Raw genomic sequence first — 57671 nt, 5'->3', positions numbered from 1 at the left:
TTTGCCTCGGCGGCCACCGAAGTACGTGGACGTTACACCGACGTAATCCAGCGCATCGCTGCTGCCATGAACAATGTCAGCGGCCAGATTCAGGTGATTGGCTACAGCGATAACGTGCCGATCCGCAGTGCCCGCTTCGCCTCCAACTTTGAGCTTTCGCTGGCGCGTGCCCGGTCAGTACAGACCCTGTTGCAACAGCAGCTGGCGCAGCCGTCACGGGTGAAAGCGGAAGGGCGCGGTGAAAGCAATCCGCTGGTGCCTAATAACAGCGCAGAAAATCGCGCACGTAATCGTCGTGTTGAAATTACCCTGCTGGTGGCACCGGATGCGACGCATGCCGAACTCAACGGCCTGGCGAGAGGGAACTGATCCATGCTGAATATTCTGTTTGCGGTGCTGACCAGCCGCCTCGCGTGGGGCTTTGTCGGCATTACCGCGCTCTCTTTTATCATCTGGGTGATTGGCCCGGTGTTCTCAATCGTCGATTCGCGCCCGCTTGAGCCGGAGCAGAACCGCATTATCAGTATCGCGCTGCTCTATCTGGTGTGGGGCTTAGGCCAGGCGATTCCGCGGCTCTATAACATCTGGCTCAATCGCAAGCTGATGTCGAGCCTCGAAACCGGCAAAAGCGATGCGCCGGAAGCCGATCGTCAGCGCCTGACCAGTGAAGAGCAGGTGCTGGCAGGGCGTTTCTCTGAAGCCACTGACATGCTGAAAAAGGCGCACTTCCAGCGCCACAGCAGCAAGGGCACGCCGTTCTGGGCACAGCGCTTTGGCCGTCAGTATCTCTATCAGCTGCCGTGGTACATGATCATTGGCGCGCCCGGTGCCGGTAAAACCACCGCGCTGGTCAACTCGGGGCTGCAGTTTCCGCTGGCAGATAAATTCGGCAAGTCGGCGCTGCGCGGCATTGGCGGCACCCGCAACTGCGACTGGTGGTTCACCAATGACGCGGTGCTGCTCGATACCGCCGGGCGCTACAGTACCCAGGAGAGTCAGCAGGAGCGTGATGCCAGCGAATGGCATCATTTTCTCGACCTGCTGCGTAAATATCGCGGACGTCAGCCGATCAACGGCGTGATCGTCACGCTGAGCGTTTCCGATCTGCTGTCGCAGTCGCCCGAGGCGCTGCGTAATCAGGCGCTGGCCCTGCGTCAGCGGCTGATGGAGTTGCACGATCGCCTTGGCATCCGTTTCCCGGTCTATGTGCTGGTCACCAAAGCGGATCTGCTCAAAGGCTTCCGCAGCTACTTTGCCTCGCTGGATAAAGCGCAGCGTGAACAAATCTGGGGATTCACCTTTCCCTGGGCGAAAGCGTCCGCCGCCGATTTCGAACTTAATAACCAGTTCCAGCAGGAGTACTCCCTGCTGCAACAGCGTCTGGATGCCGGACTGGCCGATCGGCTGCTGACGGAAAGCGACGCGCAGGCGCGGGCAGAGAGCTATCTCTTCCCGCAGGAGTTTGCGGCGCTGCGACCGTTGCTGGCAGACGCGCTCGACACGTTGTTTGCCCGCTCCGATTTTGAAACCCAGTTCGCACCGCGCGGTATCTACTTTGCCAGCGGCACCCAGGAGGGACTGCCGTTTGACCGGGTGATGGGCGAGCTGAACCGCGCACTGAATCTGCCGGGGCAGCAGGCTGGCGAGTCAGGAAGCTGGGATAAGGTCGATAAAGAGTCGCCCATCCCGCAGAACAAAGGGCAGAGCTTCTTCCTGAAAGGGGTGCTGGAAAATGTGATTTTCCAGGAGTCCGGTCTGGCGGGCAGCAACCGCTGGTGGGAGCTGCGCAACCGCGCCGGGCTCTGGTCGGGTTATCTGGCGCTGCTGCTGATATTGCTGGTGGCCGGGGCGCTGTGGCTCACCAGCTACAGTAAAAACAAAGCCTATCTGCAGGAGATGGCCGCTAAAGCGCCGCAGGTTGAACAACTGGGCGATCAGCTTCAGCAGCAGGTCAATGGCGATCTCTTTGCGCTGGTGCCTTATCTCAACACCCTGTTGCACCTGCCGGAGAGCGCCGACTTCTCACTGGAAGCACCGCCGCTGACGCGCCGCATGGGGCTTTATCGCGGCACCGAGGTCAGCGATGCCACCCGTGCGCTCTACGACAAGGCACTGAAACAGCTGCTGTTACCGCAGGTGGCGCAGAACATCACCCGCTGGCTGCGTAATGACAACGGCAGTGATGCTGACTACAGCTATGAAGCGCTGAAGGCGTATCAGATGCTCTATCAGCCAAAGCACTATGATGGCAAATTCCTGCAGGCGTGGCTGATGCTTAACCTGTCACGCGAACTGCCGCAGAACGTCACTCAGCAGCAGGTGAAACAGCTGGCGTGGCACCTGCAACAGTTGCTGGAGACGCAGATTCACTCGTCGCCGTATGCGAAGGATGAAGCGCTGGTAAAGCGCGAGCAGGCGCTGATTAATCAGATGCCGCTGTCACAGCGCGTCTATGGACGGCTGAAGCGCCTGCTGCAACGTGATGACAGCCTGCAGCCGGTGACGCTGGCGGCGCTGGGTGGCCCCCAGAGCGAGCTGGTGTTTTCCCGCAAAAGCGGTAAATCGGTCAATGACGGTGTGGCGGGTCTCTATACGCCGGATGGCTACTGGCAGCACGTGGATAAGCAGATTGCCCCGGTGACCCAGGCGTTGTATCAGGACGATCTCTGGGTGCTGGGCGGCGCGGCGCCGCAGCAGAAAAGTGAGCAGACGGATCTTGCGGTGCGGCAGCTCTACGTGCAGGACTATATCCGGCAGTGGGAGCAGTTCCTCAGCGACATTCAGCTCAACAGCAGCGCCGATCTCTCGCAACGCATCAACACCGCCCGTTTGCTGTCGGGCAACCATTCGCCGCTGCGCCAGCTGGTGATCAACCTCGGTGGTCTGCTGACGCTGAACCGGGCGCAGCCGGATGAGAAAACCGCGCAGGCAGCAAAGCCGTCGGATAACAGCGCCACCCGCACCCTTGAAGCGCTATTTACCTCGCCCGAGGCCAGTGCCGCGCGCGGACAGGCCGCTACTCAGGCATTCCCGGAGCAGGCCGTCGCGCTGCACTTTGCGCCGGTTCTGGAGCTGGCCCAGCCGCTGCAGCAGGGCAGTAAGGTGCTGGCGGTGGATGACTTCCTGCATCAGATTGACGATCTCTATCGCTACCTCACCGCCGTGCAGGATGCGGCGAACAGCGGGATGCCGCCACCGGCCAGCGATGCCATCAGTCGTCTGCAGGCCAGTGCCGGCCGTCTGCCGGGTTCATTGCAGAACATGGTTTCCAGCATGGCGGTGGGTGCCAGCAGCGACGCACAGCGCCGCGATATGGATAACGTCCGCAAACGCATCACCATGGAAGTGGGCAGTTTCTGCCGCCAGGCGATCGCCGGTCGCTATCCGCTGGTTCGCTCTGCGCGCAGTGAGGTCACACCAGACGATCTGGCGCGGATGTTTGCACCCGGCAGCGGCATGATGGACAGCTTCTTCCGCGACAACCTGGCCAGCAAAGTCGACACCACCAACGCGGCGTGGCGCTTTACGCCGGGCATTGACGGTAAAACCCTGCCGGGTGGCGAAGCCCTGCTGCGGCCCTTCCAGCAGGCGCAGTCAATCCGCGATGCTTTCTTTGCCAACGGTGCGACCACGCCCGGCTTCCGCGTCACGCTGCGCACGGTAAAAATGGATAACGACATTCTTAACCTGACGCTGGATGTGGATGGGCAGATCTTACGCTACAGCCACGGACCGCAGGCGGTACAGATGGTCAGCTGGCCCGGCCCCGGCGGCACCAGCCAGGTGCGGATGCAGCTGGGTCTGACCAACGGCACCACCTCCACGCTGGTCACCAGCGGTCCCTGGGCGCTCAATCGCTTCTTTGACCGCGCCCGACTGACAGCGGCAGGCGGCCTGACCCGCGAAGCGAGTTTCAGCGTGGACGGTCATCAGGTCACGCTGTCGTTCACCCCTGGCAGCATTCGTAACCCGTTCCAGCTTCCCGGCTTTAGCTGCCCCTGAAACAGGACCCGACAATGACTCATTACGCTGCACCCTGCTGGTACGGCAAAGTGCCCAGCGCGGGTGACTTTGTGAAGCGCCGCTTCCCGGACGTGCTCTATCGCCAATGGTCCAGCTGGTTTCAGGTGGGCCTGCATCACTGGCAGAGCAGTCAGGAGAGTGATAACGCCCCGTCGCGCCCGTTCCTCAACGCGCCGGTCTGGAATTTTGTGGTGCCGCCGATGCTGGGCAGCCAGCTGATTCAGATGGGCTGCCTGATTGCCGCGCGTGACAGCGTGGGCCGTAACTACCCACTCTGCGCACTGCGCCACTTCACGCCCGCCGAGTGGTCGCCAGCCCTGCTGGCGCGCTCCGGCGAGTGGTATCAGCAGGTGGGCAATACGCTGCTGCGGGTGGTGCAGGGCGGCGGGTCACCGGAGCAGCTGGATCAGGCGCTGATCAGCATTCCTCAGCCGCAGCCGCCGCAGGAGTCGGACGAGACGTCAGACATTCTCAACGTCATCGGGCATGGCGATACCCCTTCGACACTGAACTGGACACTGCCGGGCGAGAACTTCGACCCGCAGTTCTACACCAGTTTCTGGTGGACCAATCAAAGCGACGGTTTCCCGCTTTATACCCAGGTTCACAGCGGTAATTTTACCGCCCAGCTCTTTTCATTGCTGTTTGATCCGGCCGGTGGGGCAAAGCCGGGACGAAACGGACTTTATCCCCCGATGTTTGAATCCTGAGGCGACACGCATGACGATGAATACAGAGGCTCTGCTGGCTCCGGTCAGCGAGGACAATCCCGGCGGCGATAACCTGGAGTACCACGCTGATTTTCAGGCGATGGAGCAGGCCAGCGCCGGTAAAGCGGAGCAGCAGTTTGGCAACACCATCATTCCGGCAGAACCGGCCGACTGGAACAGAGTCGAGAAGCTGGCGATAGCGCTGCTGGCGCGCAGTAAAGATTTGCGGGTAATGCTGGCGCTGACCCACGCCTGGACCGAACTGAAAGGGCTGCCGGGCTATGCCCAGGGCCTGAAGCTGATTGAACAGGCGTTGTTGCTCTACTGGGAGCCGCTGTGGCCCCGGCTGGAGGAGTTCGGCGAGCAGGATTCCTTCTACCGCATTAATGCGCTGGCGTTGCTGGGTGACAAAACTGATCTGAGCGGCGCGGTGCGTCAGTGCTGGCTGCTGCGCTATCCCTCTGACGGCATCACGCTGCGCGATGCGGCCGCCCTGTGCGACGGCAGTAAAACCGAAGTCGCGGACTATCCTGGCGGCCTGCCGCGTCTGATCGACGAACTGGCGCGCGGCGACCAGCCTGGTATTGAGGCGGTGCTGCAGATTCATGAGCGGCTGCAGACCATCTGCGAAACCGTGACCGAACGGCTGGGCGAAGCCGCGGTGCCGGAACTCACACAGCTGCGCAGACAGATTGCGTTGATCGCTGAACGTTGCCAGGCCACCGATCTGAATGCGCTGATCCCCACAGCCGCCGTGGAACAGCCCGCAGAAACCGCGGCATCGCCTGCACCGGCCAGCCCGCGCGCTGCCGCTGACTGGCGCACGGTGCAGATCAGTTCCCGCGCCGACGCGCAGCTGATGCTGGAGAAAGTAAAGCTCTACTTCACCCAGCATGAGCCGAGTCATCCGGCCCCGCTGATGATCGACCGTGTACAGCGCTTAATCGAGCGCGACTTTCTGGAGATCATCCGCGAACTGGCACCCGACGGCGTACATCAGCTGGAAACCATTTTCGGACGTCGCGATTAAGCAGGCGTGACGCACACACACTCAGCAGGACCTGCGCGCCTGCTGTGACACTTTATCCGCGCATCATGTATGGAGAAAACCATGGCAACAAGCAAATCCAGTGGGCAGAAGTTCATTGCCCGCAATCGCGCGCCTCGCGTTCAGATTGAGTATGACGTGGAAATTTATGGCGCGGAACGCAAAATCCAGCTCCCGTTTGTAATGGGCGTGCTGGCGGATCTGGTGGGTAAACCGCTGGAGCCACAGCCAGGCATTGATGATCGTAAATTCATGGAAATCGACATCGACAACTTCGATGAACGCATGAAAGCACTGAAGCCGCGCGCCGCGTTCCAGGTAGACAATACCCTGAATGGCGAAGGCAAGCTGAACATCGATCTGACCTTTGACAGCATGGATGACTTTTCGCCGGACGCGGTGGCCCGCAACGTGGAGCCGCTGAGCAAGCTGCTGGAAGCGCGTACCCAGCTGGCTAACCTGCTGACCTATATGGATGGCAAAAACGGTGCGGAAGAGCTGATTGGTAAGGTGCTGCAGGATCCTACGCTGCTGCAGGCCCTGACCCATCTGCCAAAGCAGGATGAGGCCACTGAAGGTAAGGAGCCGCAGGCATGACGCAGACTTCACAACAACCGCAGTCGCAGGGCGCAGCCAGTTTCAGTCAGGATGAGTTCAGCGCGCTGCTGAATAAAGAGTTCCGGCCAAAAAGCGATCAGGCACGTGCTGCGGTCGAAAGCGCGGTGAAAACCCTGGCGCAGCAGGCGCTGGAGAACACCGTTACCGTCTCCAGTGATGCCTATCGCACCATTCAGGCGCTGATCGCGGAGATCGACGAAAAACTGTCGCAGCAGGTGAACCAGATTATTCACCATCCGGAGTTTCAGTCGCTGGAAAGCGCCTGGCGCGGCCTGAGCTATCTGGTGAACAACACCGAAACTGACGAGATGCTCAAAATCCGCTTTATGAGCATCTCCAAGCAGGAGTTGGGCCGCACCCTGAAGCGCTACAAGGGTGCCGGCTGGGATCAGAGTCCACTGTTCAAGAAGATTTATGAGCAGGAGTATGGTCAGTTCGGCGGCGAGCCGTTTGGCTGCCTGGTGGGCGACTACTACTTCGACCACAGCCCGCAGGATGTTGAGCTGCTGGGTGAGATGGCGCGTATCGGCTCAGCCGCGCACTGTCCGTTTATCACCGGCACCGCGCCCGAAGTGATGCAGATGGAGTCCTGGCAGGAGCTGGCGAATCCACGCGATCTCACCAAAATCTTCCAGAACACCGAATATGCTGCCTGGCGAAGCTTGCGTGAGTCGGAAGATGCACGCTATCTGGGTCTGGTGATGCCGCGCTTCCTGGCGCGTCTGCCTTACGGCATCCGTACCAACCCGGTCGACAGCTTTGACTTTGAAGAGCAGACCGATGGTTCCGATCATGGCAACTATACGTGGAGCAATGCGGCTTACGCGATGGCCGCCAACATCAACCGCTCCTTCAAAGAGTATGGCTGGTGCACCGCAATCCGCGGCGTGGAGTCGGGTGGGGCAGTGGAAAATCTGCCGTGCCACACCTTCCCGAGCGATGACGGCGGCGTGGATATGAAGTGCCCGACCGAAATCGCCATCAGCGATCGTCGTGAAGCCGAACTGGCGAAAAATGGCTTTATGCCGCTGGTGCATCGTAAAAACTCTGACTTCGCTGCCTTTATTGGTGCGCAGTCACTGCAGAAGCCGATGGAGTATCACGACGCCGATGCCACCGCCAATGCCCGTCTGGCCGCGCGTCTTCCGTACCTGTTCGCCTGCTGCCGTTTCGCGCACTACCTGAAATGCATCGTGCGCGACAAGATCGGCTCCTTCCGTGAGCGTGATGAAATGGAACGCTGGCTGAACGACTGGGTAATGAACTATGTCGATGGCGATCCGGCTAACTCCTCGCAGGAGACCAAGTCACGCAAGCCGCTGGCGGCTGCCGAGGTGAATGTGGAAGAGCAGGAGGATAATCCTGGCTATTACTCCGCGAAATTCTTCCTGCGTCCGCACTACCAGCTGGAAGGGCTGACGGTTTCTCTGCGTCTGGTCTCTAAGCTGCCGTCGCTGAAAAATGATAATGCGTAAGGGCTGAAAGGGAGGCGTGATGCCGGGGATGACCGGGCATCACGTTTCCCTTGAGTCACAGAGTTAACCGGGACAAAGGGTTTTACGCTCCCGGTTTACGGGAAAGATTGCTGCATAAAAAAGGATGTGGGACATGGATTCACCGAAAAATATCGCCGATGGCATGCTGGGCCTGTTCAATACCAAAAAGAAATCAGGCGTTGAGACGTTTATGGTGAGTGCAATAAGTGGATTTACCTCTATTCCGGGTGATCTCTATGCGCTGACCAAAGACTTTTTAGATAGCGATCATCGCTGGGATAACGAGACGGATCGTATTCGATTGCTCACCTTACTGAAAAAAGGGGCGACCAGTGACGATCTCAGGAAACTAATTAAGCTGGTGGTTGAGCAATATATTAAACGCCTTAATGAACAGCAGTTAGAAAAAATGCTGGTCAAAATGGGCGGAAGCGCTGCAGGCTCTTTTACGTTTAAATACCTTTTTGTGGATGCGATCGTCTCACGATTTTTTAGTCGGGTCATACCTAAGTTTCTTTTTAGCGCGGGGATGACAGGGATCATCACAATTGGCGCATCAGTTTCAAGATCGATCTATACCTCCAGAGATTTGATGAAAAAGAACAAGGAGGTGTACGCATTGCTGCGCGGAGCGGGCGATCTTGATTTACTCTATTTCCTGCTGGAGGACAACATTGATCCCTGGCTGGATGCAATTGCATTGCAACAGAATAACTCCCCGCTCGCCAATGAGGTCTTTACTAACTTTGTGGAAGGAATGCATGATGTTTAAAAAGGCCGCTCTCTTTTTAATGAGTTATCTGCTGACCTTTTTTTCTGCCCTGATATTAATTACCTGCTCGGGTTATTATATTCTGTTTTTTGACTGGGACATATCAGTAATGGGTAAGGTTATTAACGCAGTCCTGATTATTATTTCAATAACTGCGTCAATATCGCTTTATGCCGTGGCGCAAAAGTTGAAGCAAATTAATTAACCAGTTTTCTGCGTGATATCTTAATTAAAATAAAAATAAAGGCCACGCAGACGGCGGTGAAGAGAATTTTACCAGCAATAATCCCGGAGGAAGAAAGAGTAAAGTTTTCATAGCGAGCAACCAGATATATCGAACCAATAATATCAGCGATGGCATAGAGAGAGAGCAGCGACAACACGACTATCAGGAAAAGTGAGATGATCTTTTTCATATTCATTCCTTCTGTGAACTTTATAAGCGCCTGCTTACTATAAACGATCTGCCAGGATGCTGTCTATGAAATGACCGCCTGGGCATGAGGTCTATGGCAGGGCATCAGATTATCTGCTGTTGTTCTCGCCATGAAAATGCATACCGATTTTTGTCCGGTTAAATAACCGGCAATACGACGTCTGGAATATGGTTTATAACGATATTTCAGAAGCAAGGCAAAGGTAAAATATGGACTGTTTTATTCAGCCCCATGCTTTTCTTTTTGCCATATCCTTGCTTTTTTGAAAGCAATAATCTTAACCAATAAAGAGTGAAAGATAATGGCTATTGATATGTTTATGAAGGTTGACGGAGTCACCGGCGAGTCTAAAGACTCAAACCACACTGGCTGGACTGATATCACCTCTTTCTCATGGGGTGCTTCTCAGCCAGGCAACATGTCTGTTGGCGGCGGCGGCGGTGCGGGTAAGGTTAACTTCAACGACCTGCACGTTAATGCACTGATCGACAAATCGACCACGGCGTTGCTGAAGAACTGCGCAAGCGGTAAACATCTCGCTAAAGTCGAACTCTCTATCTGTAAAGCGGGTGGCTCTCAGGTTGAGTATGCACGCATTACCCTGGAAGATGTTCTGGTTACCGCTGTAAATTACAATGGTTCCGACAACGGCGATACCCTGGGAATGACCTACTCCTTCCAGGCTTCTAAAGTGAAGCAGCAGTACTGGGAGCAGAGCTCTTCCGGCGGCAAAGGCGCAGAGAGCAGCGCCGGCTGGGACATCAAAGGCAACAAAGAAGCGTAATTCTGGTCAGCAGCCTCCCCTCAGGGGGAGGCTATAAAGGAGTTTTGCGATGGTACATTTAAGACCTCAATTTTCGGCCGCCTGGAACCGCTTCTCAGAAGTTAATGTTCCCGTTGAGAAGGTTGGGGAAATATTGGGTGGTAAAGTAGAAGCGAATATCTCCTCCGGAATTTTCGAGAATGCCTGTCCCATCAGAATGAGCTATGTCCTTAATTACACTGGTGTTCCCATACCCGCCAACAGTCGTTATGCAACCGTGACGGGAAAAGACAAAAAGCGTTATATGTTTCGCGTCAACGATATGATGGACTTTTTAGTCGGCGCCTTCGGTCAGCCAGACCTGAACGTGACGTCACCAAAACCCGGTTCATTTAACGGTAAACAGGGAATTATTGTTTTTCAGGGCAGTGGCTGGAGCAATGCCCGCGGACACGTGACACTCTGGAATGGCAACATCTGTTCTGATACCTGTCACTTCCTGGGTGGCGCAGAAAATGGTAGTTTTGTTCCTGATGTTGCCTCCCTGTGGATACTAAAATGAAAAAATTCCTGATGTTATTTGCCCTGACGTTATCTCCAGCCGCGCTGGCGATATCGCCACCGGCGCCTGACTCATTCAGGCAACCGCAGATTTTCAGCAACTGGCTTCTGAACCGTTGTGCAGGTAAAGCTGCCACTGACAAGGCTTTTACCGATGATGCCTTTAAAAGCGCATCAGCCTGGTTAGAGGTAAGCCATCTCCCTGTTGAAGCTTTCAGCGAAGGCGATAAGTTAATCAATGCCTATCTGAAGATGAACCTGACTGGCTCGGTCACAGGAAACTTCAACATGATGAAATGCACGTTGCTTTCGCAAAGCCAGGATGCTGAGGCGCTTTACAATAAGTATAAGAAATAGCGTTTATTTTTAAGGGAATTAAAAGTTGAGGCAGCGCTAAACATCAGCAGCGAATTTTCAAAAGAGAATATGTTTAGTTAAATGAAGCCGATAATTAATCCTGAAGTTGAGCAGTGTAGTGTAAATTACTCTTATACGGAACTTGCCACATGATGAACAAAGTAAGTCATTTGATTATGATGGTGCTTATAGTTTCACCTTCATTTGCTTTGGCGAAGTCAGTTTCACACTTTGAAGGAAAAATATTCAAAGCGGATATTGAATATGGTTGTGATGAAGGTAACGTCACCTGTGATGATGTTTCGCGTAAGTCAACCAGAGTAAAAGACAATTCATCGATATTTCTTAAAGGTGAAACCATAAATTCAAATTGTCCTGACGTCTGCGACTTCCGGGGTTATCGCTTTACTAACGGCCAGTATGATTATTCGTTTTATCCAAGCCAGAAGGGCAGCGGCCTCTGGGAATATATTGTAACCTTTAAAAGTAAAGTTATTGCTCGGGATCTTGGGGTGATTAAATAACATCGTTTATAAAAAACCCGGCATATTGAGTCTGCACTTGTTCTCAGGCATAGGTGTGTTATTACAGGTGAGATTTTCAATGAGAAATTATTTTTCTTTGTTGCTGTGTGTCACAGCTTTTTATGTTTCCCCCGTCTATGCAATCAGTGATTGTTCAAACGGCAATAATGACCAGGAAGTTTATACCTGCACCCAGAAAAACAGGAACGAAACTGAGCTTGATTTAAACAAAGAATATAAGCTGGCTAAGACCAGAGTTGAAACGCTTTTTAAAGGTGACAACAAAGAGTTAAGCCAGTATATGGATGCGTTGACTGAAGCTCAACGAGCCTGGCTGAAGTATAGAGAGAATGATTGTAAACTGGCTTCTTATGCTGCAGATAAGGGAAGTGATTTAAGTAACGCTAATATTAATATGTGTACTTCTGAACTTAACGAGCAAAGAATTAAAAAACTTAAGTTAATTCCTTATCATTGATGGTGCAGACTGCTGAGAAAAATATGAAGAGACTGCATAAATTGGCTTTAATCACTGTGTCTCTTTGCATCAGCGCTTCAGCGCTCGCTGAAGATACCTGTGCAAAACAGCCTTCAGACGGTGCGCTATTTCAGTGTACTGTTCAGCAGAAGAAGCTGGCGGAAGATGACCTCAACAAAGAATACCAGACGGCTAAAAAACGCATTGTACAGATGTACGGCACGCAGAAAAAACTGGCTGATGACTATGTCGGCACGCTGGTGGATACCCAGCGTAACTGGCTGAAGTATCGTGATGGTCAGTGCAAGCTGGAAGCCTTTGCCGCTGAAGATGGCAGCAATGCGAATGCGGTTGCCACCAACCTCTGTGTTATCCGCATCGACAAAGAACGCACTGCTATTCTGAAGCAACTGCCTTACTGATTATGTCGTCGTGCTCAGGGTTTACAGGCTGGGCACGATATTCTCTATGAATATCACTCTCTGCATTACGCTGTAATCCCGTTTTTTCAATGCCGGTAAATAATTCTGTATAAATGACATTTCAGCAGAGTGGCTTCTGGTGGCTGTAATGCAATCATCTTTGCAACTATTTTAATGTTTACCCTGTATGTTAATTAAAGATAAGCCGTTAACGCAGCTTCATTTTCTTAAATAAATATAATTTTTATCTGTTTAAATAATTGAATTAATCCAGTAGCAGAGTATTTAAAGAGACAACTCCCAAAATTAAATCCCCCTGCTTTCTATACCCCGCGCCTTTCCCCGAGAGGTGCGCGGTATAGATGCCGAACCGCTAACCGCAGGAATCCGTTATGCGCTTTACGATAATAACGACTAAACCCGGCCAACAGCCGCCGCAAACTCATTGTGATTTCTTTCCGCCTGGCGGCACCATTGGTCGTGGTGTGGATAATAATCTGGTGCTGCCGGATGACGATCGCACACTCTCCCGCCTGCAGGCGATTGTGCATATCACGGCAAATGGCGAATGTCGCCTGACCAACCGTGGCAATGTGACGCGCGTGTTACTCAACGATATTCCGCTGGAACGCGGACGTCAGGTTGAGCTGCAGGATGGAGATATACTGGGCATCGATGATTACCAATTGCTGGTCAGCGATCTCAACAGTGCGCAGCAGCCGCAGAGTGAAAGGGCTGTTCCGCGTCCTGAGCCGGTGCAGTCCGTAGCACCCGCTCGCGAACCGGCAGCGGAAAAAGCCAGCACCACCGCCGCCATTCCCAGCGAAATCTGGGACAGCCTGGCGAAAGAGTTTTCGATTTCGGACGATCTCTCTAAACGCAAAGCTGCGCCAGAGATGCCTGAGGCCCATCCGCTGACTGCGCCCGCTCGTCCTGACCGAAATCCGGAAGATCCGCTGGCTCAGCTGATTAACGATGCGCCGCTGGATTATGGTCAGCAGCCAAAAAACAGCAGCCTGTTTGATGAAGGCGATGCGCTGTTCGGGCAGCAGAGTATTTTTGACGACCGGACGCCAAGCACGCTGTCTGCTCAGCAAAACACGGCGCCACCGCAGGCTGAAACGCCTGCCGCTGAACTTGATCCGCTGAGCCTGTTTGACGGCGAGAGCAGTACGGATGCGCGCAACCATGATGATCCGCTGGGTCTGATGATGGGCAACGCGGTGCCGCTGGCCCAGCCGGAGCTGACGACGCCGAAACCGGCCACGTTGCATGTGCCACCTCAACCGGTGGCAAAAAATGAGCCGATGGCCGCACGTCCATCGCAGCAGGATCCCGCCAGCCTGACCGACACCGATCACTCACCGTTGTTCAGCTTCGACGAATCACAGCATGAGACTCACAGCCAGCCTCACTCTGAGGCACAGCAGCAGACACCGCTGATTGACGAGGAACTGCCCGGCCAGTCTGACGCGGTAAATCCACAGATCGATTACGGCGGAATTACGCTGCCCACGCCGCAGGCGGTACAGCGTACGCCATCCCCGACGCCGAAAGGGCGGTTGCGCATCGATCCCGTAGCTTCCGGTCGCCATCATGCCGCCGCTGCGCACCCGACGACACCCAGCGAAAGCAGCGGTGATGCCCTCAAGGGAGAACTACTGGATGCGTTGCTGGAGGGAATGGGTCTGCGCGACCTGCAGCCGACGCCGCAATTTGACCGTGAGCAGATGCTGCAATTCGGGCAGATGCTGAGCATGTTTTCGCAGGGTACGGTGGCGCTACTCTCTTCGCGTTCGATCCTCAAGCGCGGGGTGAAGGCTGACATGACGGTGATCCTCGACGACGCCAACAACCCGTTCAAGCTGCTGCCTTCAGGCAAAACCGTCTTAATGCAGATGTTTGGCAGCCGGATGCCGGGCTTTATGCCGCCGCGTCAGGCAGTGCGTGATGCGCTGATCGATCTGCAGGCGCACCAGCTGGGCATGATCGCCGGTATCCGCGCCATCATCGCCTCAATGCTGCAATCCTTTAACCCGGAGCAGCTGGAGGAGGAGGCGCGTCAGGCGGGATCGGTGTCACGTATCGGCCTGCCGGGCAGCCGTAAAGCGGCGCTGTGGGAACATTTTGTTGAGCGCTACGGCGAGACGGCGGGCGAGATCGAAGACGATTTCCACACCCCGTTCGGCGAAGCGTTCCTGCACGCCTATGACCTGGAAGTTAATCAGTACAAAGACTCACAAACCCACACGGATGACGCATGAATATCACTATTGCCTCGTCGTCGAATCAGGGCGATCGCGCCAGTAATCAGGATCAGATCGGTGATGTCATCGGTAAGCGCTCGGCCTGCTTTGTGGTCTGCGACGGTGTGGCCGGATTTCCCGGCGGGGACATCGCGGCATCGATTGCCCGCAGCAGCCTGCTGCAGTCGTTTGATGGCGATGCGCATCTCAATGCGCAGTCGATTCGTAACTACGTCAATCAGGCGAATCACGCCATCCGTCAGCAGCAGAAAGCCAGCAGCGAACACAGCCGGATGGGCACTACGCTGGTCAGCCTGTTTATTGACCGCGACTACCATCTGGCCTGCTGGGCCCATGCAGGCGACAGCCGCCTCTATCTGTTCCGTCGCGGCTATCTCTATCTCGTGACCACCGACCACAGCCTGGTGCAGCAGATGAAAGATGCCGGACATCGCACCGAAGGCATTAACAGCAATCTGCTCTATTTTGCGCTGGGGATGGGCGATGAGCAGCGTGACGCCAGCTACAGCGAGGTGGTCGGGATTGAAGATGGCGACGCCTTTTTACTCTGCACCGATGGTTTCTGGCACGGCGTGACGCTGGAACAGATGCAGCAGTCGCTGCACATGGTGAATACGCCGGAAGAGTGGCTGACGCTGATGCAGCAAATCATCAGGAACGATCAGCCCGATCAGGGGCAGCAGGATAATTTCAGCGCGCTGGCCGTCTGGATTGGATCACCTCAGGACACCACCTTGCTGCACTCGCTCTCTGAAGCGGCGCAGTTCTTCCCTCTGCGAGATTGAGAACGCCAACATGAAATATGGATTACTGGGTCTGGCTGCGCTGCTGCTCAGCACGCAGGCTTATGCTGAAAACTATCGCATCGTACAGTCCCCGGCACAGAAACTGGATGTCTGGATTGATGACGTAAAAAACAATCAGCTGTCGAGCTGGTGTAACAGCACCATTAACCTGCGCATCGTCACCCTGGGCGAAAAAAACGCCGCGGTGCTGAAAGATTTTCTGCCCCGCGTTGCCGGACTGATGGCGTCGCAGTGTAAACCGCTGCAACAGTTGCACTGGCAACTGACCGATGCGCAGGGGAGTGAAATTGCTACTGGCAGCGCCGCTCGTGCGCAGCAGTGGAAAACCGTGGTGACGCCGCCCGCGACGCAGCCGGTCCAGCCGACGGCTACAGCGGTCCCCGCAGACGCACTACGTAACGCCGCTCAGGCCGACACGTCGCCGTGGCTGCAATTCAGTCTGCTGGATGGCTGCCATTTCCGTACCTGGTGGCAGCACCCTGCACAGGGCAGCGCGCTGTTTGTTCCGGCAAATCAGGGGCTGATCTGTGGTTCGGATGGCTGGCTCAGCGGACACAGCCGACTGACGCAACAGGGTAACGGCGCACCTGCGGCAGTCGGCGTGACCTTCCTGCAGGGTTTCCCGGTGATGGGGTTGAGCAATCAGTCGCCCACCGCTGAACTGCACATCACCACGGTCAACAGTGAACGCATGGTGCTGAGCAATGAAAAATCCCCGGATAGCTGGCTGATTCTGCCGTTCAGCAACCGCTTTAACGGCTGGCAGGCAACGCGTCAGGTGGTGGTGCAGATGCCCGTCAGCGAAGCCGCCGATCAGAGTGCGCTGCAGGCGCGTCTGCAGGAAGTCCGTAAAGTCTGGTCGCCGTGGATCAGTGGCGATGCCGCACTGAGCGTGCAGCTGGTGGAAAAACTGCATCCTGAACTGAAAGATCCCGCCGCTGCGGTTTACCGCACCCTTAACTGACGCAAAAGGAGTTTGCATGGAATCCTTACAACACCGTCTGGCCAGCGCCACCCTCGGCGAGACGCTCGCTGACGTGACCCGCCAGATTCAGGCAAATCCGGCGAATGCTGACCTGCGGGCCGCCTTTGTGCAGTTGCTCTGTCTTTCAGGCAACTGGGCGCGCGCGCAGACGCAGCTGCAATCCTGGCTGGCGTTAAGCCCGCAGGCGCAACCGACAGTTAATCTGCTGCAACAGGCGATCGCCGGTGAGCTGCAGCGTGACGCGGTGCTGCGTGGCCAGGCCGACCCGGTGCTGCCGGGCAGCGCCTGGCACTGGTGCAACACGCTGCTGGCCGCCTTACAGGCCGAAACGGCGGGTGATGTCGCGCGCGGCAGCACGCTGCGGGCTGAAGCGCTTGAGCTCGCGGCGGCCAATCCCGGCACCACAACGCAGCAGGCTCAGCCCACCGCATTCAGCTGGCTGATGGATGGCGACAGCCGTTTCGGGCCAGTGTGTGAAGTTATCAGTCAGGGCCGCTATTACTGGATCCCGTTTGCCGCCATTCGTGAGATGCAGTTTCAGGCACCCGCCAGCGTCACCGATCTGGTGTGGCGTCACACGCGTGTGCAGCTGGTTGATGGCAGTGAGCAGGTGTGCCAGATCCCGGCGCGCTATCCGCTGCTGGCGGCATCTGACGAACGTTTTCTGCGCGCCAGCGTCACCGAATGGCAGCCACTGGGTGAGGATCCGGACCAGTTCATCGGTCAGGGGCAGAAAATGTGGCTCAGCGACAGCGCGGAATTTTCGCTGCTGAGCCTGCAGCAGGTCGCGTTTGACAGCGTTGAGTCCGCCAATGAGCCATGATTCAGGCGCGCACAATGACGGCTATGCCCAGCTGCATGGCGGCTTTCGCGCGCGCAAAAAGCGCGATGCGTTAACCGCCCGCGACAAGCTGCAATCCTCGCTGCTGGATCGCCTGACCGACAACGCGCCGGATAAACAGCAGGAAGCGGACAACAGCATGCTGATCACTCACAGTACGCTGCGCCGCCACGTACTGCGCGATCTGCAGTGGCTGTTCAACACCATCAACAATGAAGCCCAGCAGGATCTCAGCGGCTTTGACCAGGTGCAGCGCTCTGTCTGGAACTTCGGTGTGGCACCGCTGGCCGGGCAGAACGTCTCCGATATCGAATGGCAGGATATGCAGCGCAAAATGACCAACGCCATTCTGCACTTCGAGCCGCGCATCCTGCCGCAGGGTTTACAGGTGCGCTGCGTCAGCGATCTCGGCTCGCTCAGCCTGCACAACGTGCTGTCGATTGAGATCAAAGGGCGGCTCTGGTGCGTGCCTTATCCGCTGGCGTTTCTGTTCCGCACTCAGGTTGATCTGGAGAGCGGCCATTTCGAACTACAGGATGCAGGGTAATCATGGACAGCAATCTGCTCGACTATTACAACCGTGAACTGGCCTACCTGCGTGAGATGGGGGCCGAGTTCGCTGCGCGCTACCCTAAAGTGGCAGGACGTCTTGGCATGCGCGGCATTGACGTGGCGGACCCCTATGTCGAGCGGCTGATGGAAGGTTTTGCCTTCCTGACGTCGCGCGTGCAGCTGAAGATGGATGCGGAGTTTCCGCGTTTCTCGCAGCGTCTGCTGGAGATGATTGCGCCATCCTATCTCTCGCCAACGCCGTCAATGGCGATCGCTCAGCTGACGCCGGACAGCCGCAAAGGCGACATCACGCAGGGCTTTCGCGTGCCGCGCGGCACCATGATGGAGAGCCAGAACCTGAAAAAAACCGGCGTGACCTGCAGCTACACCACCGCGCACGATGTGGTACTGCATCCGCTGCGCATCAGTGAAGCCAGTCTCGGCGGCGTGCCCGGCGATCTGCCCTCTGGCGAGCTGAAACTCGGCGGCCTGGGCGCGGTCAGTGCGCTGCGCATCCGCATCACGTGTGAAGGGATCTCCTCGCTCAGTCAGCTCAGCGTGGACGATTTGATGCTGTTTCTCAGCGGCCCGGATATCCAGGCGCTTAAACTGCTGGAGTTGCTGATGCAGCACCGGGTGGGCATCGTGCTGCAGTCGGTTGAGAAGCGTCCGCAGCGTCAGGTGCTGACGGATGACGCGTTACAGCAGCAGGGCTTTGCGCCGGAGCAGGCGCTGCTGCCGGACGATCTGCGCAACTTCGACGGCTATCGTCTGTTGCAGGAGTATTTCGCCTTTCCGGCGCGCTTCCAGTTTATCAGTCTGAGCCAGCTGGCCCCTTTTCTGCGCCGCTGCGACAATGCCATGGCGTTCGACATCATCATTCTGCTCGACAAAGCGGACAGCGCACTGGAAAGCGTGGTCGATCACAGCCATCTGGCGCTGCACTGCACGCCTGTCATCAATCTGTTTCCGAAAACCGCCGAGCGCCTGAAGGTCAGCGACAGCCAGCATGAATATCATCTGGTGGTAGATAACATCCGGCCGCTGGATTATGAGGTGCACTCGGTGCAGCGGCTGTTCGCTACGGTAGAGGGCAAGCGCGAAGAGCAGGTTTTCCGTCCGTTCTGGAGCACCTTCAGCGGTGACCAGGGCGATTACGGTGCCTATTTTTCACTGCGCCGCGAACAGCGTACGCTGTCCGAGCAGGCGCAGCGCTACGGCACGCGCACCGGTTACATCGGCTCAGAAGTCTTTCTGTCGCTGGTGGATGAGCACCACGCGCCGTGGCACGACGAGGTGCGCTATCTCTCCGCTGACGTGATGTGCACCAGCCGCGATCTGCCGCTGATGCTGCAGCAGGATCAGGGCAACTTTGTGATGCCGGACTCCATTCCGGTATCGGAGCTGAAGCTGTGCAAAGGGCCGACGCCTCCGCGTCCGGCGCTGGCCGAGGGACTTTCCGCGTGGCGGCTGATCAGCCATCTGCAGATGAACTACCTCAGCCTGATGGACAGCAGCGACGGAGAAGGCGCGGCGGCGCTGCGTCAGCTGCTGAGCCTCTACGCCAACCTGGCGGAAGCGCCGGTCGCACGTCAGATTGACGGCATCCGCCACTGCACGCTCAGCGCGGTCAACCGCCGCGTGCCGGAGCCGGGCCCGGTGGTGTTTGCGCGCGGTGTCAGCATCACGCTGGAAGTGGATGAGCAGGCGTTTTCGGGGGCCAGCCCGTGGCTGTTCGGCAGCGTGCTGGAGCGGGTCTGTGGCCGCCTCGTGGCGCTCAACAGCTTCACGGAGTTCACCCTGAACAGCCAGCAGCGCGGAGAAGTGGGCTACTGGCCGCCGCGCATGGGCCGGAAAGCGCTGATATGAGTGGCGAAAAGGTGATTTCGCTGCCCCGGCTCACCCGTCTGCCGGATGATTTCTGGCAGCGGGTGATGGCCGCGCCGTGGCGTTACGATCTGTTCCAGCTGCTGCGGCGGCTGGATGCGCAGGGCGGTCAGCGCTATCCGCTGGGCCGTGCGCCGCTGCCGAAGTTCGAATCGGTGCGCATCGGTCAGACACCGTCACTGGCGTTTGCGCCCGCCACCGTCGCCAGCGCCACGCCACGTGGCGAGGCGGGACGTCATGAGATCTCCATCTACAGCTTCGGGCTGTTTGGCCCCAACGGCCCGCTGCCGACCCATCTGACCGAATATGTGCATGAACGTATCGTGCATCATCAGGATCACAGCCTGTCGGCGTTTGCTGACCTGTTTCACCATCGCGCCACGCTGCTTTTTTATCGTGCCTGGGCCGATGCGCAACCGACCGTGTCGCTGGATCGCCCCGACGACAGTCGCTTTCTGAACTATCTCGCCTGCCTGGCGGGCATCGGTTTACCGGCCCAGCAGCAGGCCAGCTCGCTCAGCCTCCATGCCCGACTGATGCTGGTGGGCCACCTCAGCCGCCACGGCCACGACGCCGAAGGGCTGGTGCGCATTCTGCGCCACTACTTTGGTGTGCCGGTCAGGCTGACGCAGAACCTGCCGCACTGGCTGACGCTGGACAGCCGCGATCAGGCCCGACTGGGCGCGGGACGCCATATGCCCCGGCTGGGCGCTTCTGCATTTCTCGGCGTGGCGGTGCGCGATGTGCAGCACCGTTTTCGCCTGCACCTGGGACCGCTCAGCGCGGCGCAGTATGCCCGTTTTCTGCCGGACGCCCCCGGCGCGCGTGAAGTACGCGACTGGGTGCGCCACTACCTCGGCATCGAAATGCAGTGGGATCTCAGCCTGATCCTGGCCGCTGACGAGGTACAGGGTGTGACGCTGGGTGGCACTGCCCGACTCGGCTATACCAGCTGGCTGGGGCATGCGCCGCAGCCGCAAGATCGTGAAGATTTTATGTTTGAGGTTGAGGCTGCTTCGCGCTAGCCCAGCCGCTTTCCCTGTTACACAGCCTGCGTCTTTCATTGAAGAGAGCCCCCTATGTCAGAAATCAGCCGTGCCGTGCTATTCGGCAAACTGGATACGCTGTTATTTACCTCGCTGGAAAGCGCCACTGCCTTTTGCAAACTGCGCGGCAATCCCTATGTCGAACTGGTGCACTGGCTGCATCAGCTGATGCAGCAGCAGGATGGCGACTTACAGCAGGTCATCACACATTTTTCACTGGATGAAAAGGCCCTGACTCAGGACATCGTTGCCGCGCTGGATCGCCTGCCACGCGGTGCCAGTGCAGTCTCCGACCTCTCCGAGCATATCGACAGTGCCGTTGAACGGGCGTGGGTTTACGCCTCGCTGAAATATGGCGCGACCCGCATTCGCGGCGGCCATCTGCTGATCGGCATGCTGAAAACCTTCAACCTGGCCAGCGTGCTGAAAGGCATCTCCGGTCAGTTCAGCCGCGTCAACGCCGATGCGCTGCTGGCGGAATTCGACACGCTGCTCAGTAACAGCAAAGAAGCGCAGCAGGCGCTGAGCGCACCGGCGGATGCTGGCGGCGCACCGCCCGCCGCCAGTGGCAGCACGCTGGCACAATATGCGCAGGACCTGACGGCGCGCGCCCGTGAAGGCCTTATCGATCCGGTTACCGGACGTGACGACGAAATCCGCCAGATGGTCGATATCCTGATGCGTCGCCGCCAGAACAACCCGCTGCTGACCGGCGAAGCGGGCGTCGGCAAAACCGCGGTGGTCGAAGGCCTTGCGCTGCGTATCGCGGCGGGCGATGTGCCTGCGCCGCTGCGCGATGTGCAGCTCTGGCTGCTGGACATCGGCATGCTGCAGGCGGGTGCCGGCATGAAAGGGGAGTTTGAAGCGCGACTGCAGGCGCTGATCAATGAGGTGCAGTCCAGCCCGACGCCGATTGTGCTGTTTGTTGATGAAATCCACACCCTGGTCGGGGCAGGCGGTCAGCAGGGCACCGGTGATGCCGCCAACCTGCTTAAACCGGCGCTGGCACGTGGACAGCTGCGCACCATCGGCGCGACCACCTGGGCGGAATACAAAAAGTACATCGAGAAAGATCCGGCGCTGACCCGTCGCTTCCAGACCGTGCAGGTGCAGGAGCCGGATGAAGCCAGAGCGATTCTGATGCTGCGCAGCACCGTCAGCGCACTGGAGAAACATCATCGGGTGCTGTTGCTGGATGATGCGGTCAGTGCGGCGGTGAAACTGTCGCATCGCTACATTCCGGCGCGCCAGCTGCCTGACAAAGCGGTGGCGCTGCTGGATACCGCCTGCGCCCGCGTGGCAGTTAGCCAGGGCGCGCAGCCCGCGGCGCTGGAAGATTGTCTTCACCGTCTGGCGGCGCTGGAGATTGAAGCGGAGATCATTGAACGTGAAATCCGGGTGGGCCTGGGCGACGCCACCCGCCAGCAGGCGATTGCAGCGCAGCGCACTGCGCTGGAAGCCGAGCGGGATGCGCTGCAACAGCGCTGGCGGCAGGAGCGCGAACTGGTCGAGACGCTGATTGCGTTGCGCGCCCGCTGTGTGACAGAAGAGGATGCGGCGCTGCGTGAACAGCGTGATGCGACGCAGCAGCAGCTTACTGCGCTGCAGGGCGACACGCCGCTGCTGTTTGCCGCCGTCGATGCGGGCGTGGTGGCTGCCGTGGTCTCTGACTGGACCGGTATTCCGCTGGGCAGAATGGTGAAGAATGAGATCGACGCGGTACTGAATCTGGCCGACACCCTGAACCAGCGGGTCATCGGCCAGCGTCACGGTCTGGATCTGATCGCCAGACGGGTACGCACCTCGCGCGCGCGTCTTGATAATCCCAACAAGCCGGTCGGCGTGTTTATGCTGTGCGGGCCTTCCGGCGTCGGTAAAACCGAAACCGCGCTGGCGCTGGCCGAGTCGCTGTACGGCGGCGAGCAGAACATCATCACCATCAACATGAGTGAGTTTCAGGAGGCGCACACCGTCTCGACGCTGAAAGGGGCACCGCCGGGCTACGTCGGCTACGGCGAGGGCGGCGTGCTGACCGAAGCCGTTCGCCGTCGCCCCTACAGCGTGGTACTGCTGGATGAGATTGAGAAAGCCCATCCGGATGTGCATGAGCTCTTCTTCCAGGTATTTGATAAAGGCTGGATGGAGGATGGCGAAGGCCGGCACATCGATTTCCGCAACACCATCATCATTCTGACCTCCAATGTCGGCACGCAGTTAATCAGCGCGATGTGTGCCGATCCTGAACTGATGCCCGACCCCGACGCCCTGAGCACCGCGCTGCGTAAGCCGCTGCTGGAGGTGTTCCCGCCTGCGCTGCTGGGCCGTCTGCTGGTGGTGCCGTATTACCCGCTCAGCGACGCGATGCTGGCGGAGATTGTGCGGCTGCAGCTGGCGCGCATTGTGCGTCGTCTGGCTGAGAACCACGGCATTGAGGCGCAGATCGACGAGTCGGTGGTGATCCAGATCGTGCAACGCTGCACCGAGGTAGAGTCGGGCGGTCGCATGGTGGATGCCATCCTCACCAACACGCTGTTGCCACAGATGAGCCAGATCCTGCTGAGCGCCCACGCCCGTGATGAACGCTATCGCCGCGTCGATGTGCGTTGTGAGCAGGGTGAATTTGTCTGCCAGTTCGCGGTTTAAAGCCTGGCTATCAGAGAGTAATCGAATATGTCGGAACATGATCAACCCCTGAATGTCCCCAACGCCTTGCCGCTGGGTTACCGCTTCAATGAGTTTGAAATCAAAGAGGTCATCGGCGGTGGCGGCTTTGGCATCGTCTATCGCGCCTGGGATCACCAGCTTGAGCGTGATATCGCCATCAAAGAGTTTATGCCCGCCTCACTGGCAGTGCGCAGCGATGATCTGAATCTGGTGCTGCGCAGCGAGCGGTTCAGCAAAACCTTCCACGCCGGACTGAACAGCTTTATTCAGGAGGCGCGGCTGCTGGCGCGCTTTAATCATCCCAACCTGCTGCACGTGCTGCGTTTCTGGGTGCAGAACGACACCGCCTACATGGGCACGGTGTTCTACAGCGGCACCACGCTCTCGAACTTCAGCGAACGTAATCCGCAGTCGGTAAATGAGGCCTGGATCCGTCGCATGTTGCCACCGCTGCTGGGCGCGATCAAAACCATCCATGAAGCGGGCTATCTGCACCGCGATATTTCGCTGGATAACGTCCAGATTCAGAGCAGTGGCGAGCCGATCCTGCTGGACTTCGGGTCGGCGCGTAAAACTATCGGCAATCTGTCGGATGAGAGCGAGACGATGCTGCGTCCCGGCTATGCACCGATTGAGCAGTACAGCGACAACGATGAGAGCGAGCAGGGCGCGTGGACCGATATTTACGCGCTGGGCGCGGTGCTGCATACCCTGATCACCGGTGCGCCGCCGCCGGTCAGCGTGGTGCGCAGCATCGAAGATAACTACCAGCCGCTGGTGCAGCGCCGTATGGCAGGCTACTCGACTGCGCTGCTGAGCGCCGTCGATCGTGCGCTGGCGCTGAAACCGGAAGATCGTCCGCAGAGCATTGATGATTTTGCTGCGCTGATGGCGCTGCCGGAACGTGAACCGGAACCGCTGCTCAGCGCAAAAATGAGCGGACCGGGCACCATGCTGGTGCCGATTGAAGAAGAAGAGGAGGTCATCAAACCCGCCTCTAAACTGAAAACGCTGCTGGGACACCGCTTTGCACTGCCCGGCCTGGTTGCCGCTGGTGTGCTGGTCGGCCTGGGCGCCGGTCTGCTGATGTCACGCGGTAACGAACAGACACCGCCGGCTGAGACCGCGCAGAACGACGCGCCTGCCGTCACCGTCGCGCCGGTTAACCAGCCGGTTGCCGCACCACCGACCCAGGCTGACGCCTCACCGGATACGGTTGCCAGCACTCCGGCTCAGACTTCTGAGCCCGCGCAGACCGCCGCGCGTGAACCCGATCCACAACCGGCACCACCACCCGCGCCGGTCGCCCAGGTCTATATCCGTCTGCAGCAGGGTGAACGCGTTCAGGTGAACGGTCAGCCGCAGGCGCTGGTGCCGGCGGTGAATGGCTTCGCCACGCTGCAGCTGGCGCCGGGCAACTACACCTTTGCCATCAGCGGCCAGAGTGGCACCCGCGAACAAACGCTGAACATCAGTGAAGAAGGTGTCTGGTTGCTCGATCCACACAGTTAATAGTCAGGGATTACTTATGTTCTCACGCATTACCGCACAGCTGCCGGCGGACGGCCTGCTGTTCCATACGCTTAAGGGCACCGAGACGCTGTCCCGTCCGTTTGTGCTCACCGCTGAACTGCTGGCCACCGACGCGCGCATCGACCGCCACGCCCTGCTGGGGAAGCCGGTGACGTTTACGCTGCCGACCGATGGCCTGATGAACGCGCTGAGCCCGCGCTACCTCAACGGCAAAATCACCCGGGTGGCGGTGCGCAGCCAGGAGCTGAGCGGCACCCGCTACGCGGTCTATGAGCTGACGGTCGAGCCGGACCTGTGGCCGATGAAGCGCGACCGCAACCTGCGCATCTTCCAGAGCCAGACGGTGCCGCAGATTGTGCAGACGCTGCTGAAGGAGTACGGGGTCAATGTGGAGACGCGCCTGGCGGGCAGCTACCGGGTGTGGGAATACTGCGTGCAGTATCAGGAGAGCAGCCTGGACTTTATCAGCCGCCTGATGGAGCTGGAGGGGATTTACTACTTCTTCCGCCACGAGGCGGACAAACACACGCTGGTGCTGTGTGACGCGCCGGACCAGCATCAGGCGTTTCCGGGCTATGAGACCATTGCCTATCACGTCACCCCGTCGGGCGGCGTGGTCACTGAGGAGGGTATCAGCCAGTGGTCGCTGGCGGAGAGCGTGACGCCGGGCATCTACAGCACCGACGACTACGACTTCCGCAAGCCGAACGCCTGGATGCTGCAGGCCCGCCAGAACCCGGCGTCGCCGGTGCCGGGCTCGGTGGACGTTTACGACTGGCCGGGCCATTTTGTCGACCACAGCCACGGTGAGTCCTACGCGCGCATCCGTCAGGAGGTGTGGCAGGCCGAGCACCACAGCGTCAGCGGGTCGGGCACGGCCACTGGCATCGCGCCGGGCTTTACCTTCTCCATCATCAACGCGCCGCACTTCAGCGACAACGGCGTGTATCTGGTGACCTCGGCGACCTATGACTTCGCCGAAAACAGTTACGCCAGCGGCGACACCGGCGACAGCCGTCACAACATCCACTTCACGGTGCTGCCGTCGTCAGTGACCTACCGCACGCCGCCGGAAACGGCGTGGCCGAAAACGCACGGCCCGCAGACGGCAAAGGTGGTGGGACCCAAAGGCGAGTCGATCTGGACCGACCGCTACGGCCGGGTAAAGGTGAAGTTTCACTGGGACCGGCTGGCGAAGGGCGATGACACCAGCTCCTGCTGGGTGCGCGTCTCCAGCGCCTGGGCCGGCCAGGGATTTGGCGGGGTGCAGATCCCGCGAGTGAACGACGAAGTGGTGGTGGACTTCATCAACGGCGATCCGGATCGTCCGCTGATCATTGGCCGGGTTTACAACGAGGCAAGCATGCCGCCGTGGGCGCTGCCGGCAGCGGCGACGCAGATGGGGTTTTTGAGCCGGTCGAAGGATGGTAACAGCGATACTGCTAATGCGTTGCGTTTTGAAGACAAAGCAGGGCATGAGCAGATTTGGATCCACGCCGAAAAAAATATGGATACGGAAGTGGAAAGCTGTGAGACGCACCATGTCGGTGTGGATCGGCAGAAAAGCATAGGCCGTGACGAAAAGGTCACGATAAAGCGCAATCGTCAGGCCGACGTGGGTGAACATGCGGTGAGCAATACGGGCATCCAGCACGTTATTAATGTTGGCGAAGGCGAAACGGTGCTGACCATGGATAAAGAGGGCAATGCGCTGCTTGAAGCCAACACCAGCATTAAATTAAAGGTGAAAGAGAATTACATCTTGATCACCCCCGACGCCATTCAAATCCAGGTGAATACGGGAAATATCCATGCTGAGAGCGAGTTGCAGGCACTGTTTAAAGGCAATAAGCTGACCACCTTAGGTACCGGTAAAGATGCTGAATTAAAGGCAAATGATACGGTAAGCATTACCGGCACGAACATCACCGACATCAAAGGCGCGGTCGTCAATATTAACAGTTAATCGCTTATTGAAAGGAACATCAGTATGGGTATGCCTGCGGCCAGAGCTTCTGTGGATAAAGCGGCTCACGATGGCCCCATTCAGTGCGGCAGTCCTGACGTTATCATTGGCGGATTTCCCGCCGCCCGAAAAGGTGATGAATTTTCGTGTAAGCAACACGGTGGCGGTATTATCGTCAGCGGCTCCGGCAGCGTATTCGTTAACGGTATGGCGCTGGCCCGTCAGGGTGATAAGACGCAGTGTCATGCAGGCGGGGCGACGGCTCCCGCGAAATGTAAACCTGCGCCCCCGCAATACTGGGGAGGCTCGCTGGCGAAGAAGGCTGGTGAGGATGGGATGTTGCATGGCGAGCACTACGATGCGCGAATTTTAGGGGCGTATGCCAGCCTGAAAGACAGCACCAATGATGGTAGTTATGACACTGTGTCGACTGGGTTTTCGCTTGAAAACCTCACATTAGCGAATATGAAAAGTGACGCCCTTTTGAAAGGTGAGTTGCGGAATAAAATAGCGGATGCCAATGCAACTGGCTCACTTTACACCGGTGATAGCGGAATCTATGGCATTAATGGCAAAGCCGCAGCGGCGGGTATGCAATATGGCGCGACGGGCTCAATAGGAACAGAGAACACATTGTATGCCATCGCTACCGGCGATGTGACGCTTGGCACTGCTGATGCAAAAGCGGTTGCAGAAGTATATACCGGCAATAAAGGAAGATATGGGTTCAGCGTTGAGGGTGGCGCAGGTGCAGCGGCAGTGAAAGAGAGCGTTACGGGGAAAGTTAGCCTGTACGGTATTGTAGTAGCTGATGCTAAAGGCGGAGTACATTTAGGCGCAGTAGGTGCAGCAGGAGGTTTAACTGCCTATGCGGATGAAACCGATTACTCAGCTACAGTAAAGCTCTCAGGTAGGTTAGCTTTTATACTAGGGATAACAGGCGAAATTAATGTAAAAATTGCATTAAAACCCCTCCGCGACCTGTTTTTTGGTGAAAGGGATAGTACAGAAAAATCTGGAAGCAATGGTGGTGCAGATGGTGCTATCATCAACGGTTGCGCAACGGTTTTAGTTGGCGGTTAAATAAAGATAGGGTTGATTCTAACATGAAATTTATAGCATTTTTATTTTTCTGGATTGTAACGGTTTATTATGTCTGGAACGGAAAGGATTTTTATAATAAAAAAGAATGGGCAGGATTTGGTAAGAAGTTTGTAGGTGTGCTGGTTGGTATTGTAGTACTTGCCTTTGCGCTCAAAGGATTAGTGTTAGCTATTCCCGGATTTAGTAATGATCTTGCTGGAGATTTAATGGAAGAAATAGGCATTTCTTTTATATTTATTCTTGGCATAAAGTTTATGATTATCATGATTTGCACTTTATTTAGTGGGATTGTGGGTTTTCAAAAAAAATATAATGCTGATAATTATGCCCGAATTTCACCTGCTGCCAGTAAGTTAGTGCCTGGCATGCTCATCTTTGCAAAATGCGTGGTTTCTCTTGGCTCTATAGTCATTTATTACGGCATCTGGCTAGCGAATTAAATTAAGAAGGGAAACAGGCTATGAATTTTGAAACGGACTATACTTTTCCCCTTACGCCGGGTTTCTCTAAAGAAGAAATCGAACAACGCTTCTGGAAATGCCTTTATACATCGGCCAGAGAAGAAATGCTGCATTACTGGGTTGTGCTGCCTAAAAGCCTCAAACCTGTGGAACTGGAGCCGGTTGCCTTCCCTGATGTCGGTTTAACCAATATCGGACGCTACTTAACTACGGATGACTCACTCTATCTGGAAGTTTGGGCCGCGTATGAACGCTGCCAGTGGGAGATGAATGCGTCTGATTGGCTGTTTAAAAAACTCGCCATGATGGGCGAAAAAATCCTGCACCGCCGTCTTGTCGGTAAGGCCTCGGAAAACGGTATTTTTGCAGATGTATTGACCCTAAAAACGCACGCTTCCGGTGACGATGTGATCTCACGATACACTGTTCAAAAAGATTACAATCGGGACAGCGGCGGTGGGAACTACCTCTTATTAAAAGCGTCCTGCGCAGCACGCGACTATCCTTCGCTTGCCAATGACATCTATTTTACAGTGGTTAACTGGAATCTTCTGCACCGCAGTAACTTAGCCATGGCGGAGTTGCTGACCTCGGTAAACCTGGATGGGGAAAACACTTTTAAAATACCGTCTTCATGGCATGCCAGCGTTATTGCTGAGAACAGACTTATCGTCGATCACACGATAGGTGGTGTGAATTACGGGATCATTAATTTTTACTTTTATTCCGGTACCGTATGCCATTCCGCAGAGGATGTTTTTGAAAAGTCGACGCTACGTTTCCGGGAGCATGAGCATTCCGTCACGCTGGCGGCAAACGAGTTGGAACCCATTCCTAATGATATTAATGCTGCGCTGGGTTCGATATCGACCTGTACAGGTGAACTCTACAGCGACGAAGAGAAAATGCGCGCCTTTTACCAGAGTTACATATTCAACTGTTCAGGCTTGTGGTGCTACGTTGAACTGGTAGGGCAGCACAGGAATGATAAAAGTTATCACTTTGAAGCGAATAAACGCTGCGTAGAAATTATTCTGGCGACACTGAATATCAACGTGAAATAATACTGATCCTGCCAATTAATCATCTTTTAGCTGGCATTCCGCCTCGTAGCAATGAGTATCATGGCACCTCTTGTTAACTCTTCATGTGATCCGCTGCAACAATAAAAGACGCTTGTCTGACCCACTGGTATTGCCCGGTCGCGGGTAATACCCGGGTTAATTCACCGATTACCATTAGTCCGGGAAATCACTATGTTTGATCGTATCACCGTCCTTCTGCCGGCGGACGGCCTGCTGTTCCATACGCTTAAGGGCACCGAGACGCTGTCCCGTCCGTTTGTGCTAACCGCTGAACTGCTGGCCACCGACGCGCGCATCGACCGCCACGCCCTGCTGGGGAAGCCGGTGACGTTTACGCTGCCGACCGACGGGCTGATGAACGCGCTGAGCCCGCGCTACCTTAACGGCAAAATCACCCGGGTGGCGGTGCGCAGCCAGGAGCTGAGCGGCACCCGCTACGCTGTCTATGAGCTGACGGTTGAGCCGGACCTGTGGCCGATGAAGCGCGACCGCAACCTGCGCATCTTCCAGAGCCAGACGGTGCCGCAGATAGTGCAGACGCTGCTGAAGGAGTACGGGGTCAATGTGGAGACGCGCCTGGCGGGCAGCTACCGGGTGTGGGAATACTGCGTGCAGTATCAGGAGAGCAGCCTGGACTTTATCAGCCGCCTGATGGAGCTGGAGGGGATTTACTACTTCTTCCGCCACGAGGCGGACAAACACACACTGGTGCTGTGCGACGCGCCGGACCAGCATCAGGCGTTTTCGGGCTATGAGACCATTGCCTATCACGTCACCCCGTCGGGCGGCGTCGTCACTGAAGAGGGCATCAGCCAGTGGTCGCTGGCGGAGAGCGTGACGCCGGGCATCTACAGCACCGACGATTACGACTTCCGCAAGCCGAACGCCTGGATGCTGCAGGCCCGCCAGAACCCGGCGTCGCCGGTGCCGGGCTCGGTGGACGTTTACGACTGGCCGGGCCATTTTGTCGACCACAGCCACGGCGAGTCCTACGCGCGCATCCGTCAGGAAGTGTGGCAGGCCGAGCACCACAGCGTGAGCGGGTCGGGCACGGCTACCGGCATCGCGCCGGGCTTTACCTTCTCGATCATCAACGCGCCGCACTTCAGCGACAACGGCGAGTATCTGGTGACCTCGGCGACCTATGACTTCGCCGAAAACAGTTACGCCAGCGGTGACACCGGCGACAGCCGTCACAACATCCACTTCATGGTGCTGCCGTCGTCGGTGACTTACCGCACGCCGCCGGAAACGGCGTGGCCGAAAACGCACGGCCCGCAGACGGCGAAGGTGGTGGGACCCAAAGGCGAGTCGATCTGGACCGACCGCTACGGCCGGGTAAAGGTGAAGTTTCACTGGGACCGGCTGGCGAAGGGCGATGACACCAGCTCCTGCTGGGTGCGCGTCTCCAGCGCCTGGGCCGGCCAGGGATTTGGCGGGGTGCAGATCCCGCGAGTGAACGACGAAGTGGTGGTGGACTTCATCAACGGCGATCCGGATCGTCCGCTGATCATCGGCCGGGTTTACAACGAGGCAAGCATGCCGCCGTGGGCGCTGCCGGCGGCAGCGACGCAGATGGGCTTTTTGAGCCGGTCGAAGGATGGCACGGCGGACACCGCGAACGCGTTAAGGTTTGAGGATAAATCGGGTGAGGAACATCTGTGGATTCAGGCGCAGAAGAACATGGATACCCATGTTAAAAATGACGCCAGCCATTCAGTCGCCAACAATCACAGCCATTACGCGGGCGGCAATGAGCTCTACCGTGTCGAAACCAACCGTGTCCACGGTGTAAAAGGGGGCGAAGAGCGGCTGACCGGTAAGAGCAAACTCGATGCGGTGGTCGATACCTATGTAGTGGGTTCGGGAACTAAACTTCGCCTTGAGTGCGGAGAGAGTGCTATCGAACTGAATGCGAACGGCCAGATTAATATTGTGGGCAAGGGGTTCAATATTTTCGTGCAGGGCGATGGCCATATCACCACCTCTGGCGGCAAACTGAACCTGAACACGGATGGCGCCAAGCCGGGCACAAGCGCACCGGGATCCAGTCATAAACAAAACATCAGCCAGGCCGTAGAGAATCTGTTCCCGCCAAAACAGAAAGGACAGGCGGCTCCGGCTGCGCCAAAAGCTGCGGCGGCACCGGCGAAAGGGGCGGCTGCACCGTTAGCCAATAACCAGGTTCGAAAAGTACGTCCTTTACCTCCCGAAAAACAAGCATTCTTCGATAAAGTGTATGCTGCTGCTCAGGAAGATGAAAAGAAAACCGGCGTTCCGGCTAAAATCACCACGGCTCAGGCAATTCTAGAATCTAACTGGGGTAAAAAAATGCCCACTGATATCAAAACTGACAAGGTGAGTAACAACATTTTTGGGGTCAAGGCACATGGCTCACCGAATTATGTGGAAGACTGGACACATGAGAATATCAACGGAAAACGTGTTGCAGTACTGGATAAATTTGCCAGTTATGATTCAATTGACGAGAGCATTGAGCAGCACTCCCAGTTTTTGATTAAAAATCAAAGGTATAGTAGTTTGTTCAACTCATCTGACCCGGTAGAATGGGCTAAAGGTTTACAGGCTAAAGGGTATGCAACCGATCCTAACTATGCCAACAGTTTGATTTCCGTGATGAAAGGGAGAGGATTACTATGATTAAAATTTTATGTGCATTAGTGCTTTCATTACCACTAATGGCCTCCGCCAATGATTTCTGCAAGAATTTAAGTAGTGAGGCTAACATTAAAGGCGTGAGTTTCGACAATACAGATAATGTATACAAAGTCGGCGGTGAGGGTAGGTTGTATTTCTATTCTGCCCCAAATGAAAAATGCTTAGAAAAAGAAGTTTTTGTTGTTCCCGGCAATCAATTATATGCTTACGTTGAATACGGAAAATATTATAGTGTGATGTATGTAACTAATGATGGAAACCAGGTTGATGGGTGGGTTAAAAAAGACAGGTTAGTAGAAACACACACTGGTATAGCACCAGATTATGATGCGAAAAAATAGTTACTTTCTTTTTAAGAAGTGATGGTTAGCGTCATTGCCGATTACATGAAGTTTTGTGGTGATATTGCATTATGATTTTGTAATGTCACCCTTGGTTTTTCTAATAATTAATTTAATGAGCGTTGACATAAATATGTCATATTTTAATAGTTATAATTTAGTCTTGTTATTTCATCCATTTATTCTCATGGTGTAGTGGCGGACTTTCTGGTGTTAAACTAAAGGCATCTTATTGTATTTTAAATATAAAAATCCTTTTCACTAAGTGATATATGGAGCGATGAAGCTCAAAAAAAACGGGCGCGCACATAAATGAACAATTTATTGGCGATATGCATTTCAGTGACATCAATTATAAGTGATGCCAGAACAAAAATGATGATTTTTAAATCTAAACTGCGAACCTATTCTGGCAAAAATGAGCAGCGTGATATTGATAGCTATTTATTGGAATAATATCCATCGACACCCATGCTATCTCTATAAATTTTGATGAAAACCCAATCAGCCAGGCGCTGTAGTTCTAAACCAACCCAATCTTAACGGCTGGATTAATAGGGTTAATGATTGTCTGGATTTTAAAGGTTAATCAAATGAATAAAGTTGGATTTAGCTTGGCGGTTTTGTTGTCAATTTCTTCATTATCCTTGTTTGCTTCTGATAATTTTACTGGTCAGTGGAGTGGGCAAGAGAAAAATGATAATGGATCACTATATTCCACCCTAACATTAAAATTAAAACAGAATAATAATAACATAACGGGTAGTTATTGTTATGTGACAAGGGGCGGAAATAAAATAGATTGCCCTGATGATAATGACAGCAATCTCAAAGGTACGGCAAACGGTAAAAATGCTTTGATTGAATTTGATTCTTCATTTGGCGGAGTGAAGGGTAAAGCAAATTTAGAACTTAAAGATAATAAAGTTTTATGGAAGTTAATCAAAGACCCTGAGAATGGGGATTTTTATGCGCCAAAAACTTATAATCTTGACAAAGATGTTAGTGAAGGAGATTTAAAATCAGATATGAAGGTTTTGTCTACATCTGATTTCACGATTACTTTATTGAATAGCTGTGGGGGTTTTTATACTGTGTGTGATAAGGTTAAATACATAGGCCTCAGAAATAAAGATGGAAAACAAATTACTCTTGAAGGTAAAACTACGCAGCCTGTAAACTCAAATAAAGCTGAAGGGATGATTTTCAATAATAGCGGTGTAGATTATGTTGTGAGCTTTAATCCGCTTGAATTGAAGGTGGTACAGGGTAATAAAACGCTTGTTAAGCAAGGTGGCAAGTGGGAATGATAATTTTCATTATCACTCAAGTGAGATTTTTACTGTATTTCAAGTAATAAGAATGACATTATAATAGTGTTATGGGTTTTATTAGGGTGGTGATATGTACTCTCCACCCCACATAATTTTGAAGTGTGAGTAATTTCTTTAATTTAAAAGATTTTAATTACGTTGCTCTTAGTGATTAAATACCCTTCTATTTTTCTATTGTCAACCCCCGATAAAAACACAATGATTGTAAACCGTTATTTCGCCAGCATTGTATTTGTGCCTGTCCTCATGGTTTTATCCTGCATTGCCAGGGCCGAATCCAGCACGGAATCGACCGTTCCTGCCCTTAACGAGGGCGATTTTTCCGTTCTGCTAAACGACTATGCTTTCACTCCCGGAGACACATGGAGCAATGAAAGCTTCGTACGGGCTGGTAAGGCTCTGAGTTCAGTTCTGGCCGGAGAAGTGGCTATCAATAACCAGCAGTACAACTACTTCCAGCATAGCTATGACGGCTTTGAGTTGTTCAGCGCGGCGGCGGTGGGAGGTGCCAGCCACACGGTTCTGGCTGAGATCCTTCTGGAAAATGCCAATGTGCCGACGTCCCGAAATATAAAGGTAGGCGATAGCCTGGAACAGGTTCAGCAAGCCTATGGACCCGGAAAAGAAGATAACAGTGATAATCAGCACTGGCTTGTCTACCCGTCTGGCGGGAAACAGTTGATGTTTCAGATTGACCAAGGAAAGGTCAGTTGCATCATGTTGAAAACAGACATGGGTGCAGAGCAAAGCGAAATCAGCGCTGACCAGGCTATCAGCGCTGCAACCGAAGCAATTCATACCTGGCACCTGACCACCCTCGACGAGAAATGCCTGCGATACGATCTTGACGACAGCAGTGATGAAAGTTTCTTTATTATTACGGTTCGTGAAGATAATCACGACGCCAGTTGCGGTGGCGATCCTGATATTACGCATCGACTTTTCGACATTAAAGTTGCGCGTGATAATACACAGATACTCACTAATGCCGATAACGTTGATGGCGAATACCATAGCCTGATTCCACCCGCCACAAACAATTAATAAAACGGATACCCAATATGCATTACCAATTCAATGAGGGCGCCTTTGCGCTTTTTCCTGCTGCCTGGCAGGACACCACCATGAATATTCTCCGCGATGAAGCCAGTGGGCTGGCCTGGGTTGTGAGCCGTGGCGTTATTTCTGAGGGCAGTGATGCGGAAAAAGAGTTCCAGCGTCAGTGGGACACATTGCGGAGTCAGATGGGCCATATCCAGCAGACTGAATTTGTACGTTTGATGGCAGGTGTGGATAACACATTACACGCGGTAGAAGTTGAAACCGTATTTGACCGTAACGGGCAGGCAGTGTGGCAGAAACAGCTGGCTACACAGGTGTCTGACTCGAACATCTTAATGATTTTTACGCTATCAGCCATGCGTCCATTCAATGAAGAGGATGGACAGCGCTGGAGTGCATTTAAACAAAGCCTGAGTCTGAACAATCCACGGAAAGCATAACCTATGGATAACCCTGCTGCCCGCGTGGGCGACGAGATCATTCACTCCAGCATTTTCGCTGATATCACGAGCATTGTTGCGGAAGGTGCGGCCTATGCCGTCATTGGTGCCGCAGTGGGTGCTGCTATCGTCTCGGCAGCGCCCCTGCTGGGCACAGGGGCGGCAGCGGCGAGTGTGGCAGCCGTGGGTAACAGTTGCCTGCTCAGCGGTATTCTGGGTGGTGTACTGGCCAATGCCGTTGGTCTGTCACAAGAGATCAGCAAAGCGGCCGATGGGCTGGGAAACATGATATTCCCGCCGTCACCTGCCGGAGTAATCGCCAGTGGATCAGTGAATGTCTACGTTAATGGTCTTTTAGCCGCACGCGCGGCCGGGATGCTCACGCCTGGCGAGACACCGCCACCGGAACCGCAATCGCCGCAGAGCTTCGCCGACTATGGCGGCATGTTGCTCTCTGCGGTCGGCCAGTTTGGCAGTGCAATGTGGCAGCCCACGGTAGCCTCCGCCGATGCGGGCACCTCTCCGCTGGAGCAGGACAAAGTGGCCTGTGAAAAACACAGTGCACCACAATATCTGGCTCAGGGATCGAAAAGCGTCTTTATCAATGGCCAGCCTGCAGTGCGCGCAAAGGATAAAACCACCTGTGACGCCACCGTGAGCGACGATGTTTCCCCCAATGTCATCATTGGTGGTGAAACCGTTACGGTCAGAGAGATCAAAAGTGGCAAGGTGCCAGGTCTGGCCGTGATGATGATCGGCCTTTCCCTCATCCGTGGTCGCCCCAGTCAGATCCTGAAGAATATGCCCTGCGCGCTGGCCGGTGCCGTGGGCGGTATGGCGGCGGACATGGCTATCAATGCGGCCTTCTCGTCGCTGTTTCCGGTTCATGCGGCGACCGGCGTCAAAGTCCTTAATGATGATGCCGAGCGCGATTTTTCCCTTCCCGGACGTTTCCCGCTCAGTTTTCAGCGCAGCTATAACAGTCTGACCCAGCGCGCTGGCCTGTTTGGTCAGGGCTGGGCCACGGTGTTTGACAGCTACCTGACGCTGGAAGGGAATCGGGCAACCTGGTTTGATGACAACGGGCGCGAGCTGAGCTTTGACGTTCCCGGTGACAAAGAGGTGCTTTACAGCATCAGCGAAGGGCTGATGGTACGGCGCAACGAGTCTGGCGATATCGCCATTGCCGATGACGACGGTGCGGTATGGCGTCTTTACAGGCGCACGGCCGCTGATCCGCAGGTGCTGCGCCTGGCTTCACTGAGCGACGAGTACGGTAATGCGCTGGAGATGGGCTGGGATGAACAGGCCCGCCTGGTGCGTATCCATGACGCGCCGCTGGCGATTGACGTCACGCTGCACTACGACGACAAACAGCACGCGCGGCGTCCGACATCAGCCAGCCATTTTGATGGCGATCAGCACTGGCCATTAGCACGCTGGACCTACAATGATCGGGGCCAGCTTACCAGCGTTACTGATGCCGCAGGCGTTGTCTCACGACGCTTCCGTTACAACGACGATGGATTGATGGTCTGGCACCAACTGCCGGGCGGACTGGAGAGTGAATATCGCTGGCAGAAGCTGGATCACTGGCGCGTTGTAGAAAACCGCACCAACAGCGGTGATGGCTGCTACATGCATTACGATCTTGAGGCGGGCATCACGCGCGTGTCGACCTATGACGGTCAGCAGCGCGAACACCACTGGAATGCCGCGGGGCTTATCACCTGTTTTATCGACGAGCGCGGCGAGAAGTGGCGTTATGAGTGGGATGAAAACGAACTCCTGACGCGTCGCATCGATCCGCTGGGCAACGCGGTGAGCTTCACCTATGACGATCTGGGCAACCGTGTTGAAGAGAAGGATGCTGACGGTGGTGTGCAGGCGGTGCAATGGCTGTCACACCGTTCGCTGCCCACGGTTGTTGCCGGAGCAGACGGTTCCACAACGAAATACTATTACGATCCCCATCACGGCCTTGAGCGCGTTGTTGATGCGCTCGGGCAAAGCACGCTCTATCAGCGGGATGAGTTCGGACTGGTTGTCGAAGAGACTGACGCAGCAGGTAATAGCTACCGCCGTGAGTTTAATGATGCCGGCCAGGTTATCCGTGAAACCGACTGTTCAGGGCTGACCACGCGCTACCGTTATCATCCCCTGGGCTGGCTCAGCTGTGTCATCGCGCCGGATGGTGAAGAAACCCGTTATCACTATGATGCAGCAGGCCGTCCTCTTCAGCTGGAACGCGCAGAAGGATGGGAAGAGCGGTTGCACTGGAGTGAAAACGGACTGCCGCTGGCCTATGAGTCGGCTGATGGCAAGCGCAGTGAATTCCGTTACGACAATGTCGGGCGATTGATCGCCAACCGTAATGCACAGGGTGAGACGGTTCAGCGAAGCTGGGACAGCCGTGGCCGGTTGACGGCGCTGCAAAACGAGAACGGCGAGCAGTATCAGTTCGAGTGGGGCGCAGATTCTCTGTTGCTGGCCCAGGTCGGGCTGGATGGTGTTGCCACACGATATGACTATGATGCGGCGGGCCGCACGGTATCACGCACCTTTGCCGCCGGACATCCTCAGTCCATTACTCATCGCTATCACTGGAGCCGTGCGGGGCAACTGCTGGCGCGAACCACGCCGGAAGGCCAGACGCGCTATCACTACAGCGGTGGGGGGCAACTGGGCAAAGTGTCGCAGCATCTGCCGCTGTCTGACACCGAGTGGAGCCAGCAGGCCGAGCAGGAGATTACCTTTAAGTATGATGCGCTGGGCCGCATCGTTGCTGAGCAGGGGGAGCAGGGCGAACTGGCGTGGGAGTATGACGCACTGGGCAACTGCACTGCCTTAACCCTGCCGGATGGCCGCAACCTGAAGCAGCTTTATTATGGTAGCGGCCATCTGCTGAGCATCGCATTAGACAACCTGCCGGTCACTGAATTTACCCGTGACACGCTGCATCGGGAGCTGAGCCGGACGCAGGGCGGCCTGACCATGCGCAGTGAGTACGATCGCTTAGGCAGACTGCGCCGCCGTGACGTGTTTAAGGGTGACTCACAGCGTCCTGCACCGCGCGTCTGGTCCCGCCGGCGCGACTTCGATTACGGCAACAACCTGATCCGTGAAGAGCGCGACGATAATCCTTTCAGCCAGACATTATGGAACTACGATAACGCCGGCCGGCTGTTGTCTCAGGACGGTGCGCAGCCGGGTAATGAGCAGTGGCGCTGGGATAGCGCAGGCAACCCGCTGGATCGCCATAGTGCCGCACATGTCCTGCATAACCGCGTTACCGAACTGAACGGTATCCGCTGGCAGTACGATATTCATGGCCATACCACTGAGAAAGATGACGGTCACACCCGCTGGCGTTATCGCTATGATGGGGAGCATCGCCTGACGGATGTGATCAGCGAGCCGCGGGACCGCAATAAGCCGCGCACAAAGGTGAGTTTCCGCTACGATCCGCTGGGACGCCGCATCAGTAAAACCAGCCAGCAACTGTTGCAGGGAAGACCGTCTGGCAACGCCGTCACGACGCGCTTTGTGTGGGAAGGCTACCGCCTGCTGCAGGAAATCCACGACGGCACTCCGCTGACCTACGTTTACAGCGACAGCCAGAGCTATGAACCGCTGGCCCGTATTGATGGCGTGGAAAGCCCGGAGATTTACTGGTTCCATAATGCTGCTAACGGAATGCCGGAACTGCTGACTGACGGTGAAGGGCAAAAAGCCTGGGAAGGTATCAACAGCCCGTGGGGCAAGCTGCTGCGCGAGTCCAGCCAGCGGATGCCAGTTATTCAGCAGAACCTGCGTATGCAGGGCCAGTACCTGGACCGGGAAACCGGACTGCACTACAATCTGTTTCGTTATTATGATCCGGACAGCGGACGGTTTACCCAGCAGGACCCGATAGGGCTGGCGGGCGGGATTAACCTTTACCAGTATGCACCGAACGCGCTGGGTTGGGTGGATCCATGGGGGCTGAGTAGGTGCTCAAGTGCCAGACCAACTAAACAGTTGCCACCACATATTGAAGGTGAGTATCTATATCGAGGTATATACCGCGGACATCCAGATGAAGCTAATGCTCTCAGGGGGCATGTCGCCCCTGGCAATCCTAAATCAAACATTACTGAAGATGAACATAATCTAGGTGAAGTCTCAGCAAATAGTCCGTTTACTTCATGGACTAGAGATCCTGATATTGCGAGAAAATTTGCCAAAGAAGACGGTGTGGTTTTGAGAGTCAAGACAGGAGCCCCTCCAGAAGGAGCTAGTTGGTCATGGGCTTGGTCACCAGATAGATACTATGAGCAGGAAGTCCTTCTGAGAGGACCTCGAAGCGGAGACATTGAGGTATTTTTGCCATGATTAAAAATAGTAGTGAGAAATTAATTTTAGATTCATTGGCACCAGAAATACTACGGGATTATATTGATCTTGCAGATGCAAATAATTTAATTTTAATAAAGAAGCTCAAAAAAAGAACGCTTGAAGAAATGGATATTCATATCGAAAATGTCAGAAAGAATGGCGGTGATATTATTGGGTATTCTGAACTAAAAAATAAGCTTTATGATGTCGGTGATGAGTACGTGCATATATTAAGTGGGTGTGATGAAAAATATGGATTTGATCTTTATCTTGACGAAAATAAAATGAAATCACTGGGTGTATTAATTGTTAAACTCAGAGTAAAGAGTGAGGATGAATTAAAGTGGGAAAGGGATAAGTTAGGAATTACACGCCCATGAGTTTATGCCGGAAGGGATCTAAATTTTCTTCCGGTATTTATTAAATGGTTAGCAATGATGTAGTATTAATTTAATTCCGTTAATGGAGTGAGCTTTTTCATTAACACTTGTTATTACATCATCAAAGCCAGTAGCTGCATATCAGGCCTTGAAAATTCATCACGCCGCTATATTTTTAAATTTTAACCTTCTGAACTTATGTTTCCAGCTTCTTTAGCACCTTGCTCGCCATTGTAATTAATAAAGTCTTCAAACGCGATGGACTGGGCGCGGATTAAGTCTTTCTGGAAGTCGGTATGTATTTACCGGCTGCCTGTGGCGTAGTTGCCCCAGCCGGGATGGTCCATATATGCACTTCTTTGACGCCTGCGGTTTAGGCTAAACTGCGTAAGCCAGTCTCCCTCCAGACACATCCGCCGCTAGCTTTCTGAAAAAAGAGTAATACTTTTTGATAATAATCATATATTTCTGGAGGGGTAAATGGATTGTCATTCATATAATAACGTGCTTGACTATCTGAAAGAGTTTTTCAAAACCAGGGTTGAATCACCCACTTATCTTGAAGAATTAATATACCTAATTGAAGGTTCTCGCTCTGAAAAGACTGTAACAATCAGGACTATATATCAAAAGTATATGCAATACATAAAAGAAAATAGAGATGTTGTTAGAGTTATTCCTGGTGAAAAAGAAATGTGGATAGAATTACTGGATCACTGGCAGTAAGAGTGAGTTTGTAAATTTATTATAGATTGTCCCGGAGGTAAGTGTATTTTTCATGAGTAAATGCTTTTTTATGATTTTTTGTTCAAGGAGACAAAAACCATGCACTTGATAAAATTATTTAAAATACCTTTGTAAAGTGTATGTTTAATATATGAGGATGGGTAAATTAAAGTAGGGAGTTTACCAAACAGAGTCGCCATACTAAACTCAACAGGATTACGTATGCCATCTGGCAATGATTTGGGTCAAACGATTTTTCGGGTGCCAGATAGGTATAAACCTAGAGGAGTTGCTTAAGCATTCGTAGCTCCATCACTTTTGAATCGAGAGGTTATCAATAAAATTTAAAGTAAGGAGTGTATAATGGTAAAAGCTATTTTTAGCGCCTATGGTATGTTTCTTACTCAAGAAAATGGCAAATATTATATCAACTATGATGCTGGTGGAGTTACTAATAAAGATGTTAAATGTGAGATAAGCGTAGAAGAGTTTAATAAGGCAAAATTAAGCGAGCAAGATGCTTATGAAGTAATAATATGCACTCAAGTTAGAGATAAAACAAACCATTCATAGTAGGTTGATGAGTTTTATTTTTAATTGCATTGATTTCAAAGGCAGTAAAATATTTTTATAAAGTGTTTTATTTGCCATAGATGCAAGCTGCCAGTAACGCGTGTTGATGGTGTTTAAAGCCCGGAGATTTACTGGTTCCGTAATGCGGCCAACGGAATGCCGGAACTGCTGAAAGACGCTGAAGGGCAAAAAGCCTGGGAAGGTATCAACAGCCCGTGGGGCAAGCTTCTGCGTGAGTCCAGCCAGGGTGTTCCTGTGGCGGAGCAGAACCTGCGTATGCAGGGCCAGTACCTGGACCGGGACAAATTTGCATAAGCAAATTTGAACATCGCTTCAGCGATGGCCCCAGGGGGGTGAGGCACCGCAGGGGCCGAATCAACCGGACTGCACTACAATCTGTTTCGTTATTATGATCCGGACAGCGGACGGTTTACCCAGCAGGACCCGATAGGGCTGGCGGGCGGGATCAACCTCTACCAGTATGCGCCGAATGCGCTGGGTTGGGTGGATCCTTGGGGGCTGACAGCATGTGGTGATAAACCAACAAAGCGGTTACCCGAGGCTGAGCAAGGGCAATATAATTACAGAGGGATACATAAAGGTCATCCTGAATGGGATAATGCTTTGAAAGGTAAGGTTGTACCGGGTAATGTAAATTCTAAAATATCTCCTGAAGAGCATAACTTCGGCGGTGTGTCTGGAGATAGTCCATTTACTTCATGGACTGATGATCCTGCTGTTGCGCGAGGGTTCGCTGGTGCAGAGGGTGTTGTGCTCAGAGTTAAAACGGGAGCACCTAAACCAGGTGATGCCTGGTCGTGGGAATATTCCTTTGATGAATGGATGGAGCGAGAGATATTAATGAAAGGAGTTCGGTTTGGTGATGTGGAGGTATTTCTGCCGTGATTGACTTAAAAGCATCCAAGCTTATAGATGAGCATTTTCCTGAGATTTACAAGGGCTTATTGAACAATAATGGCAATAATAAAATTGCTGCCTTTGAATGCAATAAAGAAAATGAATTGCGCTTGATGAAAGTTCATTATGAGAATGCTAAACGCTCAGGATTAAATGCGATAGGCTTAGAAAAGCTAATAACCGAACTGGAGAAAAACCATGAGGATACAGTGTTCCTTATTAACATAAGGAATGAAGGGTATTTTTTTAAATTGTATCTTGGCCAAAATTTACATGAGTTATTAGGATATGTCATTTTAGAGTTAAGGAAGAAAACTGAAGAAGAACTACGCTGGGGGCGTGAAGTTTTGGGTATTAAGAATAAAAATTCTGATATTTAAAAGATTATTTCCGTTTTGGGATTTTCTGTTGCGCTGATATAAGCCGGCCGGGTCGCTGGCATTCGTCATGAATGTCTCGCCAGCGGCCCGGCGTTAAATATTCTATAAGCCATTTTACCTTCTCCTGCTCCGGTCCATAGCCCATCCTTTCTGCCTGCATAAACATCTCCTTTTCCTATGGCTCGCCCCATATTTTAATCTGACCTCCCTCCAATCCCCCTGAAAAACCCACCCATCATCACTATTACCTCTGGCTATAACCTGCCGTTATACCCTCCTGCTAAACAAGCATTCGTCACCTTTCAGAACGCATGAAATAGTGGTTTCAGAACCTGATCTTTTGGCTGAAACGAGAGACAACATGCTAATCCCACAACCCTATTTACTCTTTCTTGGTGATGTCACCGATCCCCTTGCGGCAAAAACGGCGCGCGGTATTCATATCTGGCGGCCGGAGCAGTGCGTTGGCGAAATTAAACTGCCGGGCTGCACGGTCAGTCTGGGTCTGGATGAACTGGATATTCCCGGCGCCAAAGCGCACGGCGCAAAAACGCTGGTGCTTGGCACTGCCAATGCCGGGGGCTATCTGCCAGAACACTGGCTGGAAACGATCAAAAGTGCCATCAAAGCAGGCATGAATGTGGCCAGTGGTCTGCACCACCGACTGGTGGATGAACCGGAACTGGTGACGCTTGCACAGGCTTCTGGCGTTGAGCTTTTTGACCTGCGTCATATGCGTCCAGCGCTCAGTGTGGGCAGCGGTAAGAAGCGTTCAGGTAAGCGGATACTGACCGTCGGTACGGACTGCTCAGTGGGCAAGATGTACACCTCACTGGCGCTGGAAGCGGCGATGCGTGCGCGCGGCCTGAAAGCTGATTTTCGTGCCACGGGGCAGACCGGCATTCTGGTCGCAGGGGAGGGCATCGCTGTCGATGCGGTCATCGCTGATTTTATTGCCGGTGCAGCAGAAGCGCTTTCACCGGCGAATGACGAGGACCACTGGGATATCGTTGAAGGCCAGGGCTCACTGTTCCATCCCTCCTATGCGGGCGTGAGTATGGGGCTGATGCACGGTGCGCAACCACACTGGCTGGTTATGTGCCATGAAATGGGACGACCCCATATGCGTCATTTGCCACACCAGCCCATGGTCAGCCTGCAGGCGTGCGTTGAAGCCAATCTGCGAGCCGCGCAGGTGACCAGTGAGTCTGTTCAACTCGCTGGCTTTGCTATCAATACCTCCAATTACAGCGAAGAAGAGGCGCTCGCTTATTGCGCCGAAATCAGCGCTGAGTTTGGTTTACCGGCCACAGATCCTGTGCGTTTTGGTATTGATGAGATCGCCGCACTGCTTCAGGAGCGTGGCTGAAATGAGAAAGTTGCAGATTGATGTGGTGGAGCTGCCGCTGGCGCGACCCTTTGCTATCGCACGCGGTACCCGTACCGCCGTGACGGTCATCCGTGTCACCCTGGAGCAGGAGGGATTCATCGGGCAGGGCGAATGCACACCAACGGCCCGCTACGATGAGACACCGGATAGCGTTCAGGCCATGCTCGAAGCGGTACGCACTGACATTGAGTCGGGCCTCAGCCATCATGATCTGCAACACCGCTTACCCGCCGGTTCAGCGCGCAACGTGCTGGACTGTGCACTATGGCGACTTGATGCCGCACGGGCTAATCAGACGCTTTGGCAAAAGAGCACCTGCTCTCAGCCAGAGTCGGTCATTACGGCAGAAACCCTTAGCCTCGATACGCAGGAATGTATGGCTCTGGCGGCGGCGGATGCCGTATCACGTGTCGCCCTCCTGCTCAAAATTAAGCTCGACCGTAATGCGATCCTGGAAAAAGTAGCGGCGATTCGCGCGGCGGCACCGCATGCCACGCTCATTATCGATGCCAATGAAGCCTGGTCGGGTCTGGAACTGGAAAGCCTGCTGGTGGCACTGAAGGCCTTCAACATCGCGATGGTGGAGCAACCCCTTCCCGCCGGACAGGACCATGACCTGTTACGTTTCAAACATCCCATACCGGTCTGTGCCGATGAGAGTTGCCATACGCGGGCGGATATTGCCGGACTACGTGATCGCTACGAGGTGATCAACATCAAGCTGGATAAGTGCGGTGGCCTGACTGAAGCGCTGGCGATGGTGGATGAAGCCCGGACGCTCAATATGCGCATTATGGTCGGTTGCATGCTGGGCTCGTCACTGGCCATGGAGGCCGCATTACCCGTCGCGGTTAACGCTGAGTTCGTCGATCTGGATGGCCCCATCTGGCTAGCCGCCGACAGTTCTCCTTTCCTGAGCTACTCCCAAGGCCGTATCTGGCTATAACTCTGTGAGGCGACGATGACGGACACACAACGTACTTCCCCTGCAACCCGCGCTGCCTCTGCCTCTCCCGTGCTGGCGATTCAGGATCTCAGCGTCTCGTTTCATGGACGCAGCGGTGAGAATCAGGCACTCAAAGGCATCAGTTTTGCCATTCATCCAGGTGAAATCGTCGCCGTCGTGGGTGAAAGCGGCTCAGGTAAATCTGTCACGTCGCTGGCTGTGATGGGCTTGCTGGCAAACAACGGACGTGTCGATGGCGGCAGCATGCAGTTCCGCGACCGCAGCGGAAAAATGCATGCGTTAGAAAAGCTGGATGATGCTCAGCGCCGCACGTTGCGTGGCCGTGAAATGGCGATGATCTTTCAGGAGCCCATGACCTCGCTGAATCCGGTGCTGCGCATTGATGATCAACTTACCGAGGCATTACGCGATCATCAGCAGTGCGACAGAAAGCAGGCCCATACGCGGGTGCGTGAATTGCTGCGCCAGGTGCGTATCGCCGATGTGGATCGCGTCATGAAAAGCTATCCTCACTCGCTGTCAGGCGGCATGCGGCAGCGTGTGATGATTGCGCAGGCCCTTGCCTGTGACCCACAACTCCTGATTGCTGACGAGCCTACCACAGCGCTGGATGTCACCGTACAGGCGCGCATTCTCCATATTCTGCGTGAACTGCAACGTGAGAAACAAATGGCGGTGCTGTTTATCACTCATGATATGGGCGTGGTAGCGGAAATCGCCGATCGCGTGGTGGTCATGCTGCGTGGCGAAGTGGTAGAGCAGGGAACCGTGTCTGAGATTTTTGCCGCCCCGCAGCATGCGTATACCAAAGCGTTACTGGCGGCAGTACCAAAACTCGGTGATATGCGGGAACACACATGGCCGCAACGCTTTCCTATGCCCGGTGCCCGCGAGACTGTGCAAGGCGAACAGCATACCGCTCGCTATGACGTGGCGCCGCTGCTGGATGTGCGCGGATTAAAAGTCTATTACCCGATTCGCAGCGGCATCTTATCGAGCCTGACGCATCATGTGCATGCGGTTGAGCAGATTGATTTCAGTCTGTGGCCAGGTGAGACCCTGGCCATCGTGGGTGAAAGCGGCTGCGGCAAATCGACAACCGGACGGGCGCTGATGCGCCTTATCAACAGTGAAGCTGAAAGTATTCACTTTGAAGGAAAGGAAATCTCTGACCTGAAAGAGGCAGAATTCCAGCCGCTCCGCCGTGAAATTCAGATGGTGTTTCAGGATCCCTATGCGTCACTGAATCCCCGCCTGACAGTGGGTTTCACCATTGCCGAGCCGTTGCTGTTACATGGCATGGTCTCCTCGCTTGAACAGGCTTCCCCACAGATAGACGCGCTGCTGAAGAGCGTCGGTCTCCTGCCAGAGCACGCGCGTCGTTATCCGCACGAATTTTCTGGCGGTCAGCGTCAGCGTATTGCTATTGCCCGCGCCATGGCGCTGAAACCGAAAGTGATTATTGCTGATGAAGCGGTATCGGCCCTTGATGTCTCGATTCAGGCGCAGGTGGTCAATCTGATGATGGACCTGCAGCAGCAAACGGGCGTGGCATGGATTTTCATCTCTCACGATATGGCGGTCGTCGAGCGTATTGCTAATCGCGTCGCGGTGATGTACCTCGGCCAGATTGTGGAGCTTGGACCGCGTCAGTCGGTATTTAATCAGCCGCAACACCCCTATACCCAACGACTGCTGGCCTCCGTGCCGGTAGCGGATCCCGAAAACCGTCAGCCCCGTATTTTCGATGACAGCGAAATCCCCTCGCCGTTGCGTAAGGTGGGTGAAACGGTCACTAAAACCCGATATCGGCAGGTTGCCCCCCAGCACTGGGTAGCTGACGGCATTGCATTGCAATAATCCTTAACGACCAGGAGAATTTATGAAAACGCTGTTTCGCCGTACTTCGCTCGCCCTCGCATTGACGACGACGCTGGTCATGACTGCGCAGGCACAGGATCTGCGCATTTCAATGTATGCCGATATCACGGGGCTGGATCCGCACGACACCTCGGATAATGTCAGCTACTCGGTTCAGAGCGGCATCTTTGAGCGCCTGTTCCAGTTTGATTCCCGGATGAAGCTGCAACCCTGGCTGGCGACCGGTTATACCTCTAATGACAGTGCCACCGAATTTACGCTGACGCTGCGCAAAGGCGTTACCTTCCAGGACGGTACCCCTTTTGATGCAGAAGCCGTCAAAGCGAACCTTGATCGTCTGGCAGATCAGAAAAAAGGGCTGAAGCGTAACAGCCTCTACAAAATGATTGATAAGGTCACGGTGCTGGCACCCGACCAGGTAAAAATCGATCTGAATCAGTCGTTCGGTGCCTTTATCAACACCCTGGCGCATCCTTCCGCGGTGATGTGGAGCCCGTCAATTCTTAAGCAATATCCGGACGAAGCGCAGTTGCGACTGCATCCGGTGGGAACCGGTCCGTTTACCTTTGTCGACTGGAAACCAGGCAAAGCCGTTACGCTGGCCAGATATGCAGGTTACTGGCAGCAGGGATGGCCTAAAGTCGACCATGTCATCTTCTCTCCAAGTCCCGAAGATGCGACACGGGTGGCAGCGTTGAAGTCGGGTCAGGTGGACGCCATCTGGCCATTGCCTTCAGACCTCATCGCAGCCGTTCAGCAGGACAGCCACCTCTCCATTCAGCGCGATCCGAGCATTTACCTTTATTACATGGCGATCAACACGCAGCACAAGCCGCTGGCCGATGTTCGGGTGCGTCAGGCGATCAACTATGCGATTGACCGTAATCTGTGGCTGAAAGTGGCCTTTGCCGGTCTGGGCAAACCTGCCACATCCGCGATCCCGGAAGGCGTACAGTTCTATCAAAAACAGGGCGATCCTGATTACGGCTATGCGCCGGATAAGGCCAAAGCCTTGCTGAAAGCGGCGGGTTATCCGGAGGGACTGGATCTTAAGCTCTGGGTGACCAACGCCACGGCCAGCGTCCGTGCCGCTCAGGTGCTGAAAGCGCAACTGGCCACGGCAGGCATACGTGTCACGGTAACACCGATGGATTCCGGCACGCGCAACGCTAAGTTGTGGGGCGTTCAGGACCCGAAAAAGGCGGAGTTTGACCTCTATTATGGCGGCTGGTCGACCTCTACAGGGGATGCCGACTGGGCGCTGCGTCCGCTGTTTGCCACCGAGTCCTGGGTTCCGACCTCGTATAACGTCTCCTACTTCAGTAACGCTGATGCAGACAAAGCGATTGCTGCCGGGCTGGCGACGGCCGATCCGGCAAAGCGTGGCATCGCCTATGCACAAGCGCAAAAGGTGTTGTGGAAAGAAGCACCGGTGGCGTTCCTTGGCACGCCAGACAATCTGGTCGGCAAACGCAACACGCTGAGCGGCGTTTCGATGCTGCCTGATGGCAATTTACTGTTCACTCAGGCGTCCTTTAAATAAGACGGTCTCTTCTTCCTCATCCCCTGTCCGGAACGGATGAGGGACGTGAAGAGGCCAGTCGCACCTCATTTCAGGGAATGGCATGTTTGCATACATCATTCGCCGATTGCTGGAGATGATCCCGGTTTTGCTGGTGGTCTCGTTGCTGGTTTTCGGTTTTATCAAGCTCATGCCGGGCGACCCGGCGCGTATTTATGCCGGACCGGATGCGCCGGTTGAGGCGATCGAAGCGGCGCGTCAGCACCTCGGGCTTAACGATCCGCTGCCGCAGCAGTATCTCCACTGGATCGGCAGCCTGTTGCAGGGCGACCTGGGCACCACGTATCGCACCCAGCAACCGGTGCTGGAGGTGATCAAAGAGGGCTTTATGCCGACGCTGTGGCTCGCCTTAGCGGGTTTTACCTGGTCCGTCATTCTCGGTTTGTTATTCGGCGTTATGGCTGCACTGAAACGTGGAAGATGGCAGGACTGGACGCTGATGAGCGTGGCGGTCGGCGGCATTTCGATGCCAGCCTTCTGGCTGGGGCTGTTGCTCATCCAGTTCGTCGCGATGCCTTTTGGGCTGTTCTCGGTCAGCGGCTTTAACAGGGCCAGCGATATAGTCCTGCCCGCCATCACGCTGGGTTCGTCGGTTGCGGCGGTAATGGCGCGCTTTACCCGTTCTGCGTTTCTTGAGGTGGCGCAGGAAGATTACGTGCGTACCGCCAAAGCCAAAGGGCTGCGTAACCGCCTGGTGACGTGGAAACATGTGATGCGTAATGCGCTCATCCCGGTGATTACTATGCTGGGCTTACAGTTCGGTTTTCTGCTGGGCGGATCCATCGTGGTGGAGAGTGTTTTCAACTGGCCAGGGTTAGGCTGGTTATTGATTGAGTCGATCAAAGCACAGGATCAGCCGGTCATTCAGGCGCTGGTGATGCTGTTCGTGTTTGAATTTATTGTGATTAATCTGCTGGTCGATCTGCTTTACGCGGTGGTTAATCCGGCCATTCGTCTGCGACAGGAGCCAAAATGAGTATTCAATCGCTGACTGAAAATCCGCCTCAGATTATTCGTTCGCCGTGGCGCGATTTCCTGCATGCTCTTGTGCGGAACCCTCTGACGCTGGTCTCAGGCGGGTTTGTGCTGCTGTTGATTGTGGTGGCGATTTTTGCGCCCTGGCTGGCGCCCTGGGATCCCATGGCTCCGGACTGGATGGCGTTATCGTCGCCGCCAACGGCGGCACACTGGATGGGGACCGACGAACTCGGGCGCGACCTGCTCAGCCGCATTATCTATGGCGCGCGTATCTCGCTCTATATCGGCGTGCTGTCGGTGACGATCGGCATGCTGGTCGGGGTCATGCTGGGCTTACTGGCGGGCTATTACGGCGGTTGGGTTGATATGCTGATCATGCGCGGTGCCGACGTATTATTCGCGTTTCCCGGCATGTTGCTGGCCATTGCGGTGGTGGCGCTGCTGGGGACGGGCCTGAACAATGTCATCATCGCCGTCGCGGTATTCAGCGTGCCGGTATTTGCCCGCATCGTGCGGGCTTCGACGCTCTCTCTGAAGCAGGCTGCCTATGTTGAAGCCGTGCGCTGTGCCGGTGCACCAGACAGCGTCATTATCCTGCGGCATATTCTGCCCGGCACGCTTTCCAGCGTGATTGTCTATTTCACTATGCGCATTGGCACCAGTATTCTGACAGCCGCGGGCCTGAGTTTTATCGGACTGGGTCCGGAGCCTGACGTGCCTGAATGGGGCAATATTCTGGCGATGAGCCGAAGCATGATGATGGCCGGATCGTGGCACATGAGCGTATTTCCGGGGCTGGCGATCTTTATTACCGTGCTGGCTTTCAATCTGCTTGGGGATGCGCTGCGCGACACGCTCGATCCAAAACTCAAGGGCTGACTATGGATTTCCAACAATTGCAGCGTGAACTGCTGCTGAAACACTGGCGTGACCTGCGTCAGCTTGGGCAGCCGCGAAGCGCCTGCGGACCCACCAATCGAATCAGCGATGTTGCGGGCGTGCGTGTCGGACATTGCACGCTGAATGAAGGCGGAAAGCAGACTGGCGTAACCGCTATCGTACCGCCGGGCGACAATCTGTTTCTCACGCCGCTGCCGTGTGGGGTTGAGGTCCTGAACGGCTTTGCGAAACCCATCGGACTGATTCAGATAGAGGAGCTTGGCGTGCTTCAGACGCCGATTCTGCTCGGTAACACGCTGGCGGTCGGCACGCTGTTTACCTCGCTGGTGCGGGATGCCATCCGTCGTAACCCGAAACTGGGACGAACACTGCCCACGGTCAATCCGCTGGTGCTGGAGTGCAACGATGGCTGGCTGAATGATATCCAGGCGCTGGCCATCACTGAAGCGATGGCGCAGGAGGCGCTGCAGACGGCCTCAGCGGACTTCGCGCGCGGCAGCGTCGGCGCGGGGCGCGGGATGAGCTGTTTCAGCCTGAAAGGGGGCATCGGAACCGCCTCGCGGGTGATTCCCTCGCTCAACGCCACGCTTGGCGTGCTGGTGCTGGCCAATTTCGGCGCACTGGAGGCATTAACGCTTGATGGCGTTCGGGCTGGCGAGATGATTGCGCCGCTGCTGGCCGGGGAGACGCCGCAGCTGGATGCCGGTTCTGTCATCATCATCATGGCGACGGATGCACCGCTGGACGCACGTCAGTTAAAGCGCATCGCGAAGCGAGCCGGTGCCGGCCTGGGACGGCTGGGCAGTTACTGGGGCCACGGCTCGGGCGACATTGCGGTGGCGTTTTCAACGCAACCTCTGCCGCAACCGCCACAGGACGACACGCTGGAGCCGCTGCTTGCTGCAGCGGCAGATGCAACTGAACAGGCTGTACTGGATGCTTTGCTGAGCGCTGAGGCTGTTACCGGCTTTCGCGGTCATCATCGCCCCTCACTGACGCAGATTCTGGATAGATTAACGACATGAAAATTTTTATCTCGGCTGACATTGAAGGCATCGCGGGGGTCATGCGCCCGGAGCAATGTACACCCGGCCACCCGGAACATCAGCTGGCCCGTGGTCTGATGGAGCAGGAAGTGAATGCCGCAATTGAGGGGGCTTTTGCAGGCGGGGCAACGGAAGTGGTGGTGGCAGACAGCCATGCGCAGATGACCAATTTGCGTGCGGAAAATATCGATCCCCGCGCCCGGCTGGTGCAGGGAAAACCCCGTGTCCTGTCGATGGTGGAAGGGATAGAGCAGCAGACGTTCGACGGGCTGTTTCTGGTGGGATTTCACAGCGCAGCAGGTGAACCGGGCGTACTGGCGCATACCATCAACGGCCGGGCATTCTGGCGTATCCATATCAATGGTCTGGTGATGGGCGAAACCGATATTTATGCGGCCGCCGCCGCTGAGCACGGCACGCCATTGCTGCTGGTCACCGGCGACGATCAGTTACAGAGCTGGATTGCGGAACACTACTCAGCGGTTGAATACGTCTGTGTAAAACGCGCCATTTCGCATACCTGCGCGGAATCAATCAGCCCACAAGCGGCACAGCGTGCGATCGCTGCCGCAGCAAGCGCCGCACTGCAACATCCCCCTCAGGTGAGCACGAGCCGCCTGACGGCACCTTACGCTATGCGCCTTCAGGCCACTAAACCGGTGCTGGCCGATCTGTTCAGCCTGATCCCCGGCGTCACGCGCCTGGATGCCGTTACTGTGGCGTATCAGGCGGAGAATATGGAAACGTTAGTCAGCTTACTCAGTGCATTCTCCTATCTGGCGAGCACACAGTCATAGCGAAATTATCCCGGGCTGCATGCAACATCAGCCCGTCAAGCGCGCCGTTCCGGTTCTCCTGAAACCGCGCTGCCAGGCACACGCCTGTAGTGCGGACTGTGCATGCGTATCTTCCCTCTGACGAGTCAGGATCGCTGCTGGCTTAAATCCGCGCAACCCGTGCTGCTGACCAGCGCTCCTTTTACTGCACCACGGCAGCACGAACCCCGCTCCCTGCAGAGGCTTCAGTCAGGACTGCCGGGTACGGATGGGGGCGAGACAGGCAGCTGAGCCTGCAACGTTTTTGCGGTACAGTTTTTGCAACAGGATAATGATTGCTCTCTCACCCTCCGCCCGGACCTGATTATGCAGCCTGTCGGAGAGGCCTTCGTTTTCGGTATTCCATCCAGGGTAAATAGTCATGCGGCTCCGCCATATAGAGGTCTTTCAGGCCATCGTACAGACCGGCAGCATCAGCGCTGCGGCGCGCTTACTCAATGTTTCACAGCCGAATATCAGCCGTGTTCTGAATCATGCTGAACAGCAATTGGGATTTGCGCTGTTTGAGCGACGTATACAGGGAATGAGTGTGACGGCAGAAGGGCGACGTCTCCTGCCTGAAATAGACGATCTCTGCCAGCGCCTGCAATCTATCACCCAGCTTACCGAACAGCTGCGGCGGGGCGAAGGGCAATTAGTTCGCGTCGGCGCGGCTCACGCTTTTGGTCAGATGGTGCTGGCGCCCGCATTGGTCACCTGGCGGCAACAGATGGCCTCGGTCAGTGTCGAACTGGTCACCGAGCACTTTAGTACCTTATGCCAGATGATTCTGGATAATCAGCTCGATTTCGCGCTGGTTTTTGGTCAGCAGGTCGATGCGGATCTTCTGGCTGAACCTCTGTTTCAGTCTTCGATGGTCGCGTTGTTACCGCTCAATCATCCCCGTAATGAACCCGTTACGCTTGCGTGGTTATGCAACAATAATCTACTGATGATGCAGGCTCAGGATCCGCTTGGACGCGTACTTCACCGAGCGCTGCGCGATAAAAAACTGAATCCCGCCGTGTCGTTGTCGATTAAAACCTATTCGGTCATTGCGGATATGGTGCTGGCAGGCGGCGGCACGGGCGTCGTGGATCTCTTCACCGCCTGTCGCTATGCCGAACAGCTAAAGCTGCTACCCATAGCGCAACCCCTGCCGTTTGAAGTGATGCTGATCAGCCGCCGTGACCAGCCACAGTCGCAGTCCACTCTGCAACTTAAGCAGGTCATCCGTAACAGACTGTGGGAGATCGCCCGGCAGTGCGAAACGCAGTTTATGGGTGGCTGAATAAGTGCCGCTTTCAGGTGAAGAGCAGGGGAAGAGGGTGTGCCCAGGCAGCATCAGATTCGTTCGCTGACTTTTGCACCAGAAATCGTGGAGCCCGAACAGTGAATCTTTTTTAAGGTAATGATTCCGGCATTGTTGAGATGTGCTGACAGAGACTATTGAGACGGCGTTGAAATAAAAAATCCACGCAAATGCGTGGATTTAATTGTTTTCTGTGATGGTCATGAGATTCGGTTAAACCCCATGAGACAACAATATTTAATCAGACGTTAAACAATGATTTTCGTGGTATATTATTGATTTTTATGTTTTATTTATTTTTAATCGTTGTTTGTACTCATTATTGTACTCATTTTAAAGTCGGCTCGCATTCCTAATGTGAAGGTAACAGGTTCGACTCCTATTGTATTTACCATAAACTCAATGAGTTATAAAATCATCTACCATAAAATCCTCCCATTTTTCCTCTCGCGTACTTACTGGCGTACTTATTTAACACGGTATAGCCCCTTATCATAACTTCCCCTTCTGAGAGCGTTAGCCTCTGACCCTTGGCTGAAATCCGGTTGTTGCATATAGTGGTTGCCTGTCTGTTGATCATGAGATCGATGATGCCAAAGGTAACCCAAAGACAAAAGGTAGAGTTGACTAGGTGGTTTAAACCGGGCAACTATCTGGCGCTGAAAGACCTAACCCTCTGGGAACTGTACTATGAATTCGTTCTTAGGCGTGAAATGCATGAAAGCTATCAGGAAGCGGCTGAGTCCCCGGATGCTGAGTGGTTGCTTCCAGATGTAAACAAGAGTCAAGAAAAGCTGATTTTTGGTGGTAACCCGATACTTAGCAAAAATGTCAATTTCATTGAGTCAGAGGATTTACTTGATGATTTTCATGTAAAGCCGCTTACAGTTAAGCGGGTAAATTTGTTGATACGCAATATCAAAAAAGTGGCGGGTGTGCAATCCGACAAGCACAATATCCTGGCACCAGAACAAACAGACATGCTTGAAATGTCGTTTACTCGATTTTATCTGGAAAGTTTAACAAAAGGGGCTAAAAAATCAGCCAGCACAGGTCGTGAGATTGATTTTGCGCTTAAAAATATGTGGGAACGCCGGATAAAGAAGGCCAAGGAACAGATCTATCTGCAAATCGATCTAGGAACCTCAACGGATAGCCAGATCGTAGGTTCAATCACTCATTTGCTGCCACAATGGCGAAAGGCGATGGAAGTAAAATCACCAAAGCTCCCTTCCTATGGTTTTGGTGAAGTTATGATCCAAAAGCTGATCAACTTCAACGTGATCCCAATGCTTGACCTGATGTATTTTGCGAAGCGAAATGGCTTTAAGTATAGCGATAAGGACATAGAGCAACTCTTGTATCCCTGGGGAGTAGAAAATCCTCGTGACTATGTTCAAATCCGGGAAACCGACAGGCCGATGGCTGAAAGAGCGCTACTGGATGAATTTGATAACCTGTTTACGGCATTCATGTATAAAAAAACAGGATATATACACAAAACTATCAACGGAATCCTGCATGATATAGCTGTACAACAGGCAGCAGCCAGAAGCGATTCTGATACCACTATTGATTAAAAAAATCAAGGGATAGGCCAAAAAAACCATCCCTTGTAAACACACTAATCCCCCCTTCTACGGAAAATCGTTTTTGTCCCGTCACAATTTTTAAACACTTTAAAACCGTATACTTCTCCTCATCAACACAACACAGGAGAAAATAGTAATGAACAAAAACTGCACAACATTAATTCGCTTGCCAGAAGTAATAAAAAGAACAGGCGTCAGCAGGACAACGATTTACCGGTTAATCGATAAAAAATCTTTTCCCTCACCGATAAAAATCAGTGAAAAAATGATTGCTTTCATTGAAAGCGAAGTCAATGACTGGATTGAAAACCTGATTAATTCTTCACGCAATAAAGCAGCATAATTTAAATTAACATAAAAATAAAAGAGGTATCTATGAAAACATTAATTAAAAAAGCAACAAGAGAAATGGATAAACTGGACTGGGGTTATTTGGATATACTAGCAGAGTACTTATACACTCCGCACTGGATTGCCGATTTCGACGATAAAAATAGCAAGTTTTACAATATAATCATAATCTATCGTGATCTTGATCGATTTGGTCAGGAATCACTGAAAAGTTATCTGGCGTATAGAAAAAATAAAATCATTTCAGAGCGGTAATAATATAACAGCAGATTTTAAAAATGGTGAGTAAACGCCATATGTCTGGCGTTTGCCTGAAATAAACAATGGGAGAAACAAAGATGAAAACATTTTATATATGAAGCTTATGTTTTAAAATTGAAGTAAATGTTTTAGATGAGTTTTATGAAGAGGAACTAAGACATGCAGTGAGACGGGGTTTGGATAAATGGGTTACGGATACAGGGATCTGGAAACGGACAAACAAACAGAAAAATGCGTCTGACAAAATAACTTTGCAGGATTATTTAAATAAATATGCGATCAAGGAATCGCATGTTAACGCAGTAGAGATTAAAGTAAAGATCATTTGGGATATGCCGTGGGCTAGGCAATAATGTGGAACAGCCCGAGATGGGCTTTCTCATCGTTTTTTATACCAAAAAGTGCTACTGGGTAGTGGTAGTGGCTGAACGGCGTGCTGATTTCTACGCGGAGAATGGGGAAGAAGCTGCACAGCAGTTGAAAATCAAGAAAATGATTTGTCAGATGAAAAGGGATCGGATTTGTTGCTTGATTACGGTGAAGCGAGGTAGTCTCTGAGGAAGGTCTGTTGTGTGTCAACAGCGGACAGTGACTTCAGATTAATTTGTATAATTTTGTTATTAAATTGTAACATAGAGATAAAACAGAAATTCATTTAAGGAGTTCTTAATGCAGCCAGACGATGATTTTTTTAAACATCTTGGAACATTAAACAATGGTTCAGTTCTGCAACAAACCTACGCGACTTATAAGAATTCACCAAACAACAACTCTTTTACATTGAATGGGGCATTGAGGTCTGGGTTCAATCTCAATAATTTTACCAACCAAATAAATAACCTGAATGATATTTTTAGAGCTAAAAATAATACTCCACTGAATTTATATCGAATGACGTCCAGTGCCGAATTCACGCCAAGTGGCGCAGAGGTTGCTCTGGGGCTACCGTTCAGATACCCCGCATTTTTATCTACGACAAGAAACCCGAATGTGTTACGGGGGTTTATCCCTCAAATTGGTATACCAACCATATTAAAAATAAAGTGTCCCATAGGTATTGGCATGGTTCTTATGGAGGCGAATAACAGTTTGCCAAATGAAGAGGAAATTTTATTACAATCTTATACTGAATATAAGATCACAAATGCCAATGTAATCTTTACTCCTTCCACTATAGCTCAGTATTTAGGAAACTATCAGGGTAGTAAACACTCATGCATATATGAAATTAAAATGGACATAACTGCAAATTCATCTTGTTTAAAAAATGTAAACCCGAATGATTTTTACCTATTTTAAATATTATCGAGCACATGCCCATGATTTGTGATTCTGGATTCTGTTCCATTTTTGGATTCATCCTTTACACTTTAACATCTGCTCCTCGCTCTTAGCAGACCATACGGCTCTTCAAGAGGTCCGCTACGTGCTCAGGCTGTGTAAAAACTCGGTTTTTGCTGTATCTGAGTATTATCCCCATATCAAGAATTGTTGCTCATATAACGCCACTGCTCAGACCAAAAGGTAATCAGCAGTTTTCACACAGCCTGTGCCGAAAGCGGACGTTGACTTTTGTCATATAAACATAGGAATATGAATGATAGTAGAATGAAAAGATGTGGCCCTTGATTCCAGTTGGTTTATATTAACGAGTAATATCAATGAAACAAAACCTAACAGCATCAGATATAGAGTTAGCAAAAAGAATAAAAGAGTTGAAAGGAATAACAAGTAAGGACGGATTTGAATCAATTTTGAAGCAACTAGTTCCAGTTGAAAAAATTCCTGAAATCGAGCGGATAATAAGTGGTTTAACCCAAGAAGACGAATTTGCATTGCTTTGCAAAATGTTAAATTGTTTTAGTTCAATAACTCCATTAAATCAAACTCCAATTGTAAGCGAATTCGAACTAACCCCGGATTTTCAAGCAACTTTACACGCTGGGTCTTTTTTTTCAAATATGAGCAGCAGGCAAGCAC

At 53.8% G+C, this 57671-nt stretch carries 51 protein-coding genes and 2 pseudogenes (2 of these 53 only partly in view); 51 read left to right on the top strand and 2 right to left on the bottom strand.

Annotation, left to right across the window (positions count from 1 at the left end; all coding sequences use genetic code 11):
• The 7 genes from ACVKSX_RS05240 to ACVKSX_RS05210 all read left to right on the top strand — a co-directional run.
• Positions 1-369, top strand: the 3' portion of a protein-coding gene (locus ACVKSX_RS05240; protein ID WP_010246128.1) for a DotU family type VI secretion system protein. It extends 870 nt beyond the left edge of the window; the window shows 369 of its 1239 coding nt (coding positions 871-1239); its start codon lies beyond the left edge, outside the window; the stop codon is at positions 367-369.
• Positions 370-372: 3 nt separating this feature from the next.
• Positions 373-4002 (top strand): type VI secretion system membrane subunit TssM, encoded by a 3630-nt coding sequence (gene tssM, locus ACVKSX_RS05235; RefSeq protein ID WP_354438463.1) that lies wholly within the window; start codon positions 373-375, stop codon positions 4000-4002.
• A 14-nt stretch (positions 4003-4016) separates the two neighbouring features.
• Complete coding sequence (gene tagF / locus ACVKSX_RS05230; RefSeq protein WP_010246121.1) at positions 4017-4733, top strand: type VI secretion system-associated protein TagF; 717 nt, start codon at positions 4017-4019, stop codon at positions 4731-4733.
• 16 nt (positions 4734-4749) lie between these two features.
• Complete coding sequence (gene tssA / locus ACVKSX_RS05225) at positions 4750-5763, top strand: type VI secretion system protein TssA (protein ID WP_354438547.1); 1014 nt, start codon at positions 4750-4752, stop codon at positions 5761-5763.
• 81 nt (positions 5764-5844) lie between these two features.
• The gene (gene tssB / locus ACVKSX_RS05220; RefSeq protein WP_010246114.1) at positions 5845-6378 is read left to right on the top strand and encodes a type VI secretion system contractile sheath small subunit; all 534 of its coding nucleotides are present in this window, start codon (positions 5845-5847) and stop codon (positions 6376-6378) included.
• Positions 6375-7874, top strand: a complete 1500-nt coding sequence (tssC, locus tag ACVKSX_RS05215; RefSeq protein ID WP_010246111.1) for a type VI secretion system contractile sheath large subunit — start codon at positions 6375-6377, stop codon at positions 7872-7874. Before tssB ends, tssC begins: the two co-directional genes overlap by 4 nt.
• A gap of 133 nt (positions 7875-8007) precedes the next feature.
• The gene (locus tag ACVKSX_RS05210) at positions 8008-8667 is read left to right on the top strand and encodes a hypothetical protein (protein ID WP_010246109.1); all 660 of its coding nucleotides are present in this window, start codon (positions 8008-8010) and stop codon (positions 8665-8667) included.
• A gap of 197 nt (positions 8668-8864) precedes the next feature.
• Here ACVKSX_RS05210 and ACVKSX_RS05205 read toward each other — a convergent pair whose 3' ends face one another.
• Positions 8865-9083 (bottom strand): hypothetical protein, encoded by a 219-nt coding sequence (locus ACVKSX_RS05205; protein ID WP_010246103.1) that lies wholly within the window; start codon positions 9081-9083, stop codon positions 8865-8867.
• Positions 9084-9405: 322 nt separating this feature from the next.
• On the opposite strand from ACVKSX_RS05205, the gene ACVKSX_RS05200 reads away from it, so the two are divergent.
• From ACVKSX_RS05200 to ACVKSX_RS05075, 26 genes are all read left to right on the top strand, one after another.
• On the top strand, positions 9406-9888 hold the full coding sequence (locus ACVKSX_RS05200) for an Hcp family type VI secretion system effector (protein ID WP_010246100.1): 483 nt from the start codon (positions 9406-9408) through the stop codon (positions 9886-9888).
• A 49-nt stretch (positions 9889-9937) separates the two neighbouring features.
• Positions 9938-10429 carry a type VI secretion system amidase effector protein Tae4 gene (locus ACVKSX_RS05195; protein ID WP_010246097.1) on the top strand — a complete coding sequence of 164 codons (492 nt, stop codon included), beginning with the start codon at positions 9938-9940 and terminating at the stop codon, positions 10427-10429.
• Positions 10426-10785, top strand: coding sequence for a T6SS amidase immunity protein Tai4 family protein (locus ACVKSX_RS05190; protein ID WP_010246094.1), 360 nt, complete (start codon positions 10426-10428; stop codon positions 10783-10785). The genes ACVKSX_RS05195 and ACVKSX_RS05190 overlap by 4 nt, the downstream gene beginning before the upstream one ends.
• A 149-nt stretch (positions 10786-10934) precedes the next feature.
• Positions 10935-11309, top strand: a complete 375-nt coding sequence (locus ACVKSX_RS05185; protein ID WP_354438462.1) for a hypothetical protein — start codon at positions 10935-10937, stop codon at positions 11307-11309.
• Between the two features lie 79 nt (positions 11310-11388).
• Entirely contained in the window at positions 11389-11787 is a 399-nt protein-coding gene (locus ACVKSX_RS05180) for a lysozyme inhibitor LprI family protein (protein ID WP_033767000.1), read from the top strand.
• Positions 11788-11828: 41 nt separating this feature from the next.
• Positions 11829-12209 carry a lysozyme inhibitor LprI family protein gene (locus tag ACVKSX_RS05175; RefSeq protein WP_233600676.1) on the top strand — a complete coding sequence of 127 codons (381 nt, stop codon included), beginning with the start codon at positions 11829-11831 and terminating at the stop codon, positions 12207-12209.
• A 392-nt stretch (positions 12210-12601) separates the two neighbouring features.
• Positions 12602-14473, top strand: coding sequence for a type VI secretion system-associated FHA domain protein TagH (gene tagH, locus ACVKSX_RS05170; RefSeq protein ID WP_354438461.1), 1872 nt, complete (start codon positions 12602-12604; stop codon positions 14471-14473).
• Positions 14470-15261 (top strand): PP2C family protein-serine/threonine phosphatase, encoded by a 792-nt coding sequence (locus ACVKSX_RS05165; RefSeq protein WP_159226333.1) that lies wholly within the window; start codon positions 14470-14472, stop codon positions 15259-15261. Before tagH ends, ACVKSX_RS05165 begins: the two co-directional genes overlap by 4 nt.
• 10 nt (positions 15262-15271) lie before the next feature.
• On the top strand, positions 15272-16246 hold the full coding sequence (locus tag ACVKSX_RS05160; protein ID WP_033767004.1) for a hypothetical protein: 975 nt from the start codon (positions 15272-15274) through the stop codon (positions 16244-16246).
• Between the two features lie 16 nt (positions 16247-16262).
• Entirely contained in the window at positions 16263-17090 is an 828-nt protein-coding gene (locus tag ACVKSX_RS05155) for a type VI secretion system accessory protein TagJ (RefSeq protein WP_307380152.1), read from the top strand.
• Positions 17080-17655, top strand: coding sequence for a type VI secretion system baseplate subunit TssE (gene tssE / locus ACVKSX_RS05150; RefSeq protein ID WP_010669907.1), 576 nt, complete (start codon positions 17080-17082; stop codon positions 17653-17655). The genes ACVKSX_RS05155 and tssE overlap by 11 nt, the downstream gene beginning before the upstream one ends.
• A 2-nt stretch (positions 17656-17657) precedes the next feature.
• Positions 17658-19529, top strand: coding sequence for a type VI secretion system baseplate subunit TssF (gene tssF / locus ACVKSX_RS05145; RefSeq protein ID WP_089414293.1), 1872 nt, complete (start codon positions 17658-17660; stop codon positions 19527-19529).
• Positions 19526-20572 (top strand): type VI secretion system baseplate subunit TssG, encoded by a 1047-nt coding sequence (tssG, locus tag ACVKSX_RS05140; protein WP_307380149.1) that lies wholly within the window; start codon positions 19526-19528, stop codon positions 20570-20572. The genes tssF and tssG overlap by 4 nt, the downstream gene beginning before the upstream one ends.
• A gap of 54 nt (positions 20573-20626) precedes the next feature.
• A complete protein-coding gene (tssH, locus tag ACVKSX_RS05135) occupies positions 20627-23236 on the top strand; it encodes a type VI secretion system ATPase TssH (RefSeq protein WP_307380147.1) in 2610 nt (869 codons plus the stop codon).
• 27 nt (positions 23237-23263) lie between these two features.
• Entirely contained in the window at positions 23264-24769 is a 1506-nt protein-coding gene (locus ACVKSX_RS05130; protein ID WP_307380145.1) for a serine/threonine protein kinase, read from the top strand.
• Positions 24770-24785: 16 nt separating this feature from the next.
• Positions 24786-26756: a type VI secretion system Vgr family protein gene (locus tag ACVKSX_RS05125; protein WP_354438460.1), complete on the top strand. Its 1971-nt coding sequence runs from the start codon at positions 24786-24788 to the stop codon at positions 26754-26756.
• Positions 26757-26780: 24 nt separating this feature from the next.
• Entirely contained in the window at positions 26781-27839 is a 1059-nt protein-coding gene (locus ACVKSX_RS05120) for a PAAR domain-containing protein (protein WP_033757377.1), read from the top strand.
• Between the two features lie 23 nt (positions 27840-27862).
• Positions 27863-28300 carry a hypothetical protein gene (locus tag ACVKSX_RS05115; protein ID WP_033757379.1) on the top strand — a complete coding sequence of 146 codons (438 nt, stop codon included), beginning with the start codon at positions 27863-27865 and terminating at the stop codon, positions 28298-28300.
• Between the two features lie 20 nt (positions 28301-28320).
• Entirely contained in the window at positions 28321-29385 is a 1065-nt protein-coding gene (locus ACVKSX_RS05110; RefSeq protein ID WP_064691210.1) for a hypothetical protein, read from the top strand.
• A gap of 192 nt (positions 29386-29577) precedes the next feature.
• Complete coding sequence (gene tssI / locus ACVKSX_RS05105; protein ID WP_064691211.1) at positions 29578-32067, top strand: type VI secretion system tip protein TssI/VgrG; 2490 nt, start codon at positions 29578-29580, stop codon at positions 32065-32067.
• Entirely contained in the window at positions 32064-32426 is a 363-nt protein-coding gene (locus ACVKSX_RS05100; RefSeq protein ID WP_060680008.1) for a hypothetical protein, read from the top strand. Before tssI ends, ACVKSX_RS05100 begins: the two co-directional genes overlap by 4 nt.
• A gap of 593 nt (positions 32427-33019) precedes the next feature.
• Positions 33020-33736 (top strand): hypothetical protein, encoded by a 717-nt coding sequence (locus tag ACVKSX_RS05095; protein WP_223564782.1) that lies wholly within the window; start codon positions 33020-33022, stop codon positions 33734-33736.
• A gap of 222 nt (positions 33737-33958) precedes the next feature.
• Positions 33959-34804 (top strand): hypothetical protein, encoded by an 846-nt coding sequence (locus ACVKSX_RS05090; protein ID WP_064691212.1) that lies wholly within the window; start codon positions 33959-33961, stop codon positions 34802-34804.
• A gap of 17 nt (positions 34805-34821) precedes the next feature.
• On the top strand, positions 34822-35262 hold the full coding sequence (locus ACVKSX_RS05085; RefSeq protein WP_064691213.1) for a DcrB-related protein: 441 nt from the start codon (positions 34822-34824) through the stop codon (positions 35260-35262).
• A 3-nt stretch (positions 35263-35265) separates the two neighbouring features.
• On the top strand, positions 35266-39636 hold the full coding sequence (locus tag ACVKSX_RS05080) for an RHS repeat-associated core domain-containing protein (RefSeq protein WP_354438459.1): 4371 nt from the start codon (positions 35266-35268) through the stop codon (positions 39634-39636).
• Positions 39633-40019, top strand: a complete 387-nt coding sequence (locus tag ACVKSX_RS05075; RefSeq protein ID WP_022625799.1) for a hypothetical protein — start codon at positions 39633-39635, stop codon at positions 40017-40019. Before ACVKSX_RS05080 ends, ACVKSX_RS05075 begins: the two co-directional genes overlap by 4 nt.
• Positions 40020-40201: 182 nt before the next feature.
• Here ACVKSX_RS05075 and ACVKSX_RS05070 read toward each other — a convergent pair.
• A pseudogene (locus ACVKSX_RS05070) lies at positions 40202-40392 on the bottom strand (DUF933 domain-containing protein); the annotation flags it as partial.
• Positions 40393-40499: 107 nt separating this feature from the next.
• On the opposite strand from ACVKSX_RS05070, the gene ACVKSX_RS05065 reads away from it, so the two are divergent.
• The 18 genes and pseudogenes from ACVKSX_RS05065 to ACVKSX_RS04980 all read left to right on the top strand — a co-directional run.
• On the top strand, positions 40500-40745 hold the full coding sequence (locus ACVKSX_RS05065; RefSeq protein ID WP_022625798.1) for a hypothetical protein: 246 nt from the start codon (positions 40500-40502) through the stop codon (positions 40743-40745).
• Positions 40746-41108: 363 nt separating this feature from the next.
• The gene (locus ACVKSX_RS05060; RefSeq protein WP_022625797.1) at positions 41109-41318 is read left to right on the top strand and encodes a hypothetical protein; all 210 of its coding nucleotides are present in this window, start codon (positions 41109-41111) and stop codon (positions 41316-41318) included.
• Between the two features lie 90 nt (positions 41319-41408).
• Positions 41409-42224 (top strand): annotated as a pseudogene (locus tag ACVKSX_RS05055) (RHS repeat-associated core domain-containing protein); the annotation flags it as partial.
• Positions 42221-42616: a hypothetical protein gene (locus ACVKSX_RS05050; protein WP_233267941.1), complete on the top strand. Its 396-nt coding sequence runs from the start codon at positions 42221-42223 to the stop codon at positions 42614-42616. The pseudogene ACVKSX_RS05055 and the gene ACVKSX_RS05050, both read left to right, overlap by 4 nt.
• A 361-nt stretch (positions 42617-42977) precedes the next feature.
• Positions 42978-43985 carry an N-acetyltransferase DgcN gene (gene dgcN / locus ACVKSX_RS05045; protein ID WP_354438458.1) on the top strand — a complete coding sequence of 336 codons (1008 nt, stop codon included), beginning with the start codon at positions 42978-42980 and terminating at the stop codon, positions 43983-43985.
• Between the two features lies 1 nt (position 43986).
• On the top strand, positions 43987-44952 hold the full coding sequence (gene dgcA / locus ACVKSX_RS05040) for an N-acetyl-D-Glu racemase DgcA (RefSeq protein WP_354438457.1): 966 nt from the start codon (positions 43987-43989) through the stop codon (positions 44950-44952).
• 15 nt (positions 44953-44967) lie between these two features.
• The gene (locus tag ACVKSX_RS05035; RefSeq protein WP_354438456.1) at positions 44968-46833 is read left to right on the top strand and encodes an ABC transporter ATP-binding protein; all 1866 of its coding nucleotides are present in this window, start codon (positions 44968-44970) and stop codon (positions 46831-46833) included.
• A 22-nt stretch (positions 46834-46855) separates the two neighbouring features.
• Positions 46856-48397 carry a glutathione ABC transporter substrate-binding protein gene (locus ACVKSX_RS05030; RefSeq protein WP_228312183.1) on the top strand — a complete coding sequence of 514 codons (1542 nt, stop codon included), beginning with the start codon at positions 46856-46858 and terminating at the stop codon, positions 48395-48397.
• A gap of 82 nt (positions 48398-48479) precedes the next feature.
• The gene (locus ACVKSX_RS05025) at positions 48480-49412 is read left to right on the top strand and encodes an ABC transporter permease (protein WP_060680040.1); all 933 of its coding nucleotides are present in this window, start codon (positions 48480-48482) and stop codon (positions 49410-49412) included.
• Positions 49409-50293 carry an ABC transporter permease subunit gene (locus ACVKSX_RS05020; protein ID WP_354438455.1) on the top strand — a complete coding sequence of 295 codons (885 nt, stop codon included), beginning with the start codon at positions 49409-49411 and terminating at the stop codon, positions 50291-50293. The genes ACVKSX_RS05025 and ACVKSX_RS05020 overlap by 4 nt, the downstream gene beginning before the upstream one ends.
• Before the next feature lie 2 nt (positions 50294-50295).
• Positions 50296-51339 carry a DmpA family aminopeptidase gene (locus tag ACVKSX_RS05015; RefSeq protein WP_354438454.1) on the top strand — a complete coding sequence of 348 codons (1044 nt, stop codon included), beginning with the start codon at positions 50296-50298 and terminating at the stop codon, positions 51337-51339.
• Positions 51336-52157, top strand: a complete 822-nt coding sequence (locus tag ACVKSX_RS05010; RefSeq protein ID WP_354438453.1) for a M55 family metallopeptidase — start codon at positions 51336-51338, stop codon at positions 52155-52157. Before ACVKSX_RS05015 ends, ACVKSX_RS05010 begins: the two co-directional genes overlap by 4 nt.
• Before the next feature lie 400 nt (positions 52158-52557).
• A complete protein-coding gene (locus ACVKSX_RS05005) occupies positions 52558-53466 on the top strand; it encodes a LysR family transcriptional regulator (protein WP_033757411.1) in 909 nt (302 codons plus the stop codon).
• 608 nt (positions 53467-54074) lie between these two features.
• On the top strand, positions 54075-55067 hold the full coding sequence (locus ACVKSX_RS05000; RefSeq protein WP_354438452.1) for a DUF6387 family protein: 993 nt from the start codon (positions 54075-54077) through the stop codon (positions 55065-55067).
• Positions 55068-55215: 148 nt separating this feature from the next.
• A complete protein-coding gene (locus ACVKSX_RS04995; RefSeq protein ID WP_105077413.1) occupies positions 55216-55422 on the top strand; it encodes a helix-turn-helix transcriptional regulator in 207 nt (68 codons plus the stop codon).
• A 32-nt stretch (positions 55423-55454) separates the two neighbouring features.
• On the top strand, positions 55455-55685 hold the full coding sequence (locus ACVKSX_RS04990) for a hypothetical protein (RefSeq protein ID WP_324028517.1): 231 nt from the start codon (positions 55455-55457) through the stop codon (positions 55683-55685).
• A gap of 675 nt (positions 55686-56360) precedes the next feature.
• Positions 56361-56990: an ADP-ribosyltransferase gene (locus ACVKSX_RS04985; protein WP_354438451.1), complete on the top strand. Its 630-nt coding sequence runs from the start codon at positions 56361-56363 to the stop codon at positions 56988-56990.
• A gap of 362 nt (positions 56991-57352) precedes the next feature.
• A protein-coding gene (locus ACVKSX_RS04980) for a hypothetical protein (RefSeq protein ID WP_354438450.1) crosses the window boundary here: on the top strand, positions 57353-57671 show its 5' end (the start). 773 nt of this gene lie beyond the right edge of the window; 319 of the gene's 1092 nt are visible here — the first part of the coding sequence; it begins with the start codon at positions 57353-57355; the stop codon falls past the right edge of the window.

The sequence above is a fragment of the Pantoea sp. PvP021 genome (assembly GCF_054056055.1).
Note: the sequence above shows the minus strand (reverse complement) of the source record. Positions and strands in the feature narration are given on the sequence as shown.

Excerpts from the sequence above, each read along its gene's own strand:
- ACVKSX_RS04990 (WP_324028517.1), top strand. The coding sequence starts at position 55,455 with ATGAAAACATTAATTAAAAAAGCAACAAGAGAAATGGATAAACTGGAC.
- tssM (WP_354438463.1), top strand. The coding sequence starts at position 373 with ATGCTGAATATTCTGTTTGCGGTGCTGACCAGCCGCCTCGCGTGGGGC.
- tssA (WP_354438547.1), top strand. The coding sequence starts at position 4,750 with ATGAATACAGAGGCTCTGCTGGCTCCGGTCAGCGAGGACAATCCCGGC.
- ACVKSX_RS05200 (WP_010246100.1), top strand. The coding sequence starts at position 9,406 with ATGGCTATTGATATGTTTATGAAGGTTGACGGAGTCACCGGCGAGTCT.
- ACVKSX_RS05180 (WP_033767000.1), top strand. The coding sequence starts at position 11,389 with ATGAGAAATTATTTTTCTTTGTTGCTGTGTGTCACAGCTTTTTATGTT.
- ACVKSX_RS05185 (WP_354438462.1), top strand. The coding sequence starts at position 10,935 with ATGATGAACAAAGTAAGTCATTTGATTATGATGGTGCTTATAGTTTCA.
- ACVKSX_RS05095 (WP_223564782.1), top strand. The coding sequence starts at position 33,020 with ATGAATAAAGTTGGATTTAGCTTGGCGGTTTTGTTGTCAATTTCTTCA.
- ACVKSX_RS04995 (WP_105077413.1), top strand. The coding sequence starts at position 55,216 with ATGAACAAAAACTGCACAACATTAATTCGCTTGCCAGAAGTAATAAAA.
- ACVKSX_RS05060 (WP_022625797.1), top strand. The coding sequence starts at position 41,109 with ATGGTAAAAGCTATTTTTAGCGCCTATGGTATGTTTCTTACTCAAGAA.
- ACVKSX_RS05015 (WP_354438454.1), top strand. The coding sequence starts at position 50,296 with ATGGATTTCCAACAATTGCAGCGTGAACTGCTGCTGAAACACTGGCGT.
- tssH (WP_307380147.1), top strand. The coding sequence starts at position 20,627 with ATGTCAGAAATCAGCCGTGCCGTGCTATTCGGCAAACTGGATACGCTG.
- tssB (WP_010246114.1), top strand. The coding sequence starts at position 5,845 with ATGGCAACAAGCAAATCCAGTGGGCAGAAGTTCATTGCCCGCAATCGC.
- dgcN (WP_354438458.1), top strand. The coding sequence starts at position 42,978 with ATGCTAATCCCACAACCCTATTTACTCTTTCTTGGTGATGTCACCGAT.
- ACVKSX_RS05120 (WP_033757377.1), top strand. The coding sequence starts at position 26,781 with ATGGGTATGCCTGCGGCCAGAGCTTCTGTGGATAAAGCGGCTCACGAT.
- ACVKSX_RS05130 (WP_307380145.1), top strand. The coding sequence starts at position 23,264 with ATGTCGGAACATGATCAACCCCTGAATGTCCCCAACGCCTTGCCGCTG.
- ACVKSX_RS05205 (WP_010246103.1), bottom strand. The coding sequence starts at position 9,083 with ATGAAAAAGATCATCTCACTTTTCCTGATAGTCGTGTTGTCGCTGCTC.
- ACVKSX_RS05085 (WP_064691213.1), top strand. The coding sequence starts at position 34,822 with ATGCATTACCAATTCAATGAGGGCGCCTTTGCGCTTTTTCCTGCTGCC.
- ACVKSX_RS05160 (WP_033767004.1), top strand. The coding sequence starts at position 15,272 with ATGAAATATGGATTACTGGGTCTGGCTGCGCTGCTGCTCAGCACGCAG.
- ACVKSX_RS05190 (WP_010246094.1), top strand. The coding sequence starts at position 10,426 with ATGAAAAAATTCCTGATGTTATTTGCCCTGACGTTATCTCCAGCCGCG.
- ACVKSX_RS05075 (WP_022625799.1), top strand. The coding sequence starts at position 39,633 with ATGATTAAAAATAGTAGTGAGAAATTAATTTTAGATTCATTGGCACCA.
- ACVKSX_RS05065 (WP_022625798.1), top strand. The coding sequence starts at position 40,500 with ATGGATTGTCATTCATATAATAACGTGCTTGACTATCTGAAAGAGTTT.
- ACVKSX_RS05165 (WP_159226333.1), top strand. The coding sequence starts at position 14,470 with ATGAATATCACTATTGCCTCGTCGTCGAATCAGGGCGATCGCGCCAGT.
- tssI (WP_064691211.1), top strand. The coding sequence starts at position 29,578 with ATGTTTGATCGTATCACCGTCCTTCTGCCGGCGGACGGCCTGCTGTTC.
- ACVKSX_RS05030 (WP_228312183.1), top strand. The coding sequence starts at position 46,856 with ATGAAAACGCTGTTTCGCCGTACTTCGCTCGCCCTCGCATTGACGACG.
- ACVKSX_RS05110 (WP_064691210.1), top strand. The coding sequence starts at position 28,321 with ATGAATTTTGAAACGGACTATACTTTTCCCCTTACGCCGGGTTTCTCT.
- dgcA (WP_354438457.1), top strand. The coding sequence starts at position 43,987 with ATGAGAAAGTTGCAGATTGATGTGGTGGAGCTGCCGCTGGCGCGACCC.
- ACVKSX_RS05195 (WP_010246097.1), top strand. The coding sequence starts at position 9,938 with ATGGTACATTTAAGACCTCAATTTTCGGCCGCCTGGAACCGCTTCTCA.
- ACVKSX_RS05025 (WP_060680040.1), top strand. The coding sequence starts at position 48,480 with ATGTTTGCATACATCATTCGCCGATTGCTGGAGATGATCCCGGTTTTG.
- tagF (WP_010246121.1), top strand. The coding sequence starts at position 4,017 with ATGACTCATTACGCTGCACCCTGCTGGTACGGCAAAGTGCCCAGCGCG.
- ACVKSX_RS05115 (WP_033757379.1), top strand. The coding sequence starts at position 27,863 with ATGAAATTTATAGCATTTTTATTTTTCTGGATTGTAACGGTTTATTAT.
- ACVKSX_RS05210 (WP_010246109.1), top strand. The coding sequence starts at position 8,008 with ATGGATTCACCGAAAAATATCGCCGATGGCATGCTGGGCCTGTTCAAT.
- ACVKSX_RS05100 (WP_060680008.1), top strand. The coding sequence starts at position 32,064 with ATGATTAAAATTTTATGTGCATTAGTGCTTTCATTACCACTAATGGCC.
- ACVKSX_RS05155 (WP_307380152.1), top strand. The coding sequence starts at position 16,263 with ATGGAATCCTTACAACACCGTCTGGCCAGCGCCACCCTCGGCGAGACG.
- tagH (WP_354438461.1), top strand. The coding sequence starts at position 12,602 with ATGCGCTTTACGATAATAACGACTAAACCCGGCCAACAGCCGCCGCAA.
- ACVKSX_RS05010 (WP_354438453.1), top strand. The coding sequence starts at position 51,336 with ATGAAAATTTTTATCTCGGCTGACATTGAAGGCATCGCGGGGGTCATG.
- tssC (WP_010246111.1), top strand. The coding sequence starts at position 6,375 with ATGACGCAGACTTCACAACAACCGCAGTCGCAGGGCGCAGCCAGTTTC.
- ACVKSX_RS05090 (WP_064691212.1), top strand. The coding sequence starts at position 33,959 with ATGATTGTAAACCGTTATTTCGCCAGCATTGTATTTGTGCCTGTCCTC.
- ACVKSX_RS05035 (WP_354438456.1), top strand. The coding sequence starts at position 44,968 with ATGACGGACACACAACGTACTTCCCCTGCAACCCGCGCTGCCTCTGCC.
- tssF (WP_089414293.1), top strand. The coding sequence starts at position 17,658 with ATGGACAGCAATCTGCTCGACTATTACAACCGTGAACTGGCCTACCTG.
- ACVKSX_RS05000 (WP_354438452.1), top strand. The coding sequence starts at position 54,075 with ATGATGCCAAAGGTAACCCAAAGACAAAAGGTAGAGTTGACTAGGTGG.
- ACVKSX_RS05005 (WP_033757411.1), top strand. The coding sequence starts at position 52,558 with ATGCGGCTCCGCCATATAGAGGTCTTTCAGGCCATCGTACAGACCGGC.
- ACVKSX_RS04985 (WP_354438451.1), top strand. The coding sequence starts at position 56,361 with ATGCAGCCAGACGATGATTTTTTTAAACATCTTGGAACATTAAACAAT.
- ACVKSX_RS05020 (WP_354438455.1), top strand. The coding sequence starts at position 49,409 with ATGAGTATTCAATCGCTGACTGAAAATCCGCCTCAGATTATTCGTTCG.
- tssE (WP_010669907.1), top strand. The coding sequence starts at position 17,080 with ATGAGCCATGATTCAGGCGCGCACAATGACGGCTATGCCCAGCTGCAT.
- ACVKSX_RS05080 (WP_354438459.1), top strand. The coding sequence starts at position 35,266 with ATGGATAACCCTGCTGCCCGCGTGGGCGACGAGATCATTCACTCCAGC.
- tssG (WP_307380149.1), top strand. The coding sequence starts at position 19,526 with ATGAGTGGCGAAAAGGTGATTTCGCTGCCCCGGCTCACCCGTCTGCCG.
- ACVKSX_RS05125 (WP_354438460.1), top strand. The coding sequence starts at position 24,786 with ATGTTCTCACGCATTACCGCACAGCTGCCGGCGGACGGCCTGCTGTTC.